At 57.8% G+C, this 56,520-nt stretch carries 50 protein-coding genes and 1 pseudogene (2 of these 51 only partly in view); 24 read left to right on the top strand and 27 right to left on the bottom strand.

The genetic code is table 11. From position 1 onward, the window contains the following. Both QIT27_RS02115 and speG read left to right on the top strand, forming a co-directional pair. On the top strand, window positions 1-113 hold the final stretch of the coding sequence (locus QIT27_RS02115; protein WP_285262749.1) for an NAD(P)/FAD-dependent oxidoreductase. It extends 1,093 nt beyond the left edge of the window; 113 of the gene's 1,206 nt are visible here — the last part of the coding sequence; the start codon falls outside the window, past its left edge; its stop codon occupies window positions 111-113. Window positions 114-246: 133 nt separating this feature from the next. Further along, window positions 247-798 carry a spermidine N1-acetyltransferase gene (gene speG, locus QIT27_RS02110; protein WP_159341331.1) on the top strand — a complete coding sequence of 184 codons (552 nt, stop codon included), beginning with the start codon at window positions 247-249 and terminating at the stop codon, window positions 796-798. A 56-nt stretch (window positions 799-854) separates the two neighbouring features. On the opposite strand, the gene QIT27_RS02105 is transcribed toward speG, so the two are convergent. After that, window positions 855-977, bottom strand: a complete 123-nt coding sequence (locus tag QIT27_RS02105; protein ID WP_285262748.1) for a hypothetical protein — start codon at window positions 975-977, stop codon at window positions 855-857. A gap of 574 nt (window positions 978-1,551) precedes the next feature. Here QIT27_RS02105 and QIT27_RS02100 point away from each other — a divergent pair. The 4 genes from QIT27_RS02100 to QIT27_RS02085 all read left to right on the top strand — a co-directional run bounded on the left by QIT27_RS02100 (window position 1,552) and on the right by QIT27_RS02085 (window position 6,529). Beyond that, window positions 1,552-3,264, top strand: coding sequence for a thiamine pyrophosphate-dependent enzyme (locus QIT27_RS02100; RefSeq protein WP_285262747.1), 1,713 nt, complete (start codon window positions 1,552-1,554; stop codon window positions 3,262-3,264). A 63-nt stretch (window positions 3,265-3,327) separates the two neighbouring features. Continuing rightward, window positions 3,328-4,131 carry an alpha/beta fold hydrolase gene (locus tag QIT27_RS02095; RefSeq protein ID WP_285262746.1) on the top strand — a complete coding sequence of 268 codons (804 nt, stop codon included), beginning with the start codon at window positions 3,328-3,330 and terminating at the stop codon, window positions 4,129-4,131. A 43-nt stretch (window positions 4,132-4,174) separates the two neighbouring features. Continuing rightward, complete coding sequence (locus QIT27_RS02090; protein ID WP_285262745.1) at window positions 4,175-4,942, top strand: metallophosphoesterase; 768 nt, start codon at window positions 4,175-4,177, stop codon at window positions 4,940-4,942. 90 nt (window positions 4,943-5,032) lie between these two features. Beyond that, entirely contained in the window at window positions 5,033-6,529 is a 1,497-nt protein-coding gene (locus QIT27_RS02085; RefSeq protein ID WP_285262744.1) for an alanine/glycine:cation symporter family protein, read from the top strand. Window positions 6,530-6,573: 44 nt separating this feature from the next. Here the strand turns inward: QIT27_RS02085 and QIT27_RS02080 are convergent, their stop codons facing one another. Next, on the bottom strand, window positions 6,574-7,512 hold the full coding sequence (locus QIT27_RS02080) for a cation diffusion facilitator family transporter (protein WP_285262743.1): 939 nt from the start codon (window positions 7,510-7,512) through the stop codon (window positions 6,574-6,576). Window positions 7,513-7,641: 129 nt separating this feature from the next. On the opposite strand from QIT27_RS02080, the gene QIT27_RS02075 reads away from it, so the two are divergent. Both QIT27_RS02075 and QIT27_RS02070 read left to right on the top strand, forming a co-directional pair. After that, the gene (locus QIT27_RS02075; RefSeq protein ID WP_285262742.1) at window positions 7,642-8,163 is read left to right on the top strand and encodes a GNAT family N-acetyltransferase; all 522 of its coding nucleotides are present in this window, start codon (window positions 7,642-7,644) and stop codon (window positions 8,161-8,163) included. A 79-nt stretch (window positions 8,164-8,242) separates the two neighbouring features. Then, window positions 8,243-9,079, top strand: coding sequence for an alpha/beta fold hydrolase (locus tag QIT27_RS02070; protein ID WP_285262741.1), 837 nt, complete (start codon window positions 8,243-8,245; stop codon window positions 9,077-9,079). Between the two features lie 88 nt (window positions 9,080-9,167). Here QIT27_RS02070 and nirD read toward each other — a convergent pair whose 3' ends face one another. The 3 genes from nirD to QIT27_RS02055 are packed head-to-tail and all read right to left on the bottom strand — an operon-like array spanning window position 9,168 to window position 13,421. After that, entirely contained in the window at window positions 9,168-9,542 is a 375-nt protein-coding gene (gene nirD, locus QIT27_RS02065; RefSeq protein ID WP_285262740.1) for a nitrite reductase small subunit NirD, read from the bottom strand. A gap of 28 nt (window positions 9,543-9,570) precedes the next feature. Continuing rightward, window positions 9,571-12,096 (bottom strand): nitrite reductase large subunit NirB, encoded by a 2,526-nt coding sequence (nirB, locus tag QIT27_RS02060; protein ID WP_285262739.1) that lies wholly within the window; start codon window positions 12,094-12,096, stop codon window positions 9,571-9,573. A 17-nt stretch (window positions 12,097-12,113) separates the two neighbouring features. Next, window positions 12,114-13,421, bottom strand: a complete 1,308-nt coding sequence (locus tag QIT27_RS02055) for an NAD(P)/FAD-dependent oxidoreductase (protein WP_285262738.1) — start codon at window positions 13,419-13,421, stop codon at window positions 12,114-12,116. A 636-nt stretch (window positions 13,422-14,057) separates the two neighbouring features. Here QIT27_RS02055 and QIT27_RS02050 point away from each other — a divergent pair. The 4 genes from QIT27_RS02050 to arfA all read left to right on the top strand — a co-directional run bounded on the left by QIT27_RS02050 (window position 14,058) and on the right by arfA (window position 18,876). After that, window positions 14,058-16,781, top strand: a complete 2,724-nt coding sequence (locus QIT27_RS02050; RefSeq protein WP_285262737.1) for a nitrate reductase — start codon at window positions 14,058-14,060, stop codon at window positions 16,779-16,781. Further along, the gene (cobA, locus tag QIT27_RS02045; protein ID WP_285262736.1) at window positions 16,741-17,637 is read left to right on the top strand and encodes a uroporphyrinogen-III C-methyltransferase; all 897 of its coding nucleotides are present in this window, start codon (window positions 16,741-16,743) and stop codon (window positions 17,635-17,637) included. Before QIT27_RS02050 ends, cobA begins: the two co-directional genes overlap by 41 nt. A 111-nt stretch (window positions 17,638-17,748) precedes the next feature. Next, on the top strand, window positions 17,749-18,573 hold the full coding sequence (gene dkgB, locus QIT27_RS02040; RefSeq protein ID WP_285262735.1) for a 2,5-didehydrogluconate reductase DkgB: 825 nt from the start codon (window positions 17,749-17,751) through the stop codon (window positions 18,571-18,573). Between the two features lie 120 nt (window positions 18,574-18,693). Beyond that, window positions 18,694-18,876 carry an alternative ribosome rescue factor ArfA gene (gene arfA, locus QIT27_RS02035; RefSeq protein WP_285262734.1) on the top strand — a complete coding sequence of 61 codons (183 nt, stop codon included), beginning with the start codon at window positions 18,694-18,696 and terminating at the stop codon, window positions 18,874-18,876. A 103-nt stretch (window positions 18,877-18,979) separates the two neighbouring features. Here the strand turns inward: arfA and QIT27_RS02030 are convergent, their stop codons facing one another. Continuing rightward, a complete protein-coding gene (locus QIT27_RS02030; RefSeq protein WP_159341346.1) occupies window positions 18,980-19,693 on the bottom strand; it encodes a response regulator transcription factor in 714 nt (237 codons plus the stop codon). A gap of 156 nt (window positions 19,694-19,849) precedes the next feature. Here QIT27_RS02030 and QIT27_RS02025 point away from each other — a divergent pair, with 156 nt between their 5' ends. Further along, window positions 19,850-20,356: a putative pterin-binding protein gene (locus QIT27_RS02025; RefSeq protein ID WP_285262733.1), complete on the top strand. Its 507-nt coding sequence runs from the start codon at window positions 19,850-19,852 to the stop codon at window positions 20,354-20,356. A 27-nt stretch (window positions 20,357-20,383) separates the two neighbouring features. After that, window positions 20,384-22,630 carry an ATP-binding protein gene (locus QIT27_RS02020; protein WP_285262732.1) on the top strand — a complete coding sequence of 749 codons (2,247 nt, stop codon included), beginning with the start codon at window positions 20,384-20,386 and terminating at the stop codon, window positions 22,628-22,630. A 55-nt stretch (window positions 22,631-22,685) separates the two neighbouring features. Here QIT27_RS02020 and QIT27_RS02015 read toward each other — a convergent pair whose 3' ends face one another. The 6 genes from QIT27_RS02015 to QIT27_RS01990 form a co-directional block, all read right to left on the bottom strand. Further along, a complete protein-coding gene (locus QIT27_RS02015) occupies window positions 22,686-23,846 on the bottom strand; it encodes an EAL domain-containing response regulator (RefSeq protein ID WP_285262731.1) in 1,161 nt (386 codons plus the stop codon). A gap of 165 nt (window positions 23,847-24,011) precedes the next feature. Further along, a complete protein-coding gene (locus QIT27_RS02010; protein ID WP_285262730.1) occupies window positions 24,012-25,697 on the bottom strand; it encodes a methyl-accepting chemotaxis protein in 1,686 nt (561 codons plus the stop codon). Window positions 25,698-25,867: 170 nt separating this feature from the next. Next, window positions 25,868-27,706, bottom strand: coding sequence for an ABC transporter ATP-binding protein (locus tag QIT27_RS02005; RefSeq protein WP_285262836.1), 1,839 nt, complete (start codon window positions 27,704-27,706; stop codon window positions 25,868-25,870). 125 nt (window positions 27,707-27,831) lie between these two features. Further along, window positions 27,832-29,439, bottom strand: a complete 1,608-nt coding sequence (locus QIT27_RS02000; protein WP_285262729.1) for a gamma-glutamyltransferase family protein — start codon at window positions 29,437-29,439, stop codon at window positions 27,832-27,834. Between the two features lie 40 nt (window positions 29,440-29,479). Further along, on the bottom strand, window positions 29,480-30,010 hold the full coding sequence (locus QIT27_RS01995; RefSeq protein ID WP_285262728.1) for a chromate transporter: 531 nt from the start codon (window positions 30,008-30,010) through the stop codon (window positions 29,480-29,482). Beyond that, complete coding sequence (locus QIT27_RS01990; protein ID WP_253016818.1) at window positions 30,007-30,564, bottom strand: chromate transporter; 558 nt, start codon at window positions 30,562-30,564, stop codon at window positions 30,007-30,009. Before QIT27_RS01990 ends, QIT27_RS01995 begins: the two co-directional genes overlap by 4 nt. 192 nt (window positions 30,565-30,756) lie before the next feature. Between QIT27_RS01990 and QIT27_RS01985 the strand changes: the two genes are divergently transcribed. Both QIT27_RS01985 and QIT27_RS01980 read left to right on the top strand, forming a co-directional pair. Then, window positions 30,757-31,425 (top strand): GntR family transcriptional regulator, encoded by a 669-nt coding sequence (locus QIT27_RS01985; RefSeq protein ID WP_159341355.1) that lies wholly within the window; start codon window positions 30,757-30,759, stop codon window positions 31,423-31,425. A 94-nt stretch (window positions 31,426-31,519) separates the two neighbouring features. Beyond that, window positions 31,520-32,086 carry a DUF1415 domain-containing protein gene (locus QIT27_RS01980; RefSeq protein ID WP_285262727.1) on the top strand — a complete coding sequence of 189 codons (567 nt, stop codon included), beginning with the start codon at window positions 31,520-31,522 and terminating at the stop codon, window positions 32,084-32,086. Here the strand turns inward: QIT27_RS01980 and QIT27_RS01975 are convergent. The 5 genes and pseudogenes from QIT27_RS01975 to QIT27_RS01955 all read right to left on the bottom strand — a co-directional run bounded on the left by QIT27_RS01975 (window position 32,064) and on the right by QIT27_RS01955 (window position 38,249). Next, the gene (locus QIT27_RS01975; protein WP_285262726.1) at window positions 32,064-33,719 is read right to left on the bottom strand and encodes a sensor domain-containing diguanylate cyclase; all 1,656 of its coding nucleotides are present in this window, start codon (window positions 33,717-33,719) and stop codon (window positions 32,064-32,066) included. The two genes, QIT27_RS01980 and QIT27_RS01975, sit on opposite strands and share 23 nt — an antisense overlap. A gap of 123 nt (window positions 33,720-33,842) precedes the next feature. Further along, window positions 33,843-34,994: a methyl-accepting chemotaxis protein gene (locus QIT27_RS01970; RefSeq protein WP_285262835.1), complete on the bottom strand. Its 1,152-nt coding sequence runs from the start codon at window positions 34,992-34,994 to the stop codon at window positions 33,843-33,845. A 33-nt stretch (window positions 34,995-35,027) separates the two neighbouring features. Further along, window positions 35,028-35,510, bottom strand: a pseudogene (locus tag QIT27_RS01965) (Tar ligand binding domain-containing protein); the annotation flags it as partial. Between the two features lie 216 nt (window positions 35,511-35,726). Next, window positions 35,727-37,403 (bottom strand): methyl-accepting chemotaxis protein, encoded by a 1,677-nt coding sequence (locus QIT27_RS01960; protein ID WP_285262725.1) that lies wholly within the window; start codon window positions 37,401-37,403, stop codon window positions 35,727-35,729. 342 nt (window positions 37,404-37,745) lie between these two features. Continuing rightward, window positions 37,746-38,249: a GNAT family N-acetyltransferase gene (locus QIT27_RS01955; protein WP_285262724.1), complete on the bottom strand. Its 504-nt coding sequence runs from the start codon at window positions 38,247-38,249 to the stop codon at window positions 37,746-37,748. A gap of 109 nt (window positions 38,250-38,358) precedes the next feature. Between QIT27_RS01955 and QIT27_RS01950 the strand changes: the two genes are divergently transcribed. Beyond that, entirely contained in the window at window positions 38,359-38,991 is a 633-nt protein-coding gene (locus QIT27_RS01950) for a LysE family translocator (protein ID WP_285262723.1), read from the top strand. Between the two features lie 10 nt (window positions 38,992-39,001). On the opposite strand, the gene QIT27_RS01945 is transcribed toward QIT27_RS01950, so the two are convergent. From QIT27_RS01945 to QIT27_RS01930, 4 genes are all read right to left on the bottom strand, one after another. Then, window positions 39,002-39,994, bottom strand: a complete 993-nt coding sequence (locus QIT27_RS01945; protein WP_285262722.1) for an LLM class flavin-dependent oxidoreductase — start codon at window positions 39,992-39,994, stop codon at window positions 39,002-39,004. Between the two features lie 99 nt (window positions 39,995-40,093). Next, complete coding sequence (locus QIT27_RS01940; RefSeq protein ID WP_285262721.1) at window positions 40,094-40,792, bottom strand: SDR family oxidoreductase; 699 nt, start codon at window positions 40,790-40,792, stop codon at window positions 40,094-40,096. 74 nt (window positions 40,793-40,866) lie between these two features. Next, window positions 40,867-42,132 (bottom strand): nitrate regulatory protein, encoded by a 1,266-nt coding sequence (locus QIT27_RS01935; RefSeq protein WP_285262720.1) that lies wholly within the window; start codon window positions 42,130-42,132, stop codon window positions 40,867-40,869. Between the two features lie 78 nt (window positions 42,133-42,210). Then, the gene (locus QIT27_RS01930; protein ID WP_285262719.1) at window positions 42,211-43,563 is read right to left on the bottom strand and encodes an MFS transporter; all 1,353 of its coding nucleotides are present in this window, start codon (window positions 43,561-43,563) and stop codon (window positions 42,211-42,213) included. A gap of 19 nt (window positions 43,564-43,582) precedes the next feature. On the opposite strand from QIT27_RS01930, the gene QIT27_RS01925 reads away from it, so the two are divergent. Next, on the top strand, window positions 43,583-43,870 hold the full coding sequence (locus QIT27_RS01925) for a hypothetical protein (RefSeq protein WP_159341366.1): 288 nt from the start codon (window positions 43,583-43,585) through the stop codon (window positions 43,868-43,870). A gap of 29 nt (window positions 43,871-43,899) precedes the next feature. On the opposite strand, the gene QIT27_RS01920 is transcribed toward QIT27_RS01925, so the two are convergent. The 3 genes from QIT27_RS01920 to QIT27_RS01910 all read right to left on the bottom strand — a co-directional run bounded on the left by QIT27_RS01920 (window position 43,900) and on the right by QIT27_RS01910 (window position 46,987). Beyond that, window positions 43,900-44,919, bottom strand: a complete 1,020-nt coding sequence (locus QIT27_RS01920) for a patatin-like phospholipase family protein (protein ID WP_159341367.1) — start codon at window positions 44,917-44,919, stop codon at window positions 43,900-43,902. Between the two features lie 85 nt (window positions 44,920-45,004). Then, the gene (locus QIT27_RS01915) at window positions 45,005-46,105 is read right to left on the bottom strand and encodes a CZB domain-containing protein (protein WP_285262718.1); all 1,101 of its coding nucleotides are present in this window, start codon (window positions 46,103-46,105) and stop codon (window positions 45,005-45,007) included. 153 nt (window positions 46,106-46,258) lie between these two features. Continuing rightward, complete coding sequence (locus QIT27_RS01910; protein WP_159341369.1) at window positions 46,259-46,987, bottom strand: murein L,D-transpeptidase catalytic domain family protein; 729 nt, start codon at window positions 46,985-46,987, stop codon at window positions 46,259-46,261. A gap of 172 nt (window positions 46,988-47,159) precedes the next feature. Here QIT27_RS01910 and QIT27_RS01905 point away from each other — a divergent pair, with 172 nt between their 5' ends. Further along, window positions 47,160-48,791 (top strand): L,D-transpeptidase family protein, encoded by a 1,632-nt coding sequence (locus tag QIT27_RS01905; RefSeq protein ID WP_285262717.1) that lies wholly within the window; start codon window positions 47,160-47,162, stop codon window positions 48,789-48,791. 66 nt (window positions 48,792-48,857) lie between these two features. Here the strand turns inward: QIT27_RS01905 and QIT27_RS01900 are convergent, their stop codons facing one another. Then, the gene (locus tag QIT27_RS01900; RefSeq protein WP_159341371.1) at window positions 48,858-50,552 is read right to left on the bottom strand and encodes a peptidoglycan DD-metalloendopeptidase family protein; all 1,695 of its coding nucleotides are present in this window, start codon (window positions 50,550-50,552) and stop codon (window positions 48,858-48,860) included. Window positions 50,553-51,160: 608 nt separating this feature from the next. Here QIT27_RS01900 and QIT27_RS01895 point away from each other — a divergent pair. Together QIT27_RS01895 and QIT27_RS01890 are read left to right on the top strand one after the other, a co-directional pair. Beyond that, entirely contained in the window at window positions 51,161-52,081 is a 921-nt protein-coding gene (locus tag QIT27_RS01895) for a LysR family transcriptional regulator (protein WP_159343712.1), read from the top strand. An 80-nt stretch (window positions 52,082-52,161) separates the two neighbouring features. After that, complete coding sequence (locus QIT27_RS01890) at window positions 52,162-53,166, top strand: glutathione S-transferase family protein (protein WP_285262716.1); 1,005 nt, start codon at window positions 52,162-52,164, stop codon at window positions 53,164-53,166. Window positions 53,167-53,271: 105 nt separating this feature from the next. On the opposite strand, the gene QIT27_RS01885 is transcribed toward QIT27_RS01890, so the two are convergent. Together QIT27_RS01885 and QIT27_RS01880 are read right to left on the bottom strand one after the other, a co-directional pair. After that, a complete protein-coding gene (locus QIT27_RS01885; RefSeq protein ID WP_159341373.1) occupies window positions 53,272-53,754 on the bottom strand; it encodes a PRC-barrel domain-containing protein in 483 nt (160 codons plus the stop codon). Between the two features lie 99 nt (window positions 53,755-53,853). Beyond that, window positions 53,854-54,051 (bottom strand): CsbD family protein, encoded by a 198-nt coding sequence (locus tag QIT27_RS01880; protein ID WP_253016862.1) that lies wholly within the window; start codon window positions 54,049-54,051, stop codon window positions 53,854-53,856. Between the two features lie 245 nt (window positions 54,052-54,296). Here QIT27_RS01880 and QIT27_RS01875 point away from each other — a divergent pair, with 245 nt between their 5' ends. From QIT27_RS01875 to nfi, 3 genes are all read left to right on the top strand, one after another. Beyond that, complete coding sequence (locus tag QIT27_RS01875; protein WP_285262715.1) at window positions 54,297-54,569, top strand: hypothetical protein; 273 nt, start codon at window positions 54,297-54,299, stop codon at window positions 54,567-54,569. Continuing rightward, complete coding sequence (locus tag QIT27_RS01870; RefSeq protein ID WP_159341375.1) at window positions 54,569-56,281, top strand: DEAD/DEAH box helicase; 1,713 nt, start codon at window positions 54,569-54,571, stop codon at window positions 56,279-56,281. Before QIT27_RS01875 ends, QIT27_RS01870 begins: the two co-directional genes overlap by 1 nt. A 133-nt stretch (window positions 56,282-56,414) precedes the next feature. Further along, on the top strand, window positions 56,415-56,520 hold the 5' portion of the coding sequence (gene nfi / locus QIT27_RS01865; protein WP_159341376.1) for a deoxyribonuclease V. It continues 584 nt past the right edge of the window; 106 of the gene's 690 nt are visible here — the first part of the coding sequence; its start codon is at window positions 56,415-56,417; its stop codon lies off the right edge, out of view.

Raw genomic sequence — 56,520 nt, 5'->3', positions numbered from 1 at the left:
TGGCGTACGGGGGAAACGGGATTACTTACAGTATGATAGGTGCCCAACTGCTGCGGGCGTTGATCGAAGGGCGCGATCACCCTTTGCGCGCGCTGTTCTCATTTCAGCGCTAGCGCCCACGGGCATCAACGCGTCGCTGATAAGACGCTACACTACGAGTACGAACGCCTCTCATGCGTTCGTACTCGTCGTTAAGATGACCTTCCTGCCGTATCGCATCGTTTGATGAATAAGTGAGTGTTTGTCATGAGTCCCGCCCTGTTCCTTCGTGCCCTGGAGCGCAATGATTTGCGCTTCGTCCATGAACTCAATAACAACCAGAGCATCATGTCTTACTGGTTTGAGGAGCCTTACGAATCCTTCGATGAACTCGAAGAGCTGTACAACAAGCACATCCACGACAACGCCGAGCGGCGCTTCGTGGCCGAGGACAGCGCCGGTAACGCGATTGGCTTGGTGGAGCTGATCGAAATCGATTACATCCATCGCAGTGCCGAGTTTCAGATCATCATAACGCCCGAGCACCAGGGGAAAGGGTTTGCGCGCTCACTGATTCGTCAGGCACTACACTACTCCTTCACGATTTTGAATCTGCATAAGGTCTACTTGATCGTCGCAGTGCAGAACGTCAAAGCGATTCATCTCTATGAAGAGAGCGGGTTCATCGAAGAGGGGCACTTGGTACAGGAGTTCTTCATCAACGGCAAATACCGTGATGTAAAGCGCATGTACATCTTGCAAGAGACGTATTTGGCGCAGCTAGGACAGCAGCCAGACGAAGAAGGAGGGTGGGAGTAGATGTCCCGCATCTCGGTCAACGGCCAAAGCGCATTGACCGAGACGCGGGAAGCGCCTTATTGCTGGCGCATGTAGGCGGCGAGGGCATCGAACGCAGCGCGCTGCTGCTGAGCACGTTTTGCCCATACTTCCATCACATCGACTTCCATGGCCGATTTTTGAGACGTGGCATCTTTCATGGCGAACACTCCTGGTACAGGGGGAGAGGAATCGTTTTTGTTATACACAGCTTGCGTTGTGCAATGCAGTAAAATAGCTGTGATATGAATATTAGGCGCTTTCCTCCGGCGTGACTAGCCCAAAAGATGTAAGTGATCTGCCATTGCGCGTAAGAAATAGCTTACAAATCGTCGTGAGAGGGGCGCCTGTTGTGCTAGCTTGTTGAATGGAAAAGATTTTCATAATACAAAAAAGCCGACATAGTATGTCGGCTTGGGGGTTATCTTTTCGTCTAACGAGATGGAAACCGACGCAAAAAGCCCTAGCTAGCCGTAAAAATCGGCGATGGCATCATTGGCAGCGCGTAGCCACTGTGCCTGGCAGTGCCAGAATGCCAGCACGTCATCGCTGACAGGCGGGGTGAGGTGGGTGACGATCATGGCAAGGTCCTCCTGTGGGACGCCCTTAACAGTGTAGGCCTATTGATGTTGCGTTGCAGCATCAATAGGCGTTCCCCTGACGTTCGGCAAAGTGGCGCGTCTCGGGCTAGGCTAGGTAGGCTGAATTGTCATTTCCCTGCGAAAGGAGTCGCACATGAGCGCAAACGTTGCCGAGATCATCGTCGAAACACTGCAAAGCGCAGGTGCCAAGCGCTGCTATGGTGTCGTGGGCGATACGCTGAACCACTTTACGGACGCGTTACGGCAAAGCGATATCCAGTGGATTGGCGACCGTCACGAAGAAGTGGGTGGTTTTGCAGCCGGTGGCGAGGCGTATATGACCCAGGAACTAGCGCTATGCGCAGGTTCCTGCGGCCCCGGTAGCCTGCATTTTGTGAACGGGCTGTTTGATGCTCACCGTAATGGCTCTCCCGTGGTGCTCATCGCCTCGCAAATTGGGCTTAGTGATACCGGTAGCCAATTTCCCCAGGAAGTCGACCAAAGCGCCATTTTCAAACAGTACAGCGTGTTTTGTGAAACCGTTGTCTCTGCCGAGCAGGCGCGCCGTATGGCCGCGCTAGCCGCCCAGGCGGCGCTCGCCAAGCGCGGCGTTGCGGTGCTGATCGTACCGGGTGATGTGATGACGCAAACGCCGGATAATCAGTTGGGCTATCGCACGCATCGGTTTAGCTACTCGCTACGGCCAACGGCACAAGCGCTGGTGCCCGCCGTCGAGCAGCTCAATAAAGGTGGCAACATCACCATTTTTGCCGGCGCTGGCTGCGAGGATGCGCGGGAGCAGGTGATCGCCTTAGCGGAGAAACTGCAGGCCCCGATTGCCTGGACCTCTCGGGCGAAGGATTTCATAGAGCATGACAACCCCTATCACGTTGGCATGACGGGCGTGTATGGCCTGGAAGGCGGCTATCACGCAGTGGCCGAGTGCGACACCTTGCTGCTACTCGGCTGCAATTTTGCGTTTAGCCAGTTCTACCCAGAGCGTGCGACGATTATTCAGGTAGACCAAGACCCAACGCATATCGGCAAACGTTACCCGGTAGACGTGGGCATCGTCGGCAGCACGCGGGATACCTGCGAGGCGCTCAGTCAAGTTGTTAAGGAGAATACGCGCAGCCACTGGCTAGATAAGTGTCGCAAGCGCTACGCCAAGTCGTTGGAAAAATCGGCCCATCAAAGCCGCGATAGCCAAGTGATTCACCCACAAGAGCTGACGTTGGCCATTGACCGCCACGCGGCGGAGAATGCCTTTTTTACGGCTGATACCGGCAGCGTCAACGTATGGATGCTGCGCCATATTCGTGCCTCCCAGCAGCGGCGCACCCTGGCGAGTTTGCAGCACGGCACCATGGCCAATGCGTATCCCCAGGCGTTGGGGATTCAGTTGGCGTATCCCCACCGCCAAGTGATTGCCATGTGCGGAGATGGCGGGTTAACCATGCTGATGGGGGATTTATTAACCTTAGTGCAGCAGCAAATTCCGCTAAAAATCGTGGTGTATAACAACAGCTCTCTAAGCTTCGTGGAATTAGAGCAAAAAGTAGAAGGGTTGCTCGATGCTTACACGGAGCTTAAAAACCCCAACTTTGGCGAAGTCGCCACCGCCATGGGGTTATGGGGTCGCCGGGTCGAGCAGGAGGCCGAACTGGATGTCGCGATTAGCCAGTGGCTTGCCCAGCCGGGGCCTGCCTTATTAGATGTGGTGGTGAACCCCATGGAGCTGGTGATGCCTCCTAAGGTAGAGGCCGGGCAGGTCGCTTCAACAGCGCTCTACTCCGCTAAAGCCGTGTTGAGCGGGCGCATGGACGAGGTGGTTCACTTAGTCAAAAGTAACTTCTTAAAACGCTAGCGGCTTGTCGCATGCTATGTTGGCAGTGGCTCATGACAAACTGACAACATTAAGAGCAATGCTATGACGCAAACGCCCGCCATTCATCACCATGACCGCTGGGTGAATACAACCAGTGGTCGAATATTTACGCGGACTTGGGAATCAGGCAGCACTCGTTCGGATGTCCCTATTGTGCTGTTTCACGACTCCCTTGGCTGTGTAGATCTATGGCGCAGCTTTCCCGCGGCGCTCTGCGCCGCAACGCGGCAACGGGTTATTGCTTACGACCGGCTTGGCTTTGGCCGCTCCGATGCGTACCCAACGTCTCTGCCGCTCAGTTTTATCGACGATGAACCCACGGGGAGCTTTGCTGCACTGCGCGAGGCCTACCAAATCACACGCTTTATCGCTCTGGGCCATAGCGTTGGGGGCTGCATGGCGGTGCACTGTGCTGGGGGTTACCCGGATCAGTGCCAAGGGCTGATAACCATTGCTGCCCAAGCGTTTAACGAAAACCGCACACGGCAGGGGATCAAGGAGGCAAACGTTGCCTTTCAGGCGCCGGAACAGTTCGCCAAGCTGGCTAGGCACCACGGCGACAAAGCCCGCTGGGTACTCAACGCCTGGGTGGACACATGGCTAAGCCCCGCGTTTGCAGAGTGGTCACTCATCCCTGCGCTTGAACAAGTACAGTGCCCGACACTCGTGCTGCATGGCGAAAAAGACGAGTACGGGTCTCATCGTCAGCCTGAGCGTATTGCCCGCTATACCCAAGGCCCCGCTCACTGCGAAATGCTGCCCGGCATCGGTCATATTCCTCACCGGGAAGCCGAAGCCGTGGTGGTCGAGTTTGCCCGCCAATTTATCGCTCGCCTTGCCTATTAATGGCTCAAGCCCAGGCTCGTGTGAGTACCATGAGAGACGTTCTATGCGCATAAGAGTCTTATCCGATCTTCATTTAGAACACTTTGACGGACACCGCGAACTGCCGCCTGCGGAGGCGGATGTGGTGGTATTAGCTGGGGATATTCATCGCAGAGCAGAGGGGCTGGCATGGGCGCGGCAGCAGTTTCCCGACCTGCCGATTCTCTACGTGCCGGGTAACCATGAGTTCTACGGCACCTGCATGCCGCTGCTGCGCCAAGAGTTAGCGCTAGAAGCCGCTCGGCATGATATTGAGCTGCTGGATAATCGTAGCGTGACCATTGGCGGAGTACGCTTTTACGGCACGACACTCTGGACGGACTTTGCGCTCTATGCCGACGACCCTACCCGAAACCCCTTAGATACCGAAGCGAAAGCGCTGCGCTACATGCCCGATTTTCGCATCATTACCACGGCTCCCGGCCAAGTATTCACGCCCCAAGCCAGCCAAGAGATGCACCGTGAGGCGCTGGAGTGGTTGAGTCGCGAGCTTCAACAGCCTGTCGATGGCCCCCGCGTCGTGGTGAGCCATCATGCCCCACTGCACGGTTGCATTCCCGAGCAGTACATAGGCGACGCGCTCTCGCCCGCCTTTGCCTCCCACCTCGCGCAGCTGATGGGCAAGATGGATTTGTGGATTCACGGCCACGTTCACGAGCCGGTAGATACACGGCACAGCGGCACGCGCGTTATCGCCAATCCGGGCGGTTATCCAGAGGAGTTTTCGCCGCCGCTGTTTCGACCTGATTGGGTAGTCACGGTGGGCGAATAAGGGCTGAAATAACGCGCTGGTCTATAACCTAGCTACACTCCTACCTGTGACGATAATAGTTGCTCATACAACCACAGGGAGTGATAGGCGATGGAAATATTAGAAACGGTGCTAGGGCCACTTCGTGATGGTTTATATGCGGTCATGATGCCCGTCAGCAACTTTATCTGGAGCTACATTCTGGTGTACCTGTTGCTGGGTGCAGGCCTGCTGTTCACGATCATGACGCGCGGGATGCAGTTTCGACTGTTTCGGCACATGGCCCACGTGACCTTTACCGCCCGCGGGGCAGGGGATGGCATTAGTGGTTTTCAAGCATTCGCGACCTCCATGGCTGCACGGGTCGGAACCGGTAATTTGGCGGGGGTTGCTTTAGCGCTGTGGATCGGCGGGCCAGGGGCGATTTTTTGGATGTGGGTGACGGCTCTGGTAGGGTTTGCGACCTCGTTTATCGAATCGACGCTGGCCCAGGTCTATAAGCATCGCAACGAAGATGGCGTCTTTCGCGGTGGTCCTGCGTTCTATATTGAGCGTTGTCTGGGCTGGCGCTGGCTTGGGTCGCTGTTTGCGGTGTTCTTGATCATTGCCTACGGGCTGGCGTTCAATGCGGCGCAATCCAATACCATTGCCCAGGGCATGAGCGGCGCCTTTGGCATTCCCAACTGGGTGACCGGCGTGGTGATTGCGGCACTGGCCGGTGTCGTCATCTATGGCGGCCTGAAATCGGTAGCACGTACGGCCGAGAAGATCGTGCCGGTGATGGCGATTGCCTATCTGCTGGTGGCGCTATGGATTCTGTTTGCCAACCTCTCCGCCGTGCCCGACATGCTGTCACTGATCGTCATGAGCGCCTTTGGCTTAGGCCCGGCGGTCGGTGGCGCGGCAGGCTATGCCATCAAAGCCGCCATGGAAAACGGCATCAAGCGCGGTCTTTTCTCTAACGAAGCCGGTATGGGCTCGACCCCCAATGCGGCAGCACAGGCCACCGTGAAGCACCCAGCGGCCCAAGGGCTGGTGCAATCCTTTGGGGTCTTTGTCGATACCATCGTGATTTGTAGCTGCACAGCGGTGGTGATTCTGCTCTCCGGTGTGTACGAGCGGCTGCTGTCCGAGTCGCCGGGGGAGAGCATCGAAGGGATCCAGTTGACCCAGGATGCCATGGTGGATCATCTGGGGGGCTTTGGTGAGATCTTTATCGCCATCGCGATCCTGTTCTTTGCCTTTACCTCCATTCTGGCGAACTTTTCGTTCTCGTCAGTGAACATTGAGTACCTGTTCCGCCGCCACGCCAAAAAAGCGGTCGGTGTGTTCAAGATCATTATCCTCGCCATGGTATTGCTAGGTTCCGTTGCCGAACTCAGCGTGGTCTGGGACTTTGCCGACCTAGCCATGGGGCTAATGGCCACCACCAACCTGTTTGCCATTCTCTTGATGGCCCCGATTGCGGTCTCGGTGTTGAAGGATTACGAGCGCCAGCGTCGCCAGGGCATTGAGGAACCTCTGTTCGATCCCGCCATACTTAAAAATCCAGAGCTGGTGGATGAGGATGTGTGGCCGGTAAAAGAAGAGAAACCGGTAGACCGGTAAGCGAGTAAAGAGCGGCCTTCGAGCCGCTCTTTACGTGTCAGGGGTTAGCTAGCGGACTTCTCCACCAGCAGCCCACAAGAGGGCGCTGCCCAGCGGTTGTCAGCGGTGAAAACCACGTCGCATACCACGGGCGAGTAGTAGCGGCGCACTTCTTCATCGATGCGCTGACGCAGCGCGTCTTGGTTCGCCAGGGTCGCTTCGGGCAGCTCTTTGGGGAGTACCACGTGGACGATAACGTAAAGCAGGCGGCCGGGGCGTACCATACGCACGCGCACCTCCAGGGTATCGATATCGGCAAGGCCACGGGCAACGGCTTGGCGCACTGGTTCAGCGACGGCTTCTTCCGGGGTTTTGTTGAGCAGCTCTCTTAACGCTTGCGACGCCATGCGCACGGGTACCCCCAGGCAGAGCACCACCACTGCAATCACCAATACGGAATCCACATAGGGCAAAACAGCTCGCCAGCCGAGGCGTTCAAACAGCATCACGAAGCAAAAAGCCGCCAGGACGGCCCCAGAAATCACGCTGTTCACCAGCCAGTTTAGTTTGTCGGCGGCCACCAAGGGGCTACTGACATGGCGCTGGCTGCGGTGCATGACCCAAGCGGTCAGCGAGCAGGCGGCGGTCGCAAACAGCGCATAAATCACCGCAAGCCCCGCTGAAATTTCTCGCCCACCGGTAAGCAGTGCTGCCACGGCATCCACCAACGCGAAGATCGATACTCCTAAAATCAGCAAACCTTTGCATAAATTAACCAGCGACTCGAAGTAGCTGTAGCCAAAGGGGTACGACTCGCTATCTGGGCGGCTGGCAAGCTTGCTGACCTTGATGGTCACCAGCGCTACGCTAAAGTAAATAAGATTGAACAAGCCATCCAATAGGATGGCCTGGGAGTTCGAGGCCAGGGTGGCCACGATACCGGCACAGCCAATGAGCAGCGCCATGAAGGCGGAAAAGGCTAACGTACTGGATTCTGTCTTCACGAACGTATGGCTCCCATGCCTACCGAATCAAGAGGCTGGCAAGCATAGCAACATCACGGTAGGCAATGTCAGTGATTTATGCCCCGCTAAGGGGTGAACCCCGCGCTGCACCCAAGGAGGGATGTGGAGATGCGCCATGACAAAGACGTCACCTTTCACTTGCTAACGCCCGAAGATGCCGTTGAGCTGCTGCGTTTCGAACGCGCAGAGCGTGCGTGGTTCGAGCAGCATATCGAGGCTAGGCCGGAGTGCTTTTACACGCCGCAAGGGGTGGCTAAGCACATCATCGATTGTTTAGCGCTCAACGCACAGCGCAAGATGAATCCACTCATCATCCGTGAGCGGGGCGTCATCGTGGGGCGCGCGAATTTACGCAATATTGTCGATGATCAGGCGCGGGTGGGGTACCGGATTGCGCGAAGCGCTGGCGGCCGGGGGATTGCACAACACGCGCTAAAACGCTTATTGACGGAAGCCCGCTGCGTATATGGCGTCACACAGTTGGCGGCGGTGGTTGCGGTGAACAACATGGCCTCCCAGCGCGTGCTGACAAGAGGCGGGTTTGTTGCCCAAAAGCGATTGTCTCGCTACTCCCGGGTGAAAGGGGAGCTTAAAGATTGCTGGGTGTTTGAATACTCCCCGGCCTCGTAGCGTGGTTTGGTAGCTCACAACACGTTGTACTAGCCTTGAATGACGTTTTCCGTAAACGCCAAACCAGGAGGTTGATGCGATGCCATTTCTGAATGCAGGGACTGAGCAGGGCACACCGGTTGAGATTTATTACGAGGTTCACGGGGCAGGAAAACCGGTCGTTCTGATTCACGGTTGGCCGCTGAGTGGCCGCTCTTGGGAAAAGCAGGTGCCTGCGCTGGTGGAGGCGGGCTACAAGGTGGTGACCTATGACCGCCGTGGTTTTGGCCGTTCGACCCAAGCGGATGGTGGTTACGACTACGACACTCTCGCTTCTGATTTGAAAAAGCTGCTGGACGCGCTGGATCTCAACGACGCGACCCTGGTGGGCTTCTCCATGGGCGGCGGCGAAGTCGCGCGCTATTTGTCGAGCTACGGCACCGAGCGTGTTAATAAAGCGGTGTTGGCAGCGGCGGTGCCGCCGTATCTGTATAAAACCGACGATAACCCGGAAGGCGGCCTAGACGATGCCACGATTCACCAGTTCCTGGAAGGCGTGAAGGGCGACCGCATCGCCTTCTTGGATGACTTCACCAAGAGCTTCTTTACCGCCAATGACAAGAGCGACCTGATCAGCGAACCGAACCGGCTTTATCACCGCGATATTGCGGCGTTCGCCTCGCCAAAAGCGACCTACGACTGTATCAAAGCGTTTAGCTACACCGACTTCCGCAAGGATTTACCCAAGATTGTCATTCCGACGCTGGTCCTACACGGGGATTCAGACGGTATCGTACCGCTGGAAGTAAGCGGCAAGCGCGCCGTCGAGCTTCTACCCAACGCTTCGCTAGAAGTGATTGAGGGTGGCCCGCATGGGCTTAATGCGACTCACCCCGAGGCGTTCAATCAGGCGCTGATTCGGTTTCTGGATCAATAAGTAGCATTCACTCTCAAACAGCCGCGCCGCCTGGATAGGCGGCGCGGCTGTTTGCATTGCAGGTGGCGTTGTAGAAGCAAGCGTTCGGCTAGCCTTCCACCCACACCTCATCGCCTTTGAAGGCGACGCGCCAAGTGCGCAGACGCACTTCATCCTCCTCTAGGCATTGGCCATCTTCCAGGCGGAAGTGTTGTTTGTAGAGCGGAGAGGCCACCACGGGGCTGCCTTTGATATCGCCGACGATGCCGCGGGCAATCACATAGGCCTTCGAGAAAGGATCGAAGTGGTCCAGGGCATAGAGCTCTTGCGCGTGGCCGGGCAAATAGAACAGCGCCACTTGGGCGGGGCCTTCCGGTGTGTTCAGCCAAGCGGCAACGCCGGAAAAGGGCACGAGGTCTGCTCTGGTGCAGAGCGGCTGCCAAGTGTCGTTGCGGTTCGTCGGTTTAAGTGCGGTGGCGGTCATGGTCGTCCTCGATTCGGTGGTCACTGGGTTAAGCAGGGCGCAGCTGGCCGCGCTCGGAAGTCATGATGATGGAAGGGTCGGGCCGCGCATCATTCACAAAGCTTCTAAAGCGCTTGAGCTTTTCCGGGTCGCTGATGGCGTTGGCCCACTCGCACTGGTAGCTATCCACCACGTGCTGCATTTGGCGCTCCAGCTCATCGTTGATACCCAGGCTGTCTTCCAGAATCACCTCCTTCAGGTAGTTCAGGCCGCCTTCCAGGTTTTCCCGCCATACCGAGGTGCGCTGTAAGCGGTCGGCGGTGCGTACGTAGAACATCAAAAAGCGGTCGATGGTGCGGTAGAGCTGCTCGTCATCTAAATCGGTGGCGAAGAGTTCTGCATGGCGGGGACGCATGCCGCCGTTGCCGCAGACGTAGAGGTTCCAGCCGTTTTCGGTGGCGATAATGCCAATGTCTTTGCTCTGCGCTTCGGCGCACTCGCGGGTGCAGCCGGAAACACCAAACTTGATCTTGTGCGGCGCGCGCAGGCCTTTGTAACGGTTCTCTAATTGAATCGCCATGCCCACGCTGTCCTGCACGCCGTAGCGGCACCAGGTGCTGCCCACACAGGATTTCACCGTGCGCAGCGACTTGCCGTAGGCGTGGCCGGTCTCAAAGCCTGCTTCAATTAGTTCGCCCCAAATGGCCGGCAGGTCTTCCAGCCGTGCGCCGAACAGGTCGATGCGCTGGCCGCCGGTAATCTTGGTGTAGAGCTGATACTTCTGGGCCACTTGCCCTAGCACCACTAGCTTGTCGGGGGTAATTTCACCTCCCGCAATGCGCGGCACTACTGAGTAGGTGCCGTTTTTTTGCATATTGGCCATGAAGGTGTCGTTGGTGTCCTGCAGCGGCACGTGGGCGGCGTCGGTGATGGGTTCGTTGAAGCAGGAGGCGAGAATCGAGGCCACCGCCGGTTTGCAGATATCGCAGCCGAGGCGATGCGTCTCGGCATTGCCGTGCTTCTCCATTAGCTCGCTGAATGTCTTGATTCCTTCGACACGTACGATGTCGTAAAGCCCTTGGCGGGTATGGGCGAAGTGCTCGCAGATCGATTTATCCACTTCGACGCCACGGGCTTCCAATTCGTGATCCACCACGCTTTTGAGCAGCGCCGCGCAGCCGCCGCAGCCGGTGCTGGCTTTGGTCGCGCCTTTAACGCTGCCAAGGTCCGCCGCGCCCGCGTCGATGGCACTGCAGATGCTGCCTTTCGTCACGTTGTGGCAGGAGCAGATCATCGCCGTTTCCGGCAAGGCATCCGGCCCCAGCGCCGGGGCGGCACCGCTTTGTTGTGGCAGAATGAGCGATGCGGGCTCTTGGGGAAGCTCGATGCCGTTGGCGTAGTACTGCAACAGCGTGTCATACACACTGTTATCGCCCACCAGCATGGCCCCCAGCAGCTTCTTACCGTCGCTGGTGACGACCAGTTTGCGGTAGACCTGGGTGAGCGGGTCGAGGTAGCGGAACATGCGGGCGCCAGGATTTTGATTGCCGTGGGCATCGCCAATGGAACCGACATCCACGCCCAGCAGTTTTAGTTTGGTGCTCATATCGGCGCCGCTAAAACAAATATTGCCCCCCGTCAGCGTGGCGACGGCCGTTTTGGCCATTTGGTAGCCAGGCGCCACGAGGCCAAAGATACTCTGATTCCACAGCGCTACTTCGCCGATGGCGAGGATATTCGGGTCGTTGGTGTGGCACTGGTCATCGATCACCACGCCGCCGCGCTCGCCAATGGTCAAGCCGCACTCCCGGGCGAGGGTATCTTGCGGGCGAATACCGGCGGAGAAGACGATCAGGTCGGTTTCCAGCACTTTGTCGTCTTGGAAGACCATCCGCAGGCGGCTGGTGTCGCCGGGTTCGATACGCTGGGTGGCCCGCTCGGTGAGTACCTGAACGCCGAGAGCTTCGATTTTCTCTTTCAGCAGTTCGCCGCCTTCGCTATCTACCTGCATGGGCATCAGGCGCGGGGCGAACTCCACCACGGCGGTGTCCAGGTTCAGCCCGCGCAGCGCGTTGGCGGCTTCCAAACCGAGCAAGCCGCCACCGACCACCACGCCGTTTGTGGCGTTTTTGGCCGCTGCCTGAATGGCATCCAAGTCATCCAACGTACGGTAGACCAAGCAGCCTTCGCTGTCGTTGCCGGGAATGGGCGGCACAAAGGGAAAGGAGCCGGTAGCCAGCACGAGCTTGTCATAGGCGTAGTGGCCTTGTTCGGTCACTACCAGCTGCTGTTCGCGGTCAATCGCGGTGACCGCTTCGCCGCTGCGTAGTTGAATGCCGTGGGTGTGGTAGTAATCGGCGTCGCACAGCGCCAGTGACTCCGCATCGCGGCCGCTAAAGTACTCGGATAAGTGCACGCGATCGTAGGCGCGGTGGCGCTCTTCGCCAAACATCGTCACCTCAAACCCAGCCAGCGCGCCGCTTTCCACGAGCTGCTCGGCAAAATGGTGGCCGACCATGCCGTTGCCGACAATGATCAACTTTTGCGTGTTGGAAGACGTGGTTGGAGTAGACATTGTGTGATTCACCATAGCTAAGCCGCCTCACGGGTGAGAGATAAAGGGGATGACAGGGTGTCGAAATGGTTGTCGAGCGCTGTTTGGGCATCGGTTGCGCCAAACAGCAACAGGTGGCGGCACGCGGTTAAGTCGGTCGCGGCCAGCGCCTGCTCGAAATACCAGGGGCCGTGGCGGGTATCGCCATACAGCACCGCGCCGATGAGGCGGCCTTGATGGAGCAGCAGGCGGCAGTAGTCGCCGGTTTCCGGGTCTTGGTAGCGAAGCTCTTCGTGCTTGGCGGCGGCCTCGGTGGGGCCAAAGGCAAACAGGCTGACACCGCTGACCTTGAGTTTGGTGGCCGTGGGGGCTTCTTGATACGCCGCTGGCGTTTCACCACACAGCACGGCAGCAAGCACCTCCACCTGCCGCCAAATGGGTTCCACCAGCCCGTAAGTGTGCTGCTCGAACTGGCAGCATTCGCCCAGCGCATAAATGTGGTCGTCTGAGGTGGTGAGGTGCCCATCCACCACAATGGCGCGGTCAAACATAAGCCCGCTTTGCTGGCCTAGCTCCGCATTGGGGGTAATACCCGCCGCCACAATCACGCTGTCGGCAGCTAGCTTCCGGCCATCGCTCAGTGTGACCGACTGCACCTGCCCGTGGCCGTTATCTTCCAAGGCAGCAAGCGATGCGCCGGTTTCAATGATGATGCCGCGCTCGCGCAGCGTGGCTTCCAGCAATTGGGCGGCGGTGGTGTCTAGCTGGCGATTCATCAACCGCCCGCTGCGCTGCAGAACGCTGACGGTGAGCGCGCTACCGCCCCGTTTGCGCAGCCCTTCAGCGGCTTCCAATCCAAGTAAGCCGCCGCCAATCACCACGGCGTTGCCGCCTTGCTGAGCAATGGTTTTCAAGGCGTCGGCATCGCGCAGGTCACGAAACGTGTGAACACCGTCAAGCGTGATGCCAGGCACCGCTGGCAGCGTGGGGCGCGAACCAGTGGCTATCACTAATCTGTCATAGCTTAAGGTGTCGCCGCGATGAGTAATAAGCAGGCGGCGTTCGCGGTCAATGGAGGTCACGCGGTCGCCAAGCGTCAGTGTGATGTCGTTATCAGCGTACCAGGCGGCGTCTTGCAGAGTGAGCGCCTCAGGCGCCAGTTCGCCCGCCAGTAAAGGAGAGAGCAAAATGCGGTTATAGGCAGGTACCGGCTCCTCACCCACCACTGTGATACGGCGGGGGCGCTGCGAATGTTTCACCAGCGCTTCAAGTAGTCGGTGGCAAGCCATGCCGTTACCGATAATGACAAGGTGTTCGTTCGGTGAGCACCGGGAAGCGGTTTCCATAGGTAGCTCCTGTGGTTGAAACGTAATGTTCAGCAAATAAAAAACGCCCCTGACACAGCCCTTTCAAGAAGGGAGTATCAGGGGCGTCGTTGCCCGTTGGCGTCGTTGATAACGCACAGCAACCACCGTTGGCTGCCGAACTGTCTTATCTTATGGTGAGCAAAAAGCCCGCCAGCTTTTGCCGTCGGTGGGTTTAATTCAGCCTAATCAGCGTATTAAGCGTTTTTGAGGAGGCGGCAGGCCGCTCATGGTTAGCTAGGCTTGCCCCACTTTGGTGCTTAAGCGGCGGTTAATGCACTCTCTTCAACCGCTTATTCGACAAAGGGCATGCCTTTCGCGAAAAGTAGAAATGCAGAGTGCGTTTTTAAATGATTGTTTATTAAATGATTTAATGATTTTAGCGCAGCGTGGGCGCAGGGTTTGCAGTTATTCTGGTAACAAGCAACAACGGCTCAGTGCAGGGTCTTTGCCCATAACGATCACAACGACTAATTGCGTCGAATAATACCAACTGCAGCAAATCACTGATGAGTACGGCACCCGGTAAGCGGTGCCCCTGAGACAACGGCGTCCAGGCAGGCTTCTTTCGAGGCTGGCTTGGGCGCTTTTTGCTTTTTAACGCCGGAGGAAACTGCCATGCCACAGGCCAATCGGCTCGCCCGAACCACCTGCCCCTACTGCGGCGTCGGCTGCGGCGTTACCGCCACGCTGGAGAACGGGCAGCTCATCGCCGTCGAGGGAGACCGCGAGCACCCAGCCAACTATGGCCGCCTGTGCGTAAAAGGCACCGCGCTGCACGAAACCTTGGGCGAGCAGGGGCGCTTGCTGAAGCCGCGCGTGGACGGCCAGGAGGTCTCTTGGGAGCAGGCGCTCACCACCACCGCCGAACGCTTGCAGGCGCAGCGCAGTGCCCATGGCCAGCAGTCGGTGGCGGCATATTTATCTGGCCAATTATTAACCGAAGATTATTACGTTGCCAACAAGCTGTTTAAGGGTTTTTTGGGCACCCCTCACCTGGATACCAACTCGCGGCTCTGCATGGCGTCCGCCGTGGCGGGCTATAAACGCGCCTTTGGGGCCGATGCGGTACCCTGCAGCTATGAAGACCTCGAAGAAGCGGAACTGGTGGTGCTGGTGGGGTCCAACCTTGCCTGGAATCATCCGGTGCTCTATCAGCGTTTGAAGATAGCCAAAGAGCGCAACCCGTTGATGCGGGTCGTGGTGATCGACCCCCGCGTGACCGACACCTGTGAAATGGCCGATCTTTACCTGGGTATTCGTCCGGGTAGCGATGCGTACCTGTTCAACGGGCTGCTGGCGTGGATGGACGACCATAACCGATTGGATGCCGTGTACTTAGAACGCCACACCGAGGGGTTAGACGACGCGTTGGGCGCTGCCAAGCAGAGTGCAGGCAGCGTGGAAGCCGTTGCTCGCGAATGTGATGTGGATCCTGAACGCCTGGAAACCTTCTATTACTGGTTTGCCAGCCAGCTCCACGTGGTCACGCTCTACTCTCAGGGGGTGAATCAATCCTCTAGCGGTACCGATAAGTGCAACGCGATCATCAACTGCCACCTAGCGGGCGGGAAAATCGGCCTGCCGGGGGCGGGGCCGTTTTCGATCACCGGCCAGCCCAACGCCATGGGCGGGCGAGAAGTGGGCGGGCTGGCCAATCAGCTGGCGGCGCATATGGATTACCACACGCCGGGCGCTCGCGAGTTAGTTAGCCGCTTCTGGGCTACAAAGCATTTAACTCCGGCACTGCCTGACGCCCCAGGTTACAAGGCGGTAGAACTCTTTGATGCCATCGAGCGCGGCGAGATTACCGCCCTGTGGGTGATGGCGACCAATCCAGCGGTAAGCATGCCGGACGGGGAGAAAGTGCGCCGGGCGTTGGCAAAATGCCCGCTGGTAATTGTCTCGGAGTGCGTTGCCAATACTGACCTGCTGCCCTTTGCGGATATCGTGCTGCCCGCGTCGGGTTGGTCGGAGAAAGATGGCACGGTGACCAACTCAGAGCGGCGAATTTCCCGCCAGCGGGGGATGCTGCCTCCTCCTGGCGAAGCGAAGCACGACTGGTGGATACTCTGTGAAGTGGCAAAACGCTTGGGCGTGGGGGAAGCCTTCGATTACACCCACCCGTGGGAGATTTTCGATGAGCACGCACGCCTCTCTGGCTATGAGAATAGCGGCGAGACCCAGCGGCTGTTCGATATCTCAGGGCTGGTAGGCCTGGGCCAAGCGGCTTATGATGCGCTCGCACCGATCCAGTGGCCCGTGACTCAGCAGGCTCCTCGCGGCACGGCAAGGCTGTTCGAAGATGGCCGGTTTGCTACGGCGAATGGCCGAGCCAAACTGCTTCCGATTATTCCGCGCCCACCGGCGCAGCCGCTGAGCGACGACTACCCGCTGCGCTTGAATACCGGTCGCGTGCGGGATCAGTGGCATACCATGACGCGTACCGCCCGTGCGCCGCGCTTGATGAACCACCGCGCCGAACCGTTCATTGAGCTGCACCCAGACGATGCGGCTCAGGCAGGCTTAACGGATCAGGGCTTGGCGACGTTGACCGCTGCCGCCGGGGAGTACCGTGGGCGGGTGCGGGTTTCCAACGCCCAGCGCCGAGGCGAAGTGTTCGTGCCGATGCACTGGACCGACTGCTTTACCAAGCAGGGCCGCAGCGGCGCATTGATTCAAGGGTATACCGACCCGCTCTCCGGGCAGCCGGAAGCCAAGCAGGGGGCGGTGGCGGTGGGCAAACTTTCCGTTGCTTGGCAGGCGACGCTGCTGCTAGCCAACGAATTGGATACGCCACCATCGCCCTGGTGTCGCAGCGACTACTGGGCACGCATTCCGATGGCAAGCTGCACCCGTTGGCAGCTAGCGGATAGCCAGCCGGTCAAGGATTGGCTGGCGCAGGTGGAGGCGTGGTGCGGCGTGCCTGTCTCTTTGTGGTGTGACGACCCGACAACGGGTAGGCTGCGCGCAGCGGGAGTCGTGAACGGGGGGCTGCGCTGGTGGTTGATGGTGGGGCCACCCGACGAACTGCCTGGGCTTGCCTGGCTTGAAGCGCGCTTCAAGGAGGCTACCCTGGAGACACAGCACCGTAGACGCCTGCTGGCCGGGTGCGATGATGGCGCTGTCGATACCGGCCCGGTGGTGTGCAGCTGCCACCAGGTTGGCCAAGCCAGCATTGTGAAAGCGATTCATGCGGGCGATACCAGCGTAGAAGCGTTAGGCGCACGACTAGCCTGCGGCACCCAGTGCGGCAGCTGCCTACCCGAACTAAAAGCGATACTTGAAGAGGAGCGGCCCCATGCGCGCGCTAAGCAAACAGCTAACACAGAAGTGGCCTGAAGTGCTGTGGCGCTTGGGTCAGCGGGCGTGGGCGCCATTTAGTCGCGATACCGCCACGCGCTTGCGCTTGCCGCTAAGCGGTGAGTGCCAGCCGGGCACCGTCTATTTGGTCGGCGCGGGCAGCGGCGATGTGGAGCTGCTGACGCTGAAAGCCGCACGGTTGCTGATGCAGGCAGACGCAGTGGTGTATGACCGCCTTGTTGGAGACGAAGTGCTAGGGCTCATTCCTCCGGGCACCGAGCGCTACTATGTTGGCAAAGCCAGCGGCCACCACAGCATGCCTCAGGCAGAAATTGGTGCGCTGATTGTCTCCCTGGCCCAGGCAGGCAAATCGGTAGTGCGCTTGAAGGGCGGCGATCCTGGCGTGTTTGGGCGCATGGGCGAAGAGCTAGCGGCTCTGGCTGAGGCCGAGCTGCCCGCCGAGATTGTGCCGGGTATTACCGCTGCCTCCGCCGCAGCGGCAGGAATGGGAATCCCGCTTACCGATCGTGGTCACGCCCAGCAGGTGCGTTTTATTACGGCGCAGCTATGTCGGGAGGGCGGCATGCCGGACTGGGCGTCGCTGGCGCGTCAAGACGAGACCCTGGTGTTCTACATGGGGCTCTCAAAAGTGGCCGCCATTTGCCACGGCCTGCGCCAAGCGGGCCTGCCCGATACGTGGCCTATCATGCTGGTGGCCAACGCCAGCCAGCCGGAGCAGCAGTCCCTAGTGGGCACGTTGGCCGATATGCACGAGCGCCTCGCCGCACAGCCGCTGCCATCGCCCTGCCTCATCATGGTGGGCAGTGTGGTCAGTATGGTGGCCCATAGCCCCGCTGCGACGGGCGCAAAAGCGCTGCCTTGCCAGCAGGCCTGATGGCGGGATGTCGTTTTTTTACGAGAAAATGTTAAAAGCCAGGGTTGAAGTCCCAGAGTGCTCTCCCCATATTCATTAACACGCTATCAAATGAAGCAAAGGAGAGAAGGGATGCACAACGACGCTCCGAACCCCGGTTTTGGTACTTTTCGTTTGGAAGGCGATACGTTAACGAAGAGCATACACGCGGCCCTGGAGGCAGGTTACCGCCATATCGATACCGCTCAGTTTTACGATAACGAAGCGGGCGTTGGCAAAGCGATTGCCTCTAGCGGTGTTCCCCGTGAAGAGATTTTTCTGACCACGAAAGTGTGGTTCGACAAGCTCGAACCCGCCGCGCTGAAGGCCAGCGTCGATGAAAGCCTGGAAAAGCTGGGCACCGATTATGTAGACCTGCTGCTTATCCACTGGCCGTCGCCGGATGATGCAGTGCCCATGGCAGACTACTTAACCGCCTTAAAAGAAGTGAAACAGGCGGGCAAAGCGCACCATATCGGCGTGTCGAACTTTACCATTGCTCAGCTGGATGAAGCGGTGGATATCTTAGGTGCGGGAGAGATCTTTACAAACCAGATCGAGGTTCACCCGTTTCTGCAAAATCGCCGCTTAGTGCAGCACTGCGAGAAGTTTGGCATCAAAGTGACGGCCTTTATGCCGCTCGCTGTTGGCAAAGTGCTCGATGAGCCTGCGCTGCAGCGTATCGCGGATGCACATGGGGCCAACCCGGCGCAAGTGACCTTGGCGTGGATCCATCAACTGGGCTACCTGACCATTCCGTCGTCCACCAAGGCGCGTAACATTCAAAGCAACATCGATGCCTTCAAACTGACCCTGAGCGAGTCAGAAATGGCGCAGATTGCTGAACTGGATCGCCATGAGCGTATTGCAAATCCCGATTTTGCTCCACAGTGGGACGACCAGCCGTTAGGTCACTAGGAAAACGCTATCGTAAAACCGCTGCGGCAACGGGAACTGTTGGCGCAGCGGGTGTTCCTAAGGGCGGCGGCTAACACACGCCGCCTTATTAAGCGTCTCTTAATAAACCAGGAGTACAGTGTGAAACAGCATAAGGTTCGCGATAACGCGCTAAAGGCACAGTTACGTACGCCCATGTTCAAAATGCAGCAGCAAACACCTAAGAAAGGCAAAGGCAGCTACTCTCGCAAAGGGCGTCATGCACAGAAGGGATCGTCTTCGATCGGTGTTAGCGCCCTGAGAGGGCATCGCCAAGCCGCTTAAATCAGCGTTTTGGCGATGCCTTCCCCAGGCATCACTGCAGGCAATTTGCCAGTCTGCAGACTCTCATCAGCTTTTGGCCGACCGCAAGGTCGGCTTTTTTATGTCAATTGGCCGCTTGCTCTACGGTAGAGATACTGCACACTTCCATGCGATAGCCCGATTGGTAGACGCTGCGAAGTCGCAGTCCGTGCCGTCCATCCAGCTCTAATTTGCGGCGCAAACGGCTGACATGGGTATCCACCGTGCGTGTCGAGACATCGCCTTTGATGCCCCAAACCAATTCCAGTAAATGAGCACGGCTCAACAGCTCACCCACTTTGGAAAAGAAAAGCGTGGCCAGACGGTACTCGCGTTCGGTCAATTCAACGGCATGGCCATCGACGCAAATGGTGTGCTCATCGGTATTGATTGAGAAAGCACTGGGGCAGGTGGCAGAGGGGCGGGGTGTGTCGTAACCGGCGCGGCGACCCAAGGCGCTGACGCGGGCGAGAAACTCTTTAGGGCGCAGCGGCTTCGCTAGAAAGTCATCGGCGCCTTGTTCCAGCGCTTTAACGACGTCGTCTTCCCCCTGGCTTGCGGTAATGAACAGAATGGGGCCACGCCAACCGTCGTTTTGTCGCAAGTGGCTGACCACGTCCATGCCGCAGCCATCCGGCAGGCGCCAGTCGATGATGAGAAAATCGAAGCGCTGCTCCTGCGTTGCGCGCCTTAATTCACTTGCCCTGCCAAAGAGCGAGACTCGATGCCCTGCAGAAAGCAGGCACTGCTCAATGAACGCTTGTTGGTCGAGATCATCTTCCAGCACGCCGATATGCATGGTGAGTTACCTATTTTTATCGTGTGATAAACCTCACACCAATGGGGATAGAACTCATGCCTTAATTCTAGTTTAGGTAGGGGGAGCGACACAAAGGTTTACAGTTAACGCTTAAGTCGTAGCGCTATAATTCGCCTACAACCTAGGAGGTGAAAAATGGCTAAGCGTCTGATTAATAAAGCTCTTGTTTTCCTAGCCGGTGCGTTTTTCTTCAATGTGGCGCAGGCGCTCGAGGCGCCGACCGGCAGCGTCATTTTAGAAGTGACGGGCAACATTACTCACACCAATGTGGGTAACGAAGCGCATTTCGATAAAGCGATGCTAGAAGCGCTCACGCAGCGTACCACCGTCACTAGTACGCCGTGGCATGACGGCGTCGTGAGTTTTGAAGGGCCGCTGGGAAGAGCGTTATTAGACGCCGTGGGTGCTGAAGGGGAGCAGTTGAACGTCGTGGCGCTCAATGACTACTCCTCCACGGTACCGGTCAGTGATTTCTATAAACATGACGTCATTTTGGCCATGCAGGCCGATGGACAGCCGCTGAGAATTCGTGATCACGGGCCGCTATTCGTCATTTATCCCTTCGATGAAAACCCCTCGCTCTTGAACGAAGAGATCCTTACCCGCTCCGTGTGGCAGGTCAAGCGCATCGAGGTCGAGTAGCGGGCGCAATATTGTTAGGTACACGCCATGCTACCCATTATTAGGCACTACTTTTCGCGCCGTGTGAGGGTCGCTACGTTCTCAGCGATCCTCTTTTTTCTATCTGCCATTATTACGGGTGGCGTCATCTTCCAGCGGCAGCACGCCATCGAAAATCGCCTGTTGGAAAACCTCGTGTGGACGGGGTATCAGTTTGATAGGGAAGTGCGCGAGTTTCATCTGACGCTGGTGGATAGCCAGCTGGGTCACATGAGTAGCGAGGATTTGCTGCTGCGCTTTGAAATATTGTTTAGCCGCAAGACGCTGTTTCAGCAGGGAGAGATCAATTTAGCGGTATCAAAGATCGAGGGTGTGAATGCGCTGGTAGAAAAGGCGGCCACCGTGATTCATGACATCGACCATTTGATCGAGCCGCTATGGGACAATGCCAGCGCGCTAAACGACGAACTCATTCGTCACGTCATGGAGCGCACGGTTCAACTACAGCAAATTACCGGCACCATCTTGATAGAGACCAACGCAAGCGTGGCGCGACTGCGCACGCTTGAGCGCGAAAAGATGACGCAGCTCTACGGGTTGGCGTTGATCATTCTGCTCTCGCTGATGTTATCGGGAGGTCTATTGGTTCGCGCCCTGCTCATCGAAGGAAAAGTGAGCCTTCGTAAAGCCCAGGCATTAGAGGTGAAGAGCCGAGAGCTGAAAGAGACGGCCAAGCGTGCTGAAATCGCCAGCCAAGCCAAGTCCCAGTTCATGGCCGTGATGAGCCATGAGATTCGCACACCGCTCAACGGGGTGGTAGGGATGGCCGATCTATTGAGTGACGAAGTGCACACGCCCAAGGCTCACGCCTACTTGTCAGCACTCAAACGCAGCGCTGAGAGCCTGCGCGCCGTGATCAACGATATTCTGGATTACACCAAGATAGAGAGCGGACGGCTTGATCTGGACGCTCGTCCCTTTGACCTGCGCGAATGCATCGAGTCGCTCTGTACGGGCTATGTGCTCCAGGAAAAAAGCAAGCCGGTCGTGTTCAACTACTCCATCGACCCGTCGCTGCCTCGGTTCGTGGTGGGGGATATCGCTCGCCTACGTCAGGTGATGATGAACCTAATCAACAACGCGCTGAAATTCACCGAAGAGGGGTTTGTGAAGTTTCACGCCTCGCCAGGGGATGACCATCGACTGCTGTTCGAGGTGTACGACACGGGGTGCGGTATTGAGGCGGCAGATCAGGAGCGTCTCTTCTCCGCTTTTTCCCAGGTAGATACCTCGATTGCGCGGCGCCACGAAGGGACGGGCCTGGGGCTCGCCATCTGTAAGCGGCTCGTTCACGCCATGGATGGTGAGATCGGTGTGACTAGCCAAGTAGGTTTGGGTAGCCGCTTCTGGTTTACGGTCGCGCTGCCGGAAACAGAAGGGGTAGAGGTTTATCACCGCAGCGAGCAGCAAGCGGCGCTGGCAGATAACCACCATATCCTGATCGTGGAAGATAACCCCATCAACCAGACCGTCGCAAAAGTCATGTTGGAGCAGCTTGGGCAGCGGGTGACCATTGCCGATAACGGTCAGGCGGCGTTGGCGCAGCTTCAAGAAGAGTATGCGGCCATCGACCTCGTGTTGATGGATATGCAGATGCCGATTCTGGATGGTCCTGACACCACGCTGCGCTGGCGGGCTTTTGAGGCCGCGAACGCGCTGCCCAGGCTGCCCATCGTCGCTATGACGGCAAACGTCATGCCCGAGCACCGCGAGCGCTGCTTCGACAGCGGGATGGACGACATGATCAACAAGCCGTTCACCCGGGAAGAGCTGTATCAACTGATTAGTCGCTACGTCCCGAGCGCTGAGCTGCCCAAGGAAAGTGTCGAGTCAGGCGAGCGCTCCGCCAGCGAGCAGGGGAGTTTGCTACAGGATGCCGCGGACGCGCCGGAGGTGTTGGATCGTAAGATTTGCGCTGAGCTGCAGGAGGCGTTCGACCCTACATCGCTCAATGCGCTGTTGAGCGCGTTCTTGACCCGGCTGGAGGAGCGTTTGATTCGCCTGCGAGCGTGCTGGCTTTCGGGGGATAGTGAGTCCTTACGTAAGGAAGCGCACTCACTCAAAGGAGCGGCTGCCTCGCTAGGCTGTGCCGCCATTGCCGAGAAAGCCGCCATGCTGGAGAAGAGCGCCAGCCATGACAACGATACATCGGTGACGGGGTTGTTGGACGCGCTAGAAGCGCTGAAACTCACGACCGAGCAAGCGTTGTTGGCGCAAGGATTGTTGGCAGCTTGAAGCCATACCAGCGCTACTCAGGGTAGCGCTGGGTGTTGTCGACCAGGGGCGGCGATTAGGCCCGCTTGGCGATTGTCGTCTGATAACTGACCCACTCATCGAATAGCGCTGGCGAGAGAGGGCGAGAGATGAAATAGCCTTGTCCCACGGGGCAGCGCGCTTCGGCGAGCAGCGCCTGCTGCTCTGCGTTTTCGATCCCCTCCGCCACGACGCTCATCCCGAGACGCGCGCCTAACTCGACGATGGAGAGCGTAATCGCCTGGGCACTAGGCTCACTATCGATGAGCGAGACGAAGCTTCGGTCGATTTTCAACTCATCGAACGGCAACCGGTAGAGTTGCGTCAATGAGGAGTAGCCTGTGCCAAAATCATCCAGCGCGAGCTTGCATCCCCGTTTTCGTAACTCGTCCAGGACGTGCCTGGCATAGCCCAAACACTCCACGCCGACGGATTCCGTCAACTCCAACGTGACCTTGGTCATATCGATGGGGTACTTGCGACAGAGCGTATCGAACATCGACAGCATGTTTTCGGCTTTGATGAATTCGGCAGGTACGTTCACGGCGATGCTCAGCGTGAGCCCCTGGGCGCCCCACTTGGCCAGCTGCGCAAAGGAGAGGTCTAGAATGTTCCAGGTCAGCGGTACCATCAGACCGCTTCGTTCGGCGAGAGGAATAAAGCTATCCGGATAGATCGTTCCGCGGGTAGGATCCTCCCAGCGTACCAGGGCCTCTGCGCCCACCACGGCACCGGTTGTTAGCGACATCTTGGGTTGTAGCGCCAACGTGATATGTTGCTGCTTGATCGCCTGGGCCAGCTCGCCCACGGACGGCGGTTTCGGCGATGCCTCGATCTGTTCGATCACATCGCTCAGGCCAGTCATGAGCTTGGCTTTGGGCAGAAATCCCAGCATCTTTAGCCCTTTGGCGTTGCCTTCGGCAATGGCGTGGGCGGCCGTTTCATCGGAGCAGCTACTGAGTAGCAGAATCGGCGCGTTGATCTTCAGGTCGTACAGATAGTCGAGAATATCCAGCCCGGTAAAGTCACCCAGGCCAAAATCAAGCACGATCAAATGAGTGTTGAGTAGGGCAGGTTTACGCGCCAGCTCTCCCAAGCACCCGGCGGTGGCGACATCAAACCCATGCCGACTCAGCAGCATTTTGCCGAGCAGTTGGATATCGACGTCATCATCAATCACTAACGCACTAGGCGGCATGATGTGTCCTTTCATGTGAGTGCGCGGTGGCTTTGAATAGGAGTTATGACTCACGCACCAAACGCATGGCCGGGATGGGCCATGCAAAAGCGCCTTCGGGTGCCAGGGGAGCCCGAAGACGCAGAGAGTAATGAAATTAAACGAGTGGTTGGGTAGACGATATCATCAGAAAGACTCCCATTCAGGGGTGGGCTGACGAACCAAAGTTTTAGGTAGCGTTGAGGCTAACTGTAGTGTGCTTTTCTTCGTTTGATCAAGCGATGTATGGCGTGCTGCATCAACGTTGGTGAGGCTATTGCTCAGTTTGAATGAACCTACCAAGGCGCTGAGCCGATCTGCCTGCTCGCGCAGTTCCGCAGCGGCAGCGCTGGACTCCTCCACCATCGACGCATTGTGCTGCGTCATGCTGTCGAGCTCGTTTACCGCGTCATTGACTTGACCAATGCCCACGCTCTGCTCTTTTGCGCCTGCGCTGATCTCTGCCACCACGTCGGCGACGCGCTCGATACTTTGCATCATGCTGTGCAGCGTATCGCTGGCGGCTTTCACTTGAGAGACGCCCGAGTGGGTGCGTTCCGCCGAGGTACTGATCAGTTCAGAGATGCTCTTTGACGCGTCGCTGGTACGGCTGGCGAGAATGCGCACTTCTTGTGCGACCACCGCAAAGCCCCGACCATGCTCTCCCGCTCTAGCCGCTTCCACTGAGGCGTTCAGTGCCAGAATATTGGTTTGAAAGGCAATGCTTTCGATCATGGTCACGATTTCACCGATTTGGCTAGACGACTCGCTAATACTGCCCATGGTTTTCTGAACGTTCTGCATGGCGTTCAAACCTTGATGGGCGATGTCGCGGGTCGATAGTGCAAGCTGGTTGGCTTGTTGGGCAGATTCGGAGGCATTGTTTACCACCGCCGCAATTTGCTCCATAGAGGCAGAGGTTTGCTGCAAGTTGGCCGCGGCCTGTTCGGTGCGCGAGGCGAGCTCTTGGCTACCCTTGGCGATTTCAGTCGAGGCGTGTTGAAGGCTCACGGTGCTTCGGCTGACGGACTGTAGCGTGTCGTCGATGCGGTTGATAAAGGCATTGAACTGTTGGGCAAGCTCGCCAATTTCATCCCGGCGCTGGCTTTGAATGCGCGCGGTAAGGTCGCCTTCGCCCTCGGTGATGTCCTTGATGCGTGCCGTCACCTGGCGAATCGCCCGTGACATGGTGATGGGGCCTGCCAAGGCAATGAAGATAGCCACTAGGAAAACAGCGACCGAGAACGTCCCTGTTATCCACTCCTGGCGTTTTACTTTTGCAACCGTTGCCGCTTCGGTATTACTCGCGACGTCTACGACGGCTTCACCAGCCGTGTTATAGAGTTCTCTTAGTGCATTAAAGGTCGTGAGTGATTCCTGCTTGTGTAATTGTAATGCTGAGTTTAAATCACCACGCTGGTGAGTATCGAAAACCGCGTTAGATGTGGTTTTCCACTGGTTAAATAAAGTGTCAAAAAGAGCAAGTTGTTCGAGTATATGAGGCTGCTGTTGCATGATCTCTTTAAATCGATGCATACCGTCTAACGCTTGTTGGACATTCTCTTCGAACGTCGCTTTTAGCTCGGCGGACTCTCTACTGTCGGGGCTCACAAGGACGTACTCCGCTTCGGCAATACGGGCTTGATGCAGGTCACGGTCAGCATTGATCACGGCAGCAGTGGCTGGCCCGAACCGCTGGCTAAACTCCAACATGCGATGTTGAACGCTATTTACCAGAAGCAAGTCGACAATAAAAATAATCAATAACGCCAGCGCAACGCTAATAAAAGCGACAGAGTATTTAACGCTGATGGAGTGTAGGCGGTTGTTCATTTTCGTTGCCTCGAAAAATGAGCCATGGGATATGTTGTAAAGTAAACGAGGCAATGATGTCAGTCGATAGTGCGAGGGGAAATGTCACTTTTCTTCACGTTGTAAGAGTCTCTGGCTAATGATGAATAATGAGACTTAACGTGCTTTTCGATAGCAGCTTAACTAACCACTTATCGATACCCCTCTGCCTGCAAATGAAATAGCGACGCATAGCGCCCGTTGTCTTCAAGCAGCGTTTCATGGGTGCCGCGTTCGATGATGCGCCCTTGGTCGATGACGATGATTTGGTCGGCGCTGCGGACGGTCGAGAAACGATGGGAGATCAGAATCGTCATCTTGTCGCGGCTGTGATCACGAAAGCGGGCAAAGACATCCGCCTCGGCGGCGGCATCCATGGCAGCGGTAGGCTCGTCTAGCACTAAGATATCGGCATCTTTACGCATATAGGCGCGGGAGAGCGCCACTTTCTGCCACTGGCCGCCGGAGAGCTCTTGGCCGTTTTTAAACCAGCGCCCTAGCTGGGTTTGGTAGCCGTCGGGCATGCGCTTGATGAAGTGATCGGCCAGCCCGTCTTTCGCCGCCTGCTGCCAGCGCTGCTGATCATCGAAGGCGGTGGTGTCGCCCACCCCAAGGTTTTCCCCAACGGTGAGCTGATAGCGTACAAAGTCCTGAAAAATCACGCCCACCCGTGCCCTTAGCGCCTGAGTGTCCCAGTCGTTGAGGTCGCTGCCGTCTAGCAAAATTCGCCCTTTTGTGGGTCGGTAGAGCCGGGTCAAGAGCTTGATCAAGGTGGTTTTGCCCGATCCGTTTTCACCCACTAGGGCAAGACTGCTGCCGGGGACGATATGCAGCGAAATATCGTGTAGCACCTCACGGCCGCCGGGATACGCAAAGCTCACCTGCTCGAAACGTAGCCCATCGTTGGGGATGACGCCCTGGGTCACATGGCCCGTATCGGTCTCGGTGGGCTGTTCCAGATATTCGTAGAGGTTGGAGAGGTAGAGGTTATCTTCATACATGCCGCTCACGGCTGTAAGGCTGGCGGACAGTGCGCTTTGCCCCTGCTTGAAGACCATCAGATACATAGTCATTTGACCCAGCGTTAGCGCGCCGATAACGGTTTCGACGACGACCCAGCCATAGGCCGCGTAGAATGTCAGCGTACCCAATAGCCCGAGCACGAACCCCCAACCCTCTCGGCGCAGTGTCAAGCGGCGATCTTCGGCAAACAGCTGATGAAAGATATCTCGGTAGCGCTGCAGAAAGCGCTGCTCTAAACCAAACAGTTTGACCTCTTTAATGCTGTCTTCACGAGCCAGTACGGTTTCCAGGTACATCTGCATGCGGGTTTGCGGCGAGCGCCAGCGAAATAGCCGGAAGGCATCGCCGGAGAATTTCGCTTCGGAAAGAAACACTGGCAGCGCTCCCACCACCAAGATCAGCAGTGCCCAGGGAGAAAACTGCACCAACAGGAAGGCAAAACTGCCGAGGGAAATGGCGTTCTGCAGCAGCCCAAAGGTTTTATTGACCAGCGCTAGTGGGCGGGTCGAGGCTTCTCGTCTAGCACGGGTGAGCTGATCATAAAGCTCCGAATCCTCGAATTGGCTCAGCGACAGCGTGCCCGCTTTTTCCAAAATCATCACGTTCACTTTCTGCCCGAGCAGCGCTCTTAACAGCGACTGCTGGGCCGAGAGGCCACGCTGGGCTAACGCCATCAGGGCAATGATGCCGCCTTCCAACGCCACTAACCCCAGCACTGGAGTGAGCGTTGCCCATAAGTCAGGGTTGCTCGCTGTCTCATAGCTTTCCATCGCCGCCAGCACGCCATCAACAATCAGTTGGCCCACATAAGCCGCCACAGCGGGCAGCACGCCAGCCACCAGCGTGCAAAGCGCCAAGCCCAACATCATCCAGCGGGAGGTGTCCCATACCAATGCCAGCGCACGGCGGCTATAGCGAAACACGCTAAAGAAGCCGCTGAAGGGAGAGGAGGAAGGAGAGGACGGCATCATGGCGTTAGCAACATCGAAAAGTAAGGAGCACCAGCATCAGTAGGCCGCCATGATGCGGTGCTTTGGCGTTGATAGCCAGCCTGCTGCCCCTAAGAGGGCAGCAGGTGATGGTGTGAAAAGCGCTACAGCGGCAGCACGGCCCCATCGGTGCGCGGTTCAGTACCGCCTTGCAGCACGCCGGTATCAGAATTACGGAGAATGATTTGGCCACGGCCAAAGCTAATCGAATCCGCCACCTTAACAATCTTGTGGCCGCGCCGAGCGAGGGCGAGCGCCAAGTGGTTGGGGAAGTCGGCTTCCACTTCCACGGTTCTTCCGGTGGTCCATTTCCAACGGGGCATATCCAGCGCGGCCTGTGGGTTGAGCTGATCCTCAAGCATCGCAGTGACCACCTGCACTTGGCCCTGGGGCTGCATATAGCCGCCCATGACGCCAAATGGCCCAACGGCTTGATTATCTTTGGTGATAAACCCGGGAATGATGGTGTGGTAGGTGCGCTTGCCGGGAGCCAACGCATTAGCGTGCTCAGGATCTAACGAGAATGACCAGCCGCGGTTTTGCAGGCTAATCCCGGTGCCGGGAACCACCATGCCGGAACCAAAGCCTTTAAAGTTACTTTGGATAAACGACACCATATTGCCTTCGTCATCAGCGGTAGCTAGGTAGACGGTGCCGCCTTGCAACGGGTTGCCGTGCGCCGGGTCAACGGCCTGATCACCGATCAGCGCAGCGCGTGCGGTGAGGTAGGCATCATCTAGCATCTGCTCGGTGGTGGGAGCCATCGCGCTGCGTTCGGTGATGTGTTTAAAGCCATCCATATAGGCAAGTTTAGTGGCTTCAATCCTGCGGTGCAGGGTTTCAACCGCATCGCCTGGGCACGGGTCTAACCGTTCCAGCATGCCGAGTGCTTGCAGAACAATCATACCGCTACCGTTCGGTGGAATTTCCCAAATATCATGGCCTTGGTAGCGCACGCTAATCGGGTCGACCCACTCGGGCTGGTAAGCGGCCAAATCCTCTTTACGAATTAAGCCGCCATGCTCGCGGGAGAACGTATCGATGGCCTCAGCCAGTTCACCGCGATAAAACGCCTCGGCGTTTGTGTTGGCAATCGCGTCTAAGCTTTTCGCGTGGTCAGGAGCGGACCATAACTCGCCAGGGCGCGGTGCCCGGCCTTGGGGGGCAAAGGTATCGAACCAGGGTTGGAAGGCAGCGTCGGGGTAGGTCGCGTAGTGATGGAAGGCCTCTTCCCACATTTGGTGGATCACCGGCGTCACCGCAAAGCCCTCTTCTGCCAGCGCGATGGCAGGCGCTAGCAGATCCGCAAAGGGCAGTTTGCCAAAGCGCTCAGAGAGTGCCGCCCAGGCCGCAGGCGCGCCAGGCACGGTGACCGGCAGCATGCCATGGTTAGGCATAGCGTCATGGCCAAGCGCTTTCAATGCTTCAATGGTGGCCGCCTGCGGAGCAGGGCCGCTGGCGTTGAGGCCATGTAGCTTTCCATTGACCCACACAATTGCGAAGGCGTCGCTGCCAATGCCGTTAGACGTAGGCTCTACCACAGTGAGTGCGGCGGCGGTGGCAATCGCCGCATCAATGGCATTGCCGCCTTGCTGCAAAATAGTGATACCTACCTGGGCGGCGAGCGGCTGAGAGGTGGCCACCATACCGCGTTTGCCGAAAGTGGCCATACGACGTGAGGCACTGGGGTAATAGAGAGCGTTGTTATGCATGGGAGTCCTTTCTCGTGAAGGAGGGCGCTAAGAGAGGTTATCAGCCTAACAAAAGCCCTCCATACACCAAGGCGCCGATAACGACAAAAGCGGGATGGGTGTTGAAACGCACAAGCGCAATCGCGGCCACGATACCGATAATCAGCGTGTGGAGGAGGCCGCTTGCCGCCATACTTTCTGTGAAAAAACCGAGGGTAAGCCACGCCATCATCATGGCAATGACGGGGCGCACCCACTGGCTCATGCGCTTGACGCGCGGGGAGTCGCGGTGGCGATAGAGAAGCCCGAGTGCGCCAAGCATGAGCAGCAGGGAAGGGACCACCGTGGCAGCCACGGCCACGAACGCCCCACCAATGCCGGCGACCTCGTAGCCCACATAGCCCGCCATTTTGGTGGCGATTGGGCTAGGGAGCGCATTGCCGAGCGCCAAGGTTTCAGCAAAACCCTGCGAGGTCATCCAGCCGTAGCGGCCTACCACTTCCGCCTCGATCAGCGGAATGATGGCGGGGCCACCGCCGTAGCCAATGATGTTAGGAATGAAAAACGCTAAAAAGAGATCCCAATAAATCATGCGGCACCCTCCGCGCGTTTTTTATCGGAAGGACGCAGCAGCGCGGCGAGCAGAATGGCCCCAATCACCCAGCCGGGGTGAACGCCGAGCCAATAAATCACGCCACCAGCGATGACCGCCATCACAAGGCTGACAAGCCAGCCCAGGGCGGCTTTGGATTTATCGAAGAAGTCCCAGGTAAGCTGAGCCATCATGACCATGACCACGGGAACGACCGCTTGCCCCATGCCGCGTATCCAACCCACGTCGCGGTAGCGGCTAAAAATGCCTAGCATCACAATCATGGCAACGATCATCGGCAAAATGACGGCGATGACCGCAGCAACGCAGCCGCTGGTGCCTGCCACGCGATAACCGATGTAGCCGGGCATTTTGGTGGCAATGGGGCCGGGTAGGGTGTTGCCAATGGCGAGCACGTCGGCAAACTCTTCATCCGTGAGCCACTGGTGGCGTGTCACGACTTCCGCGCGAACCAGCGGTATCATGGCAGGGCCGCCGCCAAAGCCGAAAATACCGACGCGGAAAAATGCCCAAAAGAGTGCGGTTTGCTTCATGGGTTTAACGCCTGAAGGGGAGGCCATGGGGTCAGCAACATAAGAAGAATGCCCTGTTTATCGTTTGTAGATTAAAAAATCGATTATTTTGTCTAAAATAGAATATAGGTGAGCCCCGCAAGAGGCGTCAACACGTCACCATGGGTTTTTCGTTAACCGATCCCTGGCAAAGGTATGCAAAAGGACTCCGGAATGAACAAGCATATGCAGCTTCCCACTAGCAGCGCCTCAAGCCCTATTTATGATGTGCTGCGTCGGGACTTGGTCGGCGGTCGCTTCAAAGCGGGTGAGAAACTCGCCATCAACGCGCTGAAAGAGCAGTACCAAGTCGGCCTCAGTCCGCTCCGTGAGGCGCTGAACAAGCTGGCGGCGTATGGGCTGCTGGTGCAGGAGAATCAGCGCGGGTTCAGGGTACCCAAGCTCTCCCGCGAAGAGCTCGATGACATTGCCCGGCTGCGCACCGAGTTGGAGGGCATGGCGTTAGAGCGGGCCATTGCCCACGGCGATGCCGTATGGGAAGCCGATTTGCTGGCGGCAGCGCATCGACTCAAGCGCGCCGACATTACCTTGGATAAAGGCGAGGAGTGGGAACGGCTGCACACTCAGTTTCACCGCACGCTCGTAGCACCTTGTGGTTCGGTGTGGTTATTACGGTTTATTGAGCAGTTGCACGACCAGTTCGACCGCTATCGGCGTTTAGGGCCAAAGATGCCCACCATCCGCCAAGAGCTGGATGAACAGCACCACGAATTGGTCGAACTGGCGCTTCAGCGCGACGCCACCGCTGCACGGGCACTGATGGATGACCATATCCACAAATCTTACGAAGTCGCGTTGGCTCGTTACCAGCAGCACGCCTGACGTATTTGCCAGGGGATCCCTGTACACTGGGGGCCAGCGCGTGGCACTCGCCACTTGAATGAACGCAGGAAAGAAGGCCACCGTGGGAGTGGGTATGACGCAAGAAGCCGATCAGCAAGTCGTGGAACAGACACTCGCGTGGGTGCGCCAATTTATCGTAGGGCACGACATTTGCCCTTTCGCCAAGCGGGAGTTGGAGAACGACACGATCCGCGTGGAAGTCGTGCGTTCCAAAAAGTTACAGGTGGCGCTCGAAGAGCTGGCGGCGGAGCTTGCGTGGCTCGATGAGCATCCTGACACCGAAACCACACTGATCGTCTTCCCGACGCTGTTCAAGAGCTTCGATCATTACCTGGATTACATCGACATGGCTGACAACCTGTTAGTTGAGCTGGGTTACGAAGGGGTATATCAGCTAGCCACGTTTCATCCCGACTACTGTTTCGACGATGCTGACCCCGATGATGCTGCCAACTACTCGAACCGTTCACCCCATGCCATGGTGCACGTGCTGCGTGAGGCCAGTGTCGAGAAAGCCATCGCGTTTTATGGGGACACGGCCGCCATTCCCGAGCGGAATATCGCTTACCTGAGCGCTCTCGGCAGCGTCGCCGCCGAAGCGCAGCGGCAGGCATGTTTCAATGCGCTTCCTCATAAATGACCAGTCGGTGTTTTCCTTTGTTTTTGGCTTGATAGAGCGCGATATCGGCCAGTTGGATGACCTGCTCGATATCGTGGCCATGTTGAGGCCACCATGCGGCGCCCAAGCTGCAGCCGACTTGCGCTCGGTGTCCGCCGGGCAGCAGAACGGGCGTTGCGATACGTTGTAGCAGCCGCTGACCCACGTCCGTTGCAAGATAGGCGCTGTGCTCGGCGGTGCTTTTGAGAATCATCACGAACTCATCGCCTCCTAAACGGGCTACCACATCGCCGCTGCGTAGCGTTGACTTGAGGCGCTGAGTGATTTCGATCAGCAACAAATCCCCCGCGTGATGACCAAGTTCATCATTGACCCGTTTGAAGCCATCCAAGTCGAATAGCAAGACGATTACACTCTGCTGCTGGCGATGTGCGTCAGGCAGCGTGTGCTGTAGGTACTGGGTTAGAAAGGCGCGGTTAGGCAACCCGGTCAACGGATCGGTGTTGGCCAAATCTTCCAAACGGCTAATGGTCTGACGCTGGTCGATCAAGCGCTCCACCATGTCGCGCATGGAGGTCGATAGCCGCTTCAACTCGGGAGAGCCGGTTTCCAGGGTGATGACGCCGCGGTGGGTGGCTGCTTGAATGTTGTCGGCCGCCCGGGCAAGGCGCGTCAGCGGTGCGACCAAACGGGACGCGACGAGCCAGCCAATGATGGAAAACATCAGCGCCACCAGCAGCCCCGTTCCTAATATGAGCTCGTAAAGCTGCTCGACGGGCGCAAAAGCGTTGGTCACGGGCTGTCGGCTCACGGCGACCCAGCCCAAACCTGGAAAGTCTCCAAATCCTTGGCTTCGGGCTACGCCCGTGACATAGCGCTGTCCGTCTGGCCAGGTTTCGATGGACCACGCAGGCATGGGGCTATCAGAAGCGTTCTCCAGGAACGCCAGCGATTCACCGATGAGCTCCTCCGGCCCGAGAATGACCCTGCCTTGAGAAGAGAGCAGGAGTAGTTCCGTTTGCTGTGCGCGAAGCTGTGGGGAAAACATGGAGTTCTTCACCTGCGTTGCCCACTCCCAGCTCAGGTGTACGCCCAACACGCCGGTAAAGGTGCCGCGTTGGTCGTAAAGGGGCGCGGCGATATCGACGAATTGAACGGGCTCGCCAGTGGGGTTGGGAAGTAGCTGGGCCAGCATGACGGCATCATGCACGTCGCCCACCCACAGTGCTTGCCGTCCCTCGATAAACACGGGCCGCTGAGCAATCGACGTCCCTTCGAGAACTCCTCCGGTAGAGGCGACGACCAGGCCAGTGGCATCCGTCACGCCAATCCAGGAAAGCACGTCATAGTTGCGCTGCAGGTGTTCGAGCTGGGCGCGTACCGAGAAGAGATCGGTGCGGTCGGCAAACTCTTGAATACCCAGCAGCAGGCGCACTTCTTTGATCCGCGCATCCATGCTGCGGTTGAGCTTATCCACCATTTGGTAAGCGGTATCGGCACTGCTATAGCCAATATTCGCCTCGAGCTGAATGGCCGCTTCCCGGGAAGCGACCCAACTCAGCAGTAGCGTAATGGCGACCACTAACGAGGTGATGAGGCCAATGATGCGTGTGCGTAGAGAAACACGCCTCAGGAGGGACGAGTGGTTAGGCATGGGTGGGCCAAGCACGTTGTGGTAATGAGAAGACCCTAGCGTAATTTTTGTTATGGCACGAATCGGCGGGGTCAACGGAGGCCGCGTGGGCATGGGGATCACCCACGCGGTCATAAGGCTTAGTTAAAACTCTTCCCACTCGGGCTCAGCAGTGGGGCGCTGCGTCATGCTCTTGCTTGGCGAGGGAGCGTGTAAACGCTGGGCAGGCGCAGAAGCGGGTTGAGCAAGCGCCGCGTGGCGGCTGGTGCCGTTGAGCCGGAACGCGGCGACTAGGTCTGCCAGTCGGGACGCTTCGTCTTGCAGCGAAGCCGATGCGGTGCTGGTCTCCTCTACCAAAGAGACGTTCTCCTGGGTGGCGGAATCCATCTCGGCAATCGCGGTGCTGATTTGGCTAATGCCGGACTCCTGCTCCTTCGCTGCCAGCGCCAGTTCTTGCATCATATCGTTGACGCGTACGATGGCTTGGTTGATGTCATCCATGCTTTCGCCATTTTTCAGCGCCTGATCGGCCCCTTGCGCGATACGGCTGGCGATATCCTCGATCATCGTACGAATCTCTTTCGAGGAGTTGGAGGTTTTCGTTGCCAGCGAGCGCACCTCACTCGCTACGACGGCGAAACCACGGCCGTGTTCCCCCGCGCGTGCAGCTTCCACCGAGGCGTTCAACGCCAAAATATTGGTCTGGAAGGCGATGGAGTCGATGACCTGAATGATCTCGTTGACTTTCTGCGAGCTGGCCTCCAGTTCGCGCATCAGCACGCTGGTTTGCTCCGACTCCTGCTTGCCGTGAGCCGCTTTTCTGGAAGCATCCTGTGTCAGGCGCTCGGCCTGAGCAGCAGTGTCGGCGTTTTGACGAACGATGGAGGAAATCTCATCCATGCTGGCAGCGGTTTGTTGCAGTGCGGCTGCCTGCTGTTCGGTACGTGAAGCGAGATCCTGGCTGCCGCCGGCAATTTGGCGAGAACTCGCCGCAACAGCGGTGCTGCTTTGCGAAAGCGTGCCTACCATGGTTTGCAGCTTACCCTGCATGTCGTGCATGGCGCTGTAGAGCCGACCAATTTCGTTTTTTCCACGAGATTCGATCTGGCTGGTCAAATCGCCTTTGGCAATATGCTCACACAGCTCCACCGCGCGCTGTAGCGGACGGACGATGAGCCTTTTGATACCAATCTGTACGATAATGAAAAGCAATAAGGCAAGTAGAATTAGTACACCGCTGATGATCATCGTAACGGTGTGTAGGCGTTCTGCAGAGCTAATCTCTTCTGATGACAAGCTTTGTGCTCGCTGATTAAAGCTGCGCACAGACTCAGAGAAGGGCTCAAAATTGTCATTGATGCGCTCACGATGGCCCATCAAAGCGGCTAAGTTTCCTGACGCTAGGTCGGTGCGTAGATCGCTCGTTACAAGTTGGTTAAATCTGGTTTGCAAAGCTTGAATGATGGGGGCTCTGAGAGCGTTGCTGGGTACTTCTACCTCTGAAAACTGCTCGAAACGTGATTCTGCTCGTTCCAAAGCCGCTCTTGCTAACTCAAGAGTTTCTTGTGCCCTGACGGTATCTCCATCTTCACTGTACTCATTGAAGCGGCCCAAACGCACCCTTAACTCCATTAGATTAATTTCTGCGCGATTGATAGCAGCGACTTGCTGAGCAGCGATCTCATCGACGCGGCGTAAACTATCCATCACATCAAGCTTGGTTAATATACCTGTCGCTGCTATAGCCAGTAGGGCAAGCAGCATTAGCCCTTGCACTGCTGCTAGCAAGTGTTTGACAGATAGGTTTCTCATATTGGTTACTCTCATAGGCACGATAAGGTGAGGAGCTTTTGGTACGAGGTAGGGGAGCCTCGCTTGTACATTATCGACACAACGAGAGTGATATTGAGAGGTGTGGATCGCTTTTTTCACACTTATTTGCAAAGGTGTGGTTTTAAGCAAGTGACATCTGTGCTTGCCATACAAAAGGGCCAGCAAGCTGGCCCTTTTTGCCATCGACGCAATGGGTTAAAACGCTTCCCACTCTGGCGTGGCGGCGACCCGGGAAGGGGCGGCCGCCGCCAGCGGCGAGGCGTAAGACGTTTTGAACGTTTGCTGCACGGCAAGCGGGATTTGGCTGTCGCGCAGGGTGTGCGCAAGACGCTTCAATTTGAACTCGTTCACGAGTTCGGCCAGGCGGCCGGCTTCGTCCTGCAACGAGGCAGACGCCGTACTGGTTTCTTCGACGAGCGAGACGTTCTCTTGTGTCGCCGCGTCCATTTGAGACACCGCCGTACTGACCTGGCTGATACCGGAATCCTGCTCCTTCGCGGCCAGCGCTAGCTCCTGCATCATTTCCGTCACTTGTACGATCGATGCGTTGATGTCCGCCATGCTTTGGCCATTACGCGTGGTTTGTTCGGCCCCTTGCGCAATACGCTGTGAAATGTCCTCGATCAACTCACGAATCTCTTTGGAAGACGTAGACGTTTTGGTGGCTAGCGAGCGCACTTCACTGGCGACCACGGCAAAGCCGCGTCCGTGCTCGCCCGCCCGAGCGGCTTCCACCGAGGCGTTCAGCGCGAGAATGTTGGTCTGGAAAGCAATCGAGTCGATGACTTGAATGATGTCGTGCACTTTGTGGGAGGTTTCTTCGAGTTCACGCATTAGCTGGCTGGTGTGCTCGGAAGCCTGCTTACCGCTAGTGGCTTTCTTGGCGGCCGCTTTCGTGAGCCGTTCGGCCTGCTCGGCGGTATCCGAGTTCTGACGGACGATCGAAGAGATTTCATCCATGCTGGCTGCGGTTTGCTGCAGTGCGGCGGCTTGCTGTTCCGTTCGCGATGCTAAGTCCTGGCTGCCACCAGCGATCTGCTTGGAGCTACTGGCCACGGCTTCACTGCTTTGATTGAGCGTGCTGATCATCTCTTCGAGTCGATCCTGCATATCATCCATTGCTGCGTAAAGGCGGCCTATCTCATTACTGCCACGATCTTCAATCGTGCTGGTGAGATCGCCTTTAGCGATGTTTTCGCAAATGTTGACGGCGCGCTGTAAAGGGGTGAGCAGATATTTATTAATCGTTGCTTGCATCGTGATATAGAGCACGAGGGCTAGCACGACCAAAAAGCCGACCGTTATACCTAGAACTTGGCTATCGCGCAGGGTCTCTGCCGTTCGGGTATCGCCATAGTCCAGCGCAAAGCGGTTAAAGTCGCCCACCGCCTGACCAAAGGCTAAAAAAGCGGGATTGATGGTTTCTTTATAGTCGATCAATCCTTCGATATCCGCACTGGCAAGCATCGACCTAAGTTCGCTTGTCGCTGCAGCGTTATAGGTGTCATTGATCGTGGAGAGGTAGGAGAAGCGCTCGTCGTCAGGGCCAGTGGGAACGCTATTCATCGCTTCGATTCTAGCGTCCGATACGGCGAGGCTCTCTTTTGCAGAGGTCAGTGCATCGTCGACGTTGGCCATCAACCCATTTTGGTAATGCTGAGACAGACGCTCTAAGCGAACCCGCATTTCCATGAGGTTGGTCTCTGCCCTAGCCGCCGAACTCGATTGCAGTGCGCTGATATTATTGACGTCTTCTAGATAGGTAGCCGCCTTGCGTTCGCCCAAATAGCCAAGGAGCCCTACGCCCATCAGCATGATTAAAAGCACGACGAGTGCGCCCGCTATCAGGGTTTTTACTGATATTTTTTGCATGTCCGTTCCCTTTATGATCCCAACACCTGACGTAGTGTTAACGTGGGATTTAAAAGATAGCAGTGAAATCTTATGGGCACGCAGAGGTTGTTTTTATTTAGATATCTTGTTTTAAACGATTGTTTTCATTAGTTTATCGAAAATCAAACGACCATTGTTTCATTAAGTGAATTAAGACGACATAACGTATCGCCACACGCCCCTCAGCGGCAGCCATGTGATGTTTATGTATCGTCACGATAGCGTGCGAAAGTCAGGGTTAATCACTAGAGACAATGTTATTTTTTGCAGCGTTGAATGGCAGCATAAGCGGGGCCATGCTGCCGTGGGCAGGAAGAACGCTTAATGGGCGGTCAGCGCTTTGTACATGACATGGGTATCCACAAATCCCAAGGAGGCGTGCCGATAGGCGTTAGGTACCGTGCCGACGATCTCGAAGCCCAGGCGTTGCCATAACGCGACGGCCACCTGATTGCTGGCGACGACGGCGTTGAACTGCATGGCCTTAAAACCCAGCGTCAACGCTTCCCGCTGAGAGTGTTCGCACATGGCCCTGGCGACGCCTTTGCCCCGCGCGTTGGGGGTGACCATGTAGCCACAGTTGCACACATGGCGGCCGGGGCCTGCGGCGTTGGCTTTCAAGTAGTAGCTGCCCAGTAGCTCGTCATGCTCATCTTTGACGGCCATGCTTAGGAGCGGCGTTTGGCACCAAAACGCGAAAGCCTCCTCTTGACGAATCTCTGGATCTATCGCGTAGGTTTCCTGGGCGGCTACAATGGCCTGAAACGTAGGCCAGAAGAGCGCGAACTCGTTGGCTGTCATCGGGGAAAATTGAAGGTTGGACATGAGGTTTCTTCCGTTGATGTCGTCATGAGCGACGTTAGCACAATCGAGGAGAGATCTGTGCCGCTGGTACGTTGATCAGTGAACCACTGGACCGCGAGAGGACACGGCCATGACCGTTGAGAGCGCACTGACCTACTTTTTGGCGATCTTTGTCTTCGCGGTGACGCCCGGGCCGGGTATTTTTGCTCTGCTGGCCAAAGGAATGTCAGCGGGCGCGCGGCCCTGTTTACCGCTGGCCCTAGGCATGACGGTCAGCGATGTGATCTACCTACTGCTCGCGTTCTACGGGCTGGCTGCCTTGGCGGAGAACTGGGGAGGCGCCTTCACGCTGCTACGCTACGCCGGTGCCGCCTACCTCTTTTACCTAGGGTGGAAAATGTGGACGGCCGAAGTCACGGCGCAGACGTTGGAGGCCTTCCCAGCCAGTAGCGGTGCTTGGCGTCGGGATAGCGCGAAGAGCTTTCTTCAGGGCTTTATCATTTCAGCGTCCAACCCCAAAGTCATCCTGTTCTACATCGCTTTCTTACCGACCTTCATCGACCTGACCGTGCTCGAGCGTAGCGATATGATCCTCGTGGTCGGTTTGACGTTGCTCGGGCTAATGATGGGGTTGATGTTGGTCGCGTCGTTTGCCTCGTCTGCGCGGCGCTTCTTCCAGTCCGAGCGCGCCCAGAAAGGCACCAATCGTACAGCCGGTTCATTGATGATGGCTGCGGGTGCCTTTCTGGTCGCCAAAGGGTGAGACACGCGGCTTAACGGGCCACCTGAGCCACGATTTCATAGCTACGCAGGCGGTCCGCGTGACTGTAGAAATCGCTATTGATCATCAGCTCGTTCGCCCCCGTACGTTCTTGAAACGCCTCTAGCTGTGCTTTGACCGTTTCAGGGCCACCGATGATGGCCGCGCCCAAAAACTGTTCTACCTGAGCGCGCTCCATGGGCGACCAATCCAGTGCGTCTACGGGGGGCAGTGACTGAGTTGGTTTACCGCGGATCAAATTCAAGAATTTTTGCTGCGCGGTGGTGGCCAGGTAGTGCGCCATTTCGTCGCTTTCAGCCGCCATGACCGGCAAGCCGACCATGGCATAAGGCGCGTCTAAATGCTCGGACGGGCGAAAGTTATCCCGATAGAGGCGCAGAGCCTCGAACAGATAGCCGGGGGCGAACTGGGCGGCAAACGCGAAGGGAAGGCCCAGTTTGGCGGCGAGCTGGGCGCTGTAGCCGCTAGAACCCAGCAGCCAAATGGGCACGTGCGTGCCCTGGCCGGGCACCGCTTTGACGGTTTGCTGTGGGTCTTCTTCGCCAAGGTAGCGGCGCAGCTCTTCTAAACGCTCGGGAAAATCGTCGACGCCTGCATGGGCATGGCGGCGCATCGCTCGCATGGTGGCACCGTCAGAACCAGGGGCGCGCCCTAAGCCCAGGTCGATGCGCCCTGGGTACAGTGTCTCCAGCGTGCCAAACTGCTCTGCAATCACCAGCGGTGGGTGGTTCGGTAGCATAATGCCCCCGCTGCCCACGCGGATGGACGATGTTTGGCCCGCCACATGACCTATCAAGACCGAAGTGGCGGCGCTGGCAATACCGGCAATGTTGTGGTGCTCGGCTAGCCAGTAGCGCTGATAGCCCAACGATTCCGCATGCTGGGCCAGGGATACGCTGTCACCGAACGTTTCTCCCGCGCTGCCGCCTTGACGAATGGGCGCAAGGTCTAGAACGGAGAGGGCGGTGCTCGCAAGTTGGCTCATAAATCACCTGATAAACGTGCATGGTGCGTGCAGTGATTCGTTAGCACGCTTCATAATGCTGCGTTTATGTGGGCAGTTCCGAGCAATTGCAAGCCGTCGTCACGTGAACGTCACGCTTTGGGGGGGCGTGGGGCGTACCAAGATCTCGTTGACATCCACATGCGGCGGCTGTGAGAGCGCGTAAATCACCGCATTGGCGATATCACGATCTTGCAGAGCGTACTCGGGTGGTTCATCAAAGAAGGGCGTGTCGACCATGCCGGGTTCGATCAGCGTCACCCGCATGCCGGTGCCGCGCAGCTCTTCGCGTAGGTTGTAGCCAATGCCCGTGACCGCCCATTTGGTGGCGCTGTACATGGAGCCAGGGATGGTCGTGCGGCCTGCTGCCGAGCCGGTCAGTAGCACGTGCCCTTGGCGGCGTTTCAACTCCGGCAGGCAGGCTTGCAAGGTCAGGCCAACCCCGTAGATGTTGGTCAAAATCATCTCTCGCCAAGCGTCGTGGTCGGCGCTGCTAAAGCCGCCTGGCGAGCCGCCGCGGCCCGCATTGGCAAAGACAGCGTCGATTCGGCCAAAGGTTTCGATGGCGTGTTCCACCATGGCCTGCTGCTGCTTCAGGTCGGTGACATCGACCTCGCACGTCAGCACGTTCTCTGGGCCTAGCTCCTGGGCAAGGGAGGTTAGCTTGTCGGCAGAGCGCGCGGCCAGCACCAGTTGATACCCTTCACGGGCCGCTGCGCGAGCGGTGGCAGCGCCAATACCGCTGGAAGCGCCGGTAATTAACAGTACGCGATCATGCATCCTAGGCTCTCCTTGCAAATAGGGGAAGTTTCAGCATGGCTAAAACCCAACGAGGTTGCAAACGCGCTTCCGCGTTAGGGTTTTTCTTGCCGACGTTGCAGCATGGCAGAGAGATCCAGGATCGAACGTGCCATATCGGCCATGCTTTTGCTTTGATCCATCGAGGTTTTACGCAGAAAGCGGTATGCCTCCTCCTCGCTCATGGATTGGTGGGCCATGATGAGTCCTTTGGCCCGTTCGATCAGCTTGCGTTCGCGCAGCGCTTTGCGGGTATTTTCCAGCTCGTCGCTGAGCCCCTGCAATCGGCTCGATTGGGCGTGCGTCAACTCCAGCAGCGAGCGGCTCAAGGGCGAATTGAGAGCGCTGGCGGTCAAATCCCCCAGCGGCTGAGACGGGGTGAGGGCAAGAAGCTGTTCACACGGGGCCGGAAGCGGCGTGTCGGGGGTGGCCTTAGCCTGGTCCAGAGCGGCCTGGGCGTGAGCTATTTTATGGTGGCAAAGAGCCGTGAGCTGGGTGTTCAGCGTGTCTTCTACCGTCTTGATGGTATCGATTCTTAGGGTGGTCAGCTCGTACCAGGTTTCCCCTAGCGTATTGCCCGAGGCCGTTTGATGGTGCGAACGCTGGCAAGCGATGTCGCGTAATTGGCAAATACCGGCCAGTGTTCGGGGTGAGAGCGACTGCTGCCAAGCGCTCAGTGCTTCTGGAGTAGCAAATTCGGCAAACGTATCGAAGCAGCGCTGCTGCGCCTCGACGAGCTGGTTGAGCAGCGTGCGGTGGGCGTTATCGAAGTGGCCCAAGGTGAACCCAAAAGCGCCGCAAGCGCGCTCTTGTCCCGCAAGCTCCTTCCCCTGCATCAAGTGGAAAATCGCCACCAGGGCGCGGGTGATGTCGGGGTCGACTGCGGTATCGGCGGCTTCGAAGACGATGGCCAATAAACCGCTGATGAGGTGATTGAAGGCCTGCGTGGCCGCATCGGGTGAGATATGAAAGGTATCGATGGCTTGGCGCAGCGCGTCGAGTTCATCCAATGCCAGCCAAACGGCGGCAATGCGTCGAAGCAAGCGTGCGGTGGCTTGTGGCCGCGCTTCTTGGCTTAGCGTTTCCAAGCGCAGGCGCATCGAGGCCTCGGCCGCTTGGCTATGTTGCACGTAACTCGTTCGGCGGGTTTTGAAACGTTTGCCCTTGGACGCCAAATAAATCGTCGAGGCACCGCGTTCGCGCTGCAGGACATGAATGAACTGACTGATATCGCTCACGATATCGGCGGTCGTGGCGAGATGGTGGAGGTTATCGATGTCGCAGCGCAGGGCGGTGAAGAGGAGCTGTTGGGCAGAAGACATGTTGATTTCCTTAATACTCGCCGCCAAAAGGTAAACGCCCCCACAGCGATGCGCATGCAGGGGCGGTGTTAATTAATATTAGCGTAATGAGAGCGCGCCTGCTCCCGCATCGTCGCCCGCCGCGTCACGGTACGCGCTGGCCTCTTCGGCTTCGGTGGCGTCGCTAAAGCGGACCACCAGCACGCAGGAGGCCAGCACCAGCACGGTCAATCCCAAATAGAAAAGGCCCTGCTGGTAGCTCAAACTTTCGCTGCGAAACAGGAACGCTGCTGATACGGCCCCTACGTTGCCACCCGCCCCGACGATACCGGCCACGGCGCCTAAGGCTTTTTTATTGATGAAAGGTACGACGCCAAAGGTAGCGCCTTCGGCCATTTGGACGAACAGGCTAAACACCAGCATGATGCCGATGGCGAGGCTGAGGACGTGCATCTGTGAGAACGCGACCAACGCGATGCCTTCGCACACCAGGGCAATGAAGAGCCAGCGCACGCGTCCCTTGAGTCCGCCCTGCTTGGCGAACAGGTCAGAAAACACGCCGCCCAACGTGCGCGCGAAGATATTCATCAGGCCGAAGAGCCCGGCGATCAGCCCTGCAGTGGCGAGCGTCAGGTCGAATTTGTCGAAGAAGTAAATGGCGGCAATGTTGTTGATCGTCAGCTCGACGCCAAAGCAGAGCCCGTACACCACGAACAGGGCCCACACGCGGATATCCTTCGCCGCTGCCAGGAAGCTTTGGGCGGCACCGTGCTCACCGGTGGCGTAAGGTAATTCACCGCGCACGCGCAGCTCGCTGAAGTTGCCGTTGGGGGCGTCTTGTGTGAACAGCCAGTAGGCAATGCCGGTGAAGAACAGCACGACGCCGGGCACCACCATGGCCAGACGCCAGCCGAGCGCTTCGTTGACCCCTAGCATCAGCATGCCGGCAAAGATCAGTGGCATGACGATTTGGGTGGTTCCGCCGCCAAGATTCCCCCAGCCAGCGCTGGTGGCATTGGCCGTGCCCACCACGTTAGGGGCAAACATGAGGGTGGTGTGGTACTGGGTAATGACGAACGATGCGCCGATGGCGCCAATGGCCAAGCGCGCCAGTAAGAACGTTTCGAAACTATCGGCGAGGCCAATCCCCATGACAGGAATGGACCCCAGTACCAGCAGTCCGGTGTAGGTTTTGCGTGGTCCTACTTGGTCGCAAAGCACGCCAATCAACAAGCGAACGATCACGGTGATCGCCACCGATGCAATGATGGTATTGCCGATTTGGGTTTGCGTCAGGGCGAGGTCTTCGCGCACCACGGCCATGAGCGGCGCGATACCGAACCAGCCGAAGAAGCAGATGTGGAATGCAAACCAGGAGAGGTGAAACGCCCGCATTTGCGGCGTCGAGAAGTTGAGTAGCCGAATACGGTTGGCTTTGTTGCGTGTGTCCATGGGAGTGGCCTCACAGCGTATGAACGAGTTTGCCGAGACGCAACGCGCAGGCGTTACGTGGTTACGGGAACATGCCTTCACCGTTGAAGGTCAGGTTCGACGCACTCGTACCCTGTTGGGCCTGGTCCACGCCTATCACCATGATGGGAAAATAAGCAAATACTCCGCCATCGCTGTTTTATATGAATCAAAACAGATGGTTAAATTTTTTGCTACAAAGGGAACACCTTCGATGAGTGGCAAAGGTGGCGAAGCGCAGGGCGCTCGACGCTTGGTTAGCGCACTCTGCTTGGGCAGCGTGCGCTAAGTTGGGGCAGGGGCTGGGCGTGGCAGCGCTTATTCGTGTAGGTAAACCGCATCGATATCGAGTGTCGACACATGCCCCAGAGCATCGAAATGTGTGGCAAGCCACTTCTCCGCCGCTTCTCTGCCTTGCTCGAACAGGTGGCAGAGAAAGGGCCACTCGGAATTGAGCTTACTGGAAACCGACAGGTCATCCAGGGCTTTATCACCACTTATGCGGTGGAACAGTGCTTGCTGATAGCAGTTTTCGATGCCTTGCTCGTCGAGTGCATGCTTGAGCAGCGCGATCATACGCACCTCCTTGATCAGCGCGGCGTTGAAGGTGATCTCGTTGAGTCGATTCATGATCGCCGAGGCCGAGGTGGGCAGCTCTTCGCGACGAATGGGGTTGATCTGCACCAGCAGAATGTCCCGCGCGCTGCACTCCTCCATGAGCGGGAAGAGCGCCGGATTGCCCATGTAGCCGCCATCCCAATACGCTTCGCCATCGATCTCTACCGCTTGAAACATGAACGGCAGGCAAGCAGATGCCATGACGGCGTCGACACTCATCTCTTCGCGGCGAAAGACGCGCTGTTTTCCGGTACGCACGTTGGTCGCGGCCACGAAGAGCTTGAGCTGGTCGCACTGACGCACGCGTTCGAAATCGATGTGGGCCGCCACGATATCGCGCAGCGGATTCAAATTGAGCGGGTTGAGCTGGTAGGGCGACACCAGGCGCGTCATCAAGTCCATGGCGATATAGCCCGGCGAGTGGTCGAGGCTCCAATTGCCGGTGAGGACATCCAGCGGGGAGCGGCGAATGGGGCTGGTCATTCCCGCTCGGCTCACCGCCTGCCAAAAGGCTCGCAGTGCCTGTCGCGCCGCCTGTTTTCCGCCCCGAGTAAGGGCATCGGCCATCACGACGCCGTTCATCGCGCCAGCGCTAGTGCCGCTGATGCCCTCGATCTCGATGCGGTCATCTTCCAGAAGGCGATCGATCACCCCCCAGGTGTATGCGCCATGGGCACCGCCACCCTGTAGCGCAAGGTCGAGCTTCTTTACCGATGCCATCGTCGTCCTTACCGTCTGTGATAGGAGTGCCTTTAGCATGGCATAAAAGCGCGCGGACGGAAGGGACGATCTGCACGTCCATGCGTTAGGGAGCGTCGGCCAGCGGCGACGGTCGCTGCTGGGGCAGGGGCAGGTCGTACACGGCATGCTCCATCAGACGGTCCAGCTGTTTGGCGAGCGCCACGCTGGCCTCCTCCATGAGTGCCAGCGAGGCGAGCTGACCGGTATGGTCGCCTTGGCGCGCATAGCGCAGGGCGTCCAAACCGCTCTCATGGAAGCAACGATGGGGAACGGCCAGGGCTCGGTAGGCATCGCTCTGCTTGTAGCGCTGGCTTTCACCCGTCAAGTACCAGCGGCCAAGGCTGCAGTGGTGGTGGTCGGTCAGCGGCTCCTCTTCCAAGGAGGCCGACAGCAGCTGGTGGTAGAGGCGGCTTTTCCACACGACATGCTCCAGTTTGGCCGCGTGCAAACAGGCGGTCGTGGTGCTGTGATGGATGACCTTGTACATATGGCGCGCTTGGTCGGTGAGCTGTTCGATCATCTGCTCGCCCTCGTGCGCGGCCTGAGCCAGCGCGTTGGCTGTCTCGCGCTGGTGGGCCAGGACGCGAGCATCCTCTTTGAGCATAGCGGCGGTTTGTTCGACCCAGCGATCCAACTGGTGACCTAGCTGCTGGGTGTGATCCGCTAGGTGTTGAATGTCGCTCACCACGGCGGACAAACCGCAGGGTTCGTCATGCACATGGGCCGCTTCCAGCGCCGTGCTCATGGCCAGCGCCCGGGTGTGTCCCGCCATGCGAGCCAACTCGACACTGAGGCCGCGCAGTTCATGCAAGGCTGTTTCGCTGGCCAGCGGCGCCGCATAATGGGTGTCCGCCTGCTGGTGTCGTTGGCCCTGCTGCTGCAAACGTTGAGCGACTTTCTCGGCATGATGTAGCCGCGTGAAAAGATCGGTGAGCGTTGCGCGCTCGCTGGCGAGCTGCTCGGCGTGATGTTCCGCGCCCGCATCGAGGGACATCAGCATGTCTGCGCCCTTGGCCTGGAGCATGCTGATCGACTCAAGAGGTGTCATCAAACTGATCGTGCGGTAGCCTCGTGCACTTTTCTCCAGGGCCAACTGAGCGTGCAGCTCAGCGACTTGCTGCTCCAGACGACGGATCGTTTGATAGGGATGCATAAAGGCAAACATGGCGGATACCTTCAGTGGTGATGCAGTTTGTGATGTTTTGTCACAAAGTATTGCAGAAGGTGTTCTTGCTTGCCTGGGAAGACTCCCCCTTGCTGATGAAAATCAACCCCTTGTCGTCATAAAACAGGAGCGCTGCCATACTCAGTGGCTGCGCTATTTCATCTGGGCCACGTGCATGGGCGTCGTTGTCTCGCAGCGTAAAAACGCAGACGTGGCTAACCACTCTTCATCGGGGTAGTAAGCAAAGACGTACTGGTTCTCTTTGAGGCTGTCGATCAGCGGATAGGTGATGTCTTCACGCACGGCCGGACAGCCGTGGCTGCGACCCAAGCGGCCCGTTTGGGCAATGAAGTCGTTACTGACGTAGTCGGCGCCATGAATCACGATCGCCCGCTCGAAGGCCAAGTCGTTGACCTGTGGCTCCAGGCCATCCAGACGCAGTGAATAGCCGTTGCGACCGTAGTAGCTATTCATGGTGCGGAAAAGACCGAGGCTGGATTGATGGCTGTCCGGTGTATTGGAAAAGGCGTTGGCTACCGCGTCGCCAGATCCCTGACCATGGGACACCAGCTCTTCGAAGAGCAACTGGTGCTGATGAAGGTCGAACACCCACATGCGGGGTTCCGTGGAGGGCAGCGAGTAGTCGATGACGGCCAAGCGCTCGGCGGAAGGGTCGGCACAGCTCAATGCCTGTGCCGCCAACCGAAGGGCTGCCGGTGTGGCGTCGGGGGCTAGCTGAAGTAACTGATGATGTAGAGGGGATACTCCCGCTGGCGGCGCGGCGGCCACTTGAGAGAAAAAGCTGGCGGCTTGAAGGGTGGAAGAAAACAACACGATGGGTAACGAAAACAGTACAGTGGTCATGCGTGAACGAAAAAGCATGGGGCGTTATCCTGCTAAAGAGGTCAAAAGCGCAATGAAGTCGACACACCACGAGTCAGCGTAAGCGGCTATGATGAAAAAAACGTGTATCAGAACGGGAACTGCTGATACGACGTTAAGCAAAAAGAGTGACGCCACATTACAACGCAGCATAGTAACGCAAGGAGAGGCGATGAACGACCACCAGCCACTAAGACGATGGGCGATAGGGGCAGCGCTCTGTCTGGCGCTGAGCTGCCCGGTAATGGCCACTGCCAATGAACCCACCAGCGCCGCATTGCAGCAAGCCCTCGCGCAGCAACTTCAGCGGCAAGAAGCATCGCTACCCATCGCGTCGTTCTATGAACTACGCGGCGGCCAGCCTGCCTGGCAAGAGCTGCAGCGCGTCGAATCCCTCGTCAGCGCGTTGAATACCCTGGTGGATGACGGGCTCACGCCCGACGACTACCAAGCCTCATCGCTGCTGGGCGATTTCCAGCAAAGTCAGCAATTAGACGAGCAGGCACAAGCACGCTTCGATGTGCGCGCCACCCGTTCGCTGCTGCTGGCGCTGGATCATTTATCGATTGGCAAAGTGGATCCTAGGCGCGTCGAGCCGAATTGGGACCTGCCCCGCCCAGCGCGGCGCTATGCGCTGCCGCGTGTCGTGCAGGCCGTCGACGGGGGAGAGGTGGAGCAGGCGCTGTCGCTGGCGCGGCCGGATACGGCAGCGTATGTCCAGCTTCGCAACGCGTTGGCGCACTATCGTCGCTTGGCCGAGCAGGGCAGCGTGCCCTATTTGCCTGGGCGTGACGAGTCGCTGCGCCCCGGCGATATCGATGATGACGTGCAAACGCTTCGCCAGCGCTTGACGCTGTGGGGAGAGCCCCACCTGCTGGCGGCGGATAGCAGCGCCTACCCGATGATTGGTGTACAGGCAGCGGGTGGTGACCGGCGCACCTTCGATAGGGAACTCGAACAGGCGGTCATGCGCTTTCAGCGACGCCACCAGCTGCAAGAGGATGGTGTGGTAGGCGAGCGCACGAGATTGGCGCTGAACATGCCCGTCTCCGCGCGGGTAGACCAACTGCGCATTAACCTCGAACGCGCCCGCTGGATTCGCCCCTCGCTAGATCGCACACCGAACGTATGGGTCGATATTGCAGGCTATCGTTTGCACTACACGCGCCCTAACGGGGAGCATTGGGATGCCCGTGTGGTCGTCGGATCGCCCAGTCGAGAAACGCCGATCATCCACTCTTCCATCAGCCATTTGACCGTCAACCCGAGCTGGACGATCCCGCCGACCATCATGCGTGAAGACGTGCTGCCAAGGGTGCGCCAAGATACGGCGTATCTCACGCGGCAGAATATTCAGGTCGTCAGCCTATCTGGGGAAACACTGGATGCCGACACGATCGATTGGCAGCGGCCGGGAGGGGTGATGCTTCGCCAGGTCGCGGGCAGTAGTAACCCTTTGGGGCGTGTCGTGGTACGTTTTCCGAACGACGACATGATTTACCTGCACGATACCCCAGCAAGAGGGCTTTTCCAGCGGGATCATCGGGCGTTGAGTTCGGGGTGTGTTCGGGTAGAAGGTGTGACGGAATTTGCCCAGCTTCTGTTGCAGGACAGCGGCAGCCGCTATCAGCTCAGCTCGCTGATCAATAGTGGCCGCAGCGATCAAAACGTGAATCTGCCTACCCGTATTCCGGTAGCGCTGCACTACCTGACCGCGTGGCCCAATCGCGAAGGCGATGTGGTGTTTAGAGAGGATATCTACCGCCGTGATGCGGCGCTGCTGGCAGCCCTCGAAACGGCCTAGTCGTTTTCTTGCCCTATAAAAAAGCCGCCCCGAGTGGGGCGGCTTTTTCGTCTAGCATGTGACGGGCTATTGAATGCTCTCGTCACTTTCAGCGTCACGCTGGTAGTTAGCCACGCTGATAGTGCCGGTCTCACCACTTTCCAGCGCCGCTAGCATCGGTTCGGCTTGGCGTTGGAACGCAACCAGCGTGTCGCCGCTAAGGCTGGTGTTCTCCGGCAGCTCGACCGTCATGGCATTGACCGGCGTGTTGTTCACGATGACTTCGTAGTGCAGGTGAGGGCCCGTGCTGCGGCCGGTATTACCGGACAGCGCGATACGCTCACCCATCGTGACGCGTTCGCCCTGGCTGACCAGCGGCTGGGATAAGTGCAGGTAGCGGGTGCGGTAGCCGTTGTCGTGGCGCACCACGATGTAACGACCGGCAGCATGATGGTTACCGACACGCTCTACCCGGCCGTTGGCAGGGGCAGTGATGGGAGTGCCAATGGGCATCGCAAAATCGGTGCCGTTGTGAGGGCTAACGCGACCGGTCACCGGGTGTAGACGACGGGGATTGAAATTGGAGCTGAGACGATAGCTGCCTTCGAAGGGGCGACGGGCAAAGGCCGGGTCGAGACTGCTGCCCTCCGGCGTGTAAAAATTATCGTCGTTGGCGTTACGCACGACGGTCAGATCCATGCGCTCGCCATCGTATTTCACGGCCAGTACGCGGGAGTCGAGGGTCTCACCATCGATCATGTCAGACTCCACCAAGACCTGAAACTGATCCCCCCGGCGGCTGTCGCGACGGAAGTCTAACTTCTTTTGCAAAATGCGCGTCAGCTCGGTGACAGAGCTGCTGCTCAAACCGGTGGCCTGGGCTGAGCGGGCAAAACTGCCCGTGACGCTGCCGGCATAAAGCCGCTGTACAGGTTCGCCCTGGCGCTCGATGGCAGTGATGGCGTAATGGTCGCTGTCACGCTCTAGCAAAACGCCTTCCCGGGTGTTCTTCATCATTCGCAGTGCCAGGAGGCGACCCGTTTCGTCCAACTGATAGTCGAAGCTGTGGCCCGCACGCCAGTGGGTCAGCATGCGAGGATCGGGCAGGTCGTCCAGCAGGGCGAGCACTTCGCTATACCCCAACCCCAACTCGTTTTGCGCCAACACGGCAAAGGTTTCGCCAGATTCGACGATGTGGGTTTCCCACTCGGGCACGAACGGCTCATCGGCCGCCAGTTCCAATTCGAGGAAAGAGACGTCGTCTTCGTACAGCTCAACCCCGTAATCTTCATAAGAAGTGGCATCAGCGATTTCGACGGAGTCGTCGACATTGAGCATGCCGCTTGTGATCGTTCCTAGCACGATGGCCATGTGTAGTGCGCCATCATCCAGCAGGCTGTCGTCCAGCGTGACCTGAGCGTGTGCGTCGCCTGGGGCGGCATCGCTCGCCATAGAGGCTTCGGCACTGGTGATCATGTCGAGATCGACGATCTCGGTGGCGGTGAGTTCACTCAGGGGGATATGTTCACGGGTTGCGTCGAGAGCGCGGGAAGCGCGGTCGATCGCTTCTGCGACTGGCGTGCGCTCTTGTCGAAGCGACGGTACGCCGGGGGCAGAATCGCTGGGAAGCGGAACGAGCACGCTCTCCAGCGGTGTTTGGGGTTGGTTCAGGTCGTGATAGGTAGTGATGAGTTTTTGTGCGCCCAGCACGGTGACCATCGTGGCCACGGGTAACAGTAATAATTTATGCGTGCGAGGCAGCGAATGGAGGATTCGCAACATGGGTAAATAGGCCGCCGAGTTCGTGAAATAAAAGTAACATGAAAGTAAGCAAACTCGGGAACCATACCCCAAGGAGAAGGGGGTGAATAGACTGTACATCCATACACAAAATATACTTCCGCTGAATAACGGAAATATAAAGGCAACTTATTCAGCCATGAACACCGTTTGCTAACAAAAGTAACCGAGAGGCGGCGGCCTGCTCAACGGGTTAAAACGGTGTCGTTACCTTTACCATAGACGTAAATTAAATCTTGTGAAAGATAAATATAACGTGCGTCTAATTAAAAGGGAGTTTTGCCAAGCTATCAGCGTGTAAGCCTTATCTCCGTACGTCCATAACCCGTGTTAATGATTCGACGCTGACACACTGAGTCCGCTCAATGGATGAGCAGTGTCATCAAGCCACGTCGCTCATATCAAAAAGGTAATTTTTTGTATTTTAATGTTTCTTTACGTTTTTATGCGGTTTGCAGAGTGTATTCCAGCGTGGCGATGCAACGAAATTCGATAACAGACAGGTACTCATCGTCTTTTCCTGGCATTCTAGGGATGTTTTTTCGAAGATGAAGCGGATTGTTTCGCTGTATAGCGTCGAGGAAATCGAAATGTCTCGGGTAACACTAGCGCAGTGGCAGATGCTGGCCGCCGTGGTGGATCATGGTGGCTTTGCACGAGCGGCAGAGGCGATCCATAAAAGCCCCTCCACGCTGAATCACGCGGTGCATAAATTGGAAGAGCAGTTGGGTATCCAGGTGCTCGAACCGGTGGGTCGGCAGGTGCGCCTCACCGAAGCAGGCGAGCTGCTGCTTCGCCGTGCGCGCCAGTTGATCGAAAGCGCGGCGTCTTTGGAAGACGTCGCTTCGCGCTTGGCAGCGGGGCTGGAAGCCGAAGTCGTGGTGGCGATCGACCAAATTTTTCCGGTGGCTGCTCAGGCGAAAGCGTTGGAGCGCTTTTCGGAAACCTATCCCCAGGTGCGCGTTCAGCTCCATGAAAGCGTGCTGAACGGGGGGACGGAAATGCTATACGACGGCCGCGCCGACCTAGTGGTCTCTGGTATCGAGGCCCAAGGATTTTTGGGCGAGCCACTGGTTAATGTGCGCTTCGTGGCGGTAGCGCATCCTCGTCACGCGCTGCATCAATTGGGGCGCTCGCTGGATTTGCGTGATCTTGCCCAGCATCGCCAACTGGTGGTGCGTGACTCGGCGCTGCGTCAATCCACCAACGCGGGCTGGCTAAAAGCCGAGCAGCGCTGGACGGTCGGTCACGTGGGAACGTCGCTGGATATGCTGCGGCGCGGCTTGGGGTTTGCCTGGGTTCCGGAAACGCGTATCGCCGACGAGCTGGCCAGCGGTGAGCTGAAGCCGCTGCCGCTCAGTGCTGGGGGCATTCGTGAAGTGCCCGTGCAGCTTATTTTTCGTGATCGTGATCGTGCGGGCCCGGCAGCCCATGCCATGGCCGCGGCTTTGAAGCGGGCAGTGAGAGAGGTGTGCGAGCAACGTTCGATTCCCTCGAATGAACGGCCGTAAAACATCCGCTTGAGCCTGACTCCGTCGGGGGTATGCTGAACGTCATACACCTCTATAACGTTCAATGCAGGAGACGCCCGATGGGACTGTTAGTCAACGGCGAGTGGGTCGATCAGTGGTACGACACCAAAAAGCACGGCGGGGAATTCGTTCGCGAATCCGCGCAGCTGCGCGACTGGGTGGGCAGCGATGAGACGTCTAAAGGCGAGAGCTATCCGGCTCAGGCCGATCGTTACCACCTTTACGTATCGCTCGCGTGCCCCTGGGCGCATCGGGCGCTGATCATGCGCAAACTGAAAGGGCTCGAGCCGCTGATCGGAGCATCCCATGTGAGCCCGCTGATGTTGGAAAACGGCTGGACCTACCATCAAGACGAAGGGTCGAGTGGCGACCCTATCAACCATGCTGACTATCACCATCAGCTCTACACCATGACCGACCCAACGTACACGGGCCGGGTCACGGTGCCGGTGTTGTGGGACAAGCAGCGCAGCGCCATCGTCAACAACGAATCCGCCGATTTGCTACGCATCTTCAACCGCGCTTTCGATGAGCTGACGGGCAATGATTTGGACTTCTATCCAGACGATTTGCGCAGCGTCATCGATGATGTGAACGATGACGTGTACGACCACATCAATAACGGCGTTTACAAATCGGGTTTTGCCACGGATCAGCAGGTCTATGAAAAGCACGTCACGGCCTTGTTCGATGCGCTAGAGCGCATGGAGACGCGGCTTGGGGAGCATCGCTATTTGGCGGGTGAGTGGCTGACCGAAGCGGATATTCGCCTTTTCACCACGCTGATTCGCTTCGACGCGGTCTACTTCGGTCACTTCAAGTGCAATTTCAAACGTATCGAAGATTATCCCAATCTCTCCAACTACGTACGCGAGCTATACCAATGGCCGGGCGTGGCCGATACGGTCAATATGGATCACATCAAACGCCACTACTATTACAGCCACGACACGATCAACCCGACGCGTATCGTGCCGGCGGGCCCATGGCTGGACTTCATGCGTCCTCACGACCGTGAACGTTTGCCGGGGCAGGGAATACGTCGGCACTCACGTCCCCAGTGATGCACATATTAAAAAGGGCCACCCGCTTGGGTGGCCCTTTTTTGATCGACTATACGCTACGGGGCGATGATGCCACTCTGCGCAAAGTGGCCCATCGCTAGCGTGTCACTCGTCGGCATCGACGGCGTCACGGGTCGTTTGCCAAGCGCTTTGGGCACCCTCTTTGGTGCTCTGCCAAGCGTCTTGCGCGTTGGCTTTGGTCTGCTCCCACCAGTCGCGATCATACGTGGGGAAGGATTCGACGTCCTCGGCCGTCGCATCTAGCATGATGCGGTGCTCGGTGTCTCCATCATCTTCGGTGTGCGTTTCCAGAGTGAACTGGTCAGCCTCGACCACGACTTCGCGTCCGCCCAGACCCAGCACATCGCCGCTTTCGATGACCAGTGCTGAAATACGCATCTCTTCATCGAAGAGAATATCGTCGACTTCACCGATCTCTTCCTCAGAGCCGTCGGCAAAGAACACTTCTGCATCAAGAATGTCGTCGGCCGAATACATGCCCTGGGGTTCCGTTTGCGCTTGGACGCCAAACGCCATGCCGCCGAATAGGGCAGTCGTAATTGCAGTCGTCAGAATCGATTTACGCATAGCTTCTCTCCATGTGGCTATCAAGAGGTAGCGTCATGCTACCTGTGAGTGAATTCGGTATGTGAATTCGTAGGGAAGGGACGTGGAAAGTGGAGGGGCTTAGAGCCCGTTCGCCCAGTCATCCGCACGGCGCTCGGCCTCTTCGCGCTCCAAACCATATTTCTGTTGGAGCTTACCAACGAGTTGGTCTTTCTTGCCGCCGATTTGCGTCAGTTCATCATCGGTCAGTTCGCCCCAGCTGGCGCGAGCTTTACCTTTCATTTCCGTCCATCTGCCTTCGATCTGATCCCAGTTCATGTGCATCACTCCTTGAAGTTCGTGAACGTCATCGGGCACCTTTCAGGTTAGACGACATAGTCACATGTGCAAGCCCCGGTATTGATATGGGTTAAATCAAAAAGACTGGTCAGAACCCATTGGCGGTGTTAGGATGCGCCCTCCTCGCATGTGTTGACCCCTCCATCACGACGATAAACGTTCTTCACTGACGCTGAGCCTGATGTGCCACGCCAGTCGAAACGTTTGCGGGAACATCTCATTCATTGCAGATGTTCATTGCTGTGAAGATGGCGCGCCTCCAACATTTCACCAAACGGGTGAAATCGGCGCAGAAGGTCGCCACAGCGGTTGGCCCGCAACGCGTTGTTGCCAACCGAATGCTAGGTGCGACCGGCGTCTCCGACTCCACTGATGACGATATCCGCTATGCGGAGCCTTGTTCTTTTGCTGCGCACCGTTACGCGCTGCATAAAACAGAGTCAGAGACGCTTACGATGTTTTTTGCCGGTTCAGCCGGCCTACCAAGGTGTGATTAATGACCTCGACTTCTGTCGCCTCGCCGAGCTTCGGCGATCTGGCTCTATTGCCTGCCGTTCTGTCTGCTGTTGAAGCACAGGGCTACGAAACTCCTTCGCCTATTCAGGCGCAGACGATTCCTGCGTTGCTGGAAGGCCGCGATATGCTGGGCCAAGCACAAACCGGCACCGGCAAAACCGCCGCCTTCGCACTGCCGCTGCTGTCGCGTCTCGACATGCAGCGTCGCGAGCCCCAAGTACTGGTACTCGCACCGACCCGCGAACTTGCTCAGCAGGTCGCCGTCTCTTTTAGTAAATATGGTCAGAATCTTCAGGGCTTGGAAGTCGCTACCCTGTGTGGCGGTCAAGAGTACCGTGAACAGCTAGGCGCGCTGAAGCGTGGCGCGCAAGTGGTCGTCGGCACGCCGGGCCGTGTGATCGATCACCTGGATCGTGGCAGCTTGAAGCTGGACGGCCTCTCGGCGCTGGTGCTCGACGAAGCCGACGAAATGCTGCGCATGGGCTTTATCGACGACGTCAAACGCGTGGTTGCCGATACCCCGAAAGATGCTCAGCGCGTGTTCTTCTCGGCCACATTGCCGACGGAAATCGAGCGCATCGTCAACCGTTATCTGGTCAACCCGGTGAAGGTCGCGATTGAATCGCGTACCACGACGGGCGAAAACATCGAACAGCGCATCGTGCGCGTGGACGGTGGTGCCAAGCTGGAAGCGTTGTCGCGTATTCTTGAAGTCGAGCCGGTCGATGCCGCGATCGTCTTCGTGCGTACCCGTGCGGCCTGTACCACGCTGGTCGAGCAGTTGACCGCTCGTGGCGTCAACGCTGCTGGCCTGTCCGGTGATCTGGATCAGAGCCTGCGCGAGCGCACCATTACCCGCTTGAAGCGTGGCAAAGTCGACGTACTGATCGCGACCGACGTAGCGGCCCGTGGCCTCGACGTTCCGCGTATCACCCACGTCATCAACTACGACCTGCCGCAGGATGCAGAAGCCTACACCCACCGTATCGGTCGTACCGGTCGTGCGGGCCGTAGCGGCATTGCGATCACTTTCGCGGGCTTCCGTGAAGGCCGCAAGGTGGGCTGGATGGAGCAGGCTACCGGTCAGAAAATGACCGAAATGCCGCTGCCTGACGAAGCCGCTATTCGCGCTCACCGTGACGACGTGTTCCATCACCGTGTAGTGGCGGCACTGACCAAAGGTGCTGAAGAGCAGCGCGCACTGGTCGAGCGTCTGGTGGAAGAGGGGCATGACGCCGTTGAGCTGGCCTGTGCGTTTGCCGCCATGGCCCGTGCCGACGAAGCGCCGATCGGTCGTCTTCAGGCACCGCGCAAAGAGCGTGCCCCGCGCGATGGCGCACCGGGCAAGCCGGGTGGTGCCCGTCGCGAGCGCTCCAGTGCGCCCAGCGAAGGCATGACCCGCTACCGCGTCTCCGTGGGCCATAAAGACGGCGTGAAGCCGGGCCAACTGGTCGGTGCGCTGGCGAACGAGGGCGGTATCGAAGGCGCGCGTATCGGCCGTATCGATATCCGTAATGCCTTCTCCGTGGTCGAGCTGCCCAGCGGTCTGCCTTCCACCATCCTGGCGAAAATGGCTCGTGCCCGTGTGGCCGGTCGCCCGCTGGAAATCAGCGAGGACCGTGCGCCGGAACGCGCACCGCGCCGTCGTCGTGACGATGGCGATGCGCCGGTTCGCCGTCGCGAACGTGCGTAACTCAGCGCTAGGCGCTGGATAGCGCCTGATCGGTGAGTTAACTCCCCCTATGCCACTGGCCCTGTGCCTGCTGGCGTAGGGGGATTTTTTTTGGCTACGCTAAACGTTCATTACCTCGATACAAGGAGCCTGCATGGACGCTGCGCTACACGAATGGAACCTGTCACCCAAACAGGCGATTGCCCTTCAGTCACAGCTCGCCCAACGGTTGGAGAGCCGTGATCGCCTCGACCCGGTAA

The organism is Halomonas sp. LC1 (genome assembly GCF_030247125.1).
Taxonomy (GTDB): domain Bacteria; phylum Pseudomonadota; class Gammaproteobacteria; order Pseudomonadales; family Halomonadaceae; genus Vreelandella.
Note: the sequence above shows the minus strand (reverse complement) of the source record. Positions and strands in the feature narration are given on the sequence as shown.

What these genes read in the sequence shown, in the direction of transcription:
- speG (WP_159341331.1), top strand. Translation starts at nt 247, where the DNA reads ATGAGTCCCGCCCTGTTCCTTCGTGCCCTGGAGCGCAATGATTTGCGC.
- QIT27_RS02105 (WP_285262748.1), bottom strand. Translation starts at nt 977, where the DNA reads ATGAAAGATGCCACGTCTCAAAAATCGGCCATGGAAGTCGATGTGATG.
- QIT27_RS02100 (WP_285262747.1), top strand. Translation starts at nt 1,552, where the DNA reads ATGAGCGCAAACGTTGCCGAGATCATCGTCGAAACACTGCAAAGCGCA.
- QIT27_RS02095 (WP_285262746.1), top strand. Translation starts at nt 3,328, where the DNA reads ATGACGCAAACGCCCGCCATTCATCACCATGACCGCTGGGTGAATACA.
- QIT27_RS02090 (WP_285262745.1), top strand. Translation starts at nt 4,175, where the DNA reads ATGCGCATAAGAGTCTTATCCGATCTTCATTTAGAACACTTTGACGGA.
- QIT27_RS02085 (WP_285262744.1), top strand. Translation starts at nt 5,033, where the DNA reads ATGGAAATATTAGAAACGGTGCTAGGGCCACTTCGTGATGGTTTATAT.
- QIT27_RS02075 (WP_285262742.1), top strand. Translation starts at nt 7,642, where the DNA reads ATGCGCCATGACAAAGACGTCACCTTTCACTTGCTAACGCCCGAAGAT.
- QIT27_RS02070 (WP_285262741.1), top strand. Translation starts at nt 8,243, where the DNA reads ATGCCATTTCTGAATGCAGGGACTGAGCAGGGCACACCGGTTGAGATT.
- nirD (WP_285262740.1), bottom strand. Translation starts at nt 9,542, where the DNA reads ATGACCGCCACCGCACTTAAACCGACGAACCGCAACGACACTTGGCAG.
- nirB (WP_285262739.1), bottom strand. Translation starts at nt 12,096, where the DNA reads ATGTCTACTCCAACCACGTCTTCCAACACGCAAAAGTTGATCATTGTC.
- QIT27_RS02055 (WP_285262738.1), bottom strand. Translation starts at nt 13,421, where the DNA reads ATGGAAACCGCTTCCCGGTGCTCACCGAACGAACACCTTGTCATTATC.
- QIT27_RS02050 (WP_285262737.1), top strand. Translation starts at nt 14,058, where the DNA reads ATGCCACAGGCCAATCGGCTCGCCCGAACCACCTGCCCCTACTGCGGC.
- cobA (WP_285262736.1), top strand. Translation starts at nt 16,741, where the DNA reads ATGCGCGCGCTAAGCAAACAGCTAACACAGAAGTGGCCTGAAGTGCTG.
- dkgB (WP_285262735.1), top strand. Translation starts at nt 17,749, where the DNA reads ATGCACAACGACGCTCCGAACCCCGGTTTTGGTACTTTTCGTTTGGAA.
- QIT27_RS02030 (WP_159341346.1), bottom strand. Translation starts at nt 19,693, where the DNA reads ATGCATATCGGCGTGCTGGAAGATGATCTCGACCAACAAGCGTTCATT.
- QIT27_RS02025 (WP_285262733.1), top strand. Translation starts at nt 19,850, where the DNA reads ATGGCTAAGCGTCTGATTAATAAAGCTCTTGTTTTCCTAGCCGGTGCG.
- QIT27_RS02020 (WP_285262732.1), top strand. Translation starts at nt 20,384, where the DNA reads ATGCTACCCATTATTAGGCACTACTTTTCGCGCCGTGTGAGGGTCGCT.
- QIT27_RS02015 (WP_285262731.1), bottom strand. Translation starts at nt 23,846, where the DNA reads ATGCCGCCTAGTGCGTTAGTGATTGATGATGACGTCGATATCCAACTG.
- QIT27_RS02010 (WP_285262730.1), bottom strand. Translation starts at nt 25,697, where the DNA reads ATGAACAACCGCCTACACTCCATCAGCGTTAAATACTCTGTCGCTTTT.
- QIT27_RS02005 (WP_285262836.1), bottom strand. Translation starts at nt 27,706, where the DNA reads ATGCCGTCCTCTCCTTCCTCCTCTCCCTTCAGCGGCTTCTTTAGCGTG.
- QIT27_RS02000 (WP_285262729.1), bottom strand. Translation starts at nt 29,439, where the DNA reads ATGCATAACAACGCTCTCTATTACCCCAGTGCCTCACGTCGTATGGCC.
- QIT27_RS01995 (WP_285262728.1), bottom strand. Translation starts at nt 30,010, where the DNA reads ATGATTTATTGGGATCTCTTTTTAGCGTTTTTCATTCCTAACATCATT.
- QIT27_RS01990 (WP_253016818.1), bottom strand. Translation starts at nt 30,564, where the DNA reads ATGAAGCAAACCGCACTCTTTTGGGCATTTTTCCGCGTCGGTATTTTC.
- QIT27_RS01985 (WP_159341355.1), top strand. Translation starts at nt 30,757, where the DNA reads ATGAACAAGCATATGCAGCTTCCCACTAGCAGCGCCTCAAGCCCTATT.
- QIT27_RS01980 (WP_285262727.1), top strand. Translation starts at nt 31,520, where the DNA reads ATGACGCAAGAAGCCGATCAGCAAGTCGTGGAACAGACACTCGCGTGG.
- QIT27_RS01975 (WP_285262726.1), bottom strand. Translation starts at nt 33,719, where the DNA reads ATGCCTAACCACTCGTCCCTCCTGAGGCGTGTTTCTCTACGCACACGC.
- QIT27_RS01960 (WP_285262725.1), bottom strand. Translation starts at nt 37,403, where the DNA reads ATGCAAAAAATATCAGTAAAAACCCTGATAGCGGGCGCACTCGTCGTG.
- QIT27_RS01955 (WP_285262724.1), bottom strand. Translation starts at nt 38,249, where the DNA reads ATGTCCAACCTTCAATTTTCCCCGATGACAGCCAACGAGTTCGCGCTC.
- QIT27_RS01950 (WP_285262723.1), top strand. Translation starts at nt 38,359, where the DNA reads ATGACCGTTGAGAGCGCACTGACCTACTTTTTGGCGATCTTTGTCTTC.
- QIT27_RS01945 (WP_285262722.1), bottom strand. Translation starts at nt 39,994, where the DNA reads ATGAGCCAACTTGCGAGCACCGCCCTCTCCGTTCTAGACCTTGCGCCC.
- QIT27_RS01940 (WP_285262721.1), bottom strand. Translation starts at nt 40,792, where the DNA reads ATGCATGATCGCGTACTGTTAATTACCGGCGCTTCCAGCGGTATTGGC.
- QIT27_RS01935 (WP_285262720.1), bottom strand. Translation starts at nt 42,132, where the DNA reads ATGTCTTCTGCCCAACAGCTCCTCTTCACCGCCCTGCGCTGCGACATC.
- QIT27_RS01930 (WP_285262719.1), bottom strand. Translation starts at nt 43,563, where the DNA reads ATGGACACACGCAACAAAGCCAACCGTATTCGGCTACTCAACTTCTCG.
- QIT27_RS01925 (WP_159341366.1), top strand. Translation starts at nt 43,583, where the DNA reads ATGAACGAGTTTGCCGAGACGCAACGCGCAGGCGTTACGTGGTTACGG.
- QIT27_RS01920 (WP_159341367.1), bottom strand. Translation starts at nt 44,919, where the DNA reads ATGGCATCGGTAAAGAAGCTCGACCTTGCGCTACAGGGTGGCGGTGCC.
- QIT27_RS01915 (WP_285262718.1), bottom strand. Translation starts at nt 46,105, where the DNA reads ATGTTTGCCTTTATGCATCCCTATCAAACGATCCGTCGTCTGGAGCAG.
- QIT27_RS01910 (WP_159341369.1), bottom strand. Translation starts at nt 46,987, where the DNA reads ATGCTTTTTCGTTCACGCATGACCACTGTACTGTTTTCGTTACCCATC.
- QIT27_RS01905 (WP_285262717.1), top strand. Translation starts at nt 47,160, where the DNA reads ATGAACGACCACCAGCCACTAAGACGATGGGCGATAGGGGCAGCGCTC.
- QIT27_RS01900 (WP_159341371.1), bottom strand. Translation starts at nt 50,552, where the DNA reads ATGTTGCGAATCCTCCATTCGCTGCCTCGCACGCATAAATTATTACTG.
- QIT27_RS01895 (WP_159343712.1), top strand. Translation starts at nt 51,161, where the DNA reads ATGTCTCGGGTAACACTAGCGCAGTGGCAGATGCTGGCCGCCGTGGTG.
- QIT27_RS01890 (WP_285262716.1), top strand. Translation starts at nt 52,162, where the DNA reads ATGGGACTGTTAGTCAACGGCGAGTGGGTCGATCAGTGGTACGACACC.
- QIT27_RS01885 (WP_159341373.1), bottom strand. Translation starts at nt 53,754, where the DNA reads ATGCGTAAATCGATTCTGACGACTGCAATTACGACTGCCCTATTCGGC.
- QIT27_RS01880 (WP_253016862.1), bottom strand. Translation starts at nt 54,051, where the DNA reads ATGAACTGGGATCAGATCGAAGGCAGATGGACGGAAATGAAAGGTAAA.
- QIT27_RS01870 (WP_159341375.1), top strand. Translation starts at nt 54,569, where the DNA reads ATGACCTCGACTTCTGTCGCCTCGCCGAGCTTCGGCGATCTGGCTCTA.